Origin of the sequence: Pseudomonas sp. TWR2-1-1 (assembly GCF_049897045.1) — a bacterium.
Lineage (GTDB): Bacteria > Pseudomonadota > Gammaproteobacteria > Pseudomonadales > Pseudomonadaceae > Aquipseudomonas > Aquipseudomonas versuta.
The window spans coordinates 112,346-169,271 of record NZ_JAFCVM010000001.1 but is presented as its reverse complement, the minus strand read 5'-3'; the positions used below and the strand labels follow the sequence as shown (position 1 = coordinate 169,271).

The 56,926-nt window shown below is 57.2% G+C and carries 52 protein-coding genes and 3 pseudogenes (2 of these 55 cut by a window edge); 23 read left to right on the top strand and 32 right to left on the bottom strand.

The genetic code is table 11. The features are described from left to right. The 3 genes in view from ACP7BO_RS00850 to ACP7BO_RS00840 are tightly spaced (at most 7 nt apart) and all read right to left on the bottom strand, a layout consistent with a single transcriptional unit that may run on beyond the window. Positions 1-223, bottom strand: the start of a protein-coding gene (locus ACP7BO_RS00850; RefSeq protein ID WP_426208126.1) for a DUF421 domain-containing protein. Its footprint begins 224 nt before the window's first position; the window shows 223 of its 447 coding nt (coding positions 1-223); the start codon lies at positions 221-223; the stop codon falls past the left edge of the window. Positions 224-230: 7 nt separating this feature from the next. Beyond that, on the bottom strand, positions 231-749 hold the full coding sequence (locus ACP7BO_RS00845; RefSeq protein ID WP_426208124.1) for a hypothetical protein: 519 nt from the start codon (positions 747-749) through the stop codon (positions 231-233). Continuing rightward, positions 746-1,255, bottom strand: coding sequence for a CinA family protein (locus ACP7BO_RS00840; RefSeq protein ID WP_426208893.1), 510 nt, complete (start codon positions 1,253-1,255; stop codon positions 746-748). Before ACP7BO_RS00840 ends, ACP7BO_RS00845 begins: the two co-directional genes overlap by 4 nt. Before the next feature lie 645 nt (positions 1,256-1,900). Here ACP7BO_RS00840 and ACP7BO_RS00835 point away from each other — a divergent pair. Then, positions 1,901-2,350 (top strand): low affinity iron permease family protein, encoded by a 450-nt coding sequence (locus ACP7BO_RS00835; protein ID WP_426208122.1) that lies wholly within the window; start codon positions 1,901-1,903, stop codon positions 2,348-2,350. Between the two features lie 243 nt (positions 2,351-2,593). On the opposite strand, the gene ACP7BO_RS00830 is transcribed toward ACP7BO_RS00835, so the two are convergent. Continuing rightward, on the bottom strand, positions 2,594-2,815 hold the full coding sequence (locus tag ACP7BO_RS00830; RefSeq protein WP_426208120.1) for a hypothetical protein: 222 nt from the start codon (positions 2,813-2,815) through the stop codon (positions 2,594-2,596). A gap of 405 nt (positions 2,816-3,220) precedes the next feature. Here ACP7BO_RS00830 and ACP7BO_RS00825 point away from each other — a divergent pair, with 405 nt between their 5' ends. From ACP7BO_RS00825 to ACP7BO_RS00815, 3 genes and pseudogenes are all read left to right on the top strand, one after another. Then, entirely contained in the window at positions 3,221-7,360 is a 4,140-nt protein-coding gene (locus tag ACP7BO_RS00825) for a CheR family methyltransferase (RefSeq protein WP_426208119.1), read from the top strand. A 375-nt stretch (positions 7,361-7,735) separates the two neighbouring features. Next, positions 7,736-7,972 (top strand): annotated as a pseudogene (locus ACP7BO_RS00820) (IS21 family transposase); the annotation flags it as partial. 150 nt (positions 7,973-8,122) lie between these two features. After that, a pseudogene (locus ACP7BO_RS00815) lies at positions 8,123-8,212 on the top strand (AAA family ATPase); the annotation flags it as partial. A 192-nt stretch (positions 8,213-8,404) separates the two neighbouring features. Here the strand turns inward: ACP7BO_RS00815 and ACP7BO_RS00810 are convergent. The 3 genes from ACP7BO_RS00810 to ACP7BO_RS00800 form a co-directional block, all read right to left on the bottom strand. Continuing rightward, entirely contained in the window at positions 8,405-8,809 is a 405-nt protein-coding gene (locus tag ACP7BO_RS00810) for a DUF6957 family protein (protein WP_426208117.1), read from the bottom strand. Positions 8,810-8,922: 113 nt separating this feature from the next. Then, positions 8,923-9,651, bottom strand: coding sequence for a metallophosphoesterase (locus ACP7BO_RS00805; RefSeq protein WP_426208115.1), 729 nt, complete (start codon positions 9,649-9,651; stop codon positions 8,923-8,925). A 144-nt stretch (positions 9,652-9,795) separates the two neighbouring features. Next, on the bottom strand, positions 9,796-10,185 hold the full coding sequence (locus ACP7BO_RS00800) for a hypothetical protein (RefSeq protein ID WP_426208113.1): 390 nt from the start codon (positions 10,183-10,185) through the stop codon (positions 9,796-9,798). Positions 10,186-10,420: 235 nt separating this feature from the next. On the opposite strand from ACP7BO_RS00800, the gene ACP7BO_RS00795 reads away from it, so the two are divergent. Continuing rightward, positions 10,421-10,885 carry a helix-turn-helix domain-containing protein gene (locus tag ACP7BO_RS00795; protein ID WP_228795880.1) on the top strand — a complete coding sequence of 155 codons (465 nt, stop codon included), beginning with the start codon at positions 10,421-10,423 and terminating at the stop codon, positions 10,883-10,885. A gap of 112 nt (positions 10,886-10,997) precedes the next feature. Here the strand turns inward: ACP7BO_RS00795 and hrpB are convergent, their stop codons facing one another. The 6 genes and pseudogenes from hrpB to ACP7BO_RS00765 form a co-directional block, all read right to left on the bottom strand. Further along, on the bottom strand, positions 10,998-13,532 hold the full coding sequence (gene hrpB / locus ACP7BO_RS00790) for an ATP-dependent helicase HrpB (RefSeq protein WP_426208111.1): 2,535 nt from the start codon (positions 13,530-13,532) through the stop codon (positions 10,998-11,000). Positions 13,533-13,631: 99 nt separating this feature from the next. Continuing rightward, complete coding sequence (locus tag ACP7BO_RS00785) at positions 13,632-14,054, bottom strand: hypothetical protein (protein ID WP_426208109.1); 423 nt, start codon at positions 14,052-14,054, stop codon at positions 13,632-13,634. A 177-nt stretch (positions 14,055-14,231) separates the two neighbouring features. Continuing rightward, positions 14,232-15,500, bottom strand: a complete 1,269-nt coding sequence (qatC, locus tag ACP7BO_RS00780; protein WP_016779301.1) for a Qat anti-phage system QueC-like protein QatC — start codon at positions 15,498-15,500, stop codon at positions 14,232-14,234. Next, positions 15,497-16,390 carry a Qat anti-phage system associated protein QatB gene (qatB, locus tag ACP7BO_RS00775; RefSeq protein ID WP_029611211.1) on the bottom strand — a complete coding sequence of 298 codons (894 nt, stop codon included), beginning with the start codon at positions 16,388-16,390 and terminating at the stop codon, positions 15,497-15,499. The genes qatC and qatB overlap by 4 nt, the downstream gene beginning before the upstream one ends. Further along, positions 16,371-18,242 (bottom strand): KAP family P-loop NTPase fold protein, encoded by a 1,872-nt coding sequence (locus tag ACP7BO_RS00770; protein WP_016779298.1) that lies wholly within the window; start codon positions 18,240-18,242, stop codon positions 16,371-16,373. Before ACP7BO_RS00770 ends, qatB begins: the two co-directional genes overlap by 20 nt. 628 nt (positions 18,243-18,870) lie before the next feature. Then, positions 18,871-19,254 (bottom strand): annotated as a pseudogene (locus ACP7BO_RS00765) (DEAD/DEAH box helicase); the annotation flags it as partial. A 103-nt stretch (positions 19,255-19,357) separates the two neighbouring features. On the opposite strand from ACP7BO_RS00765, the gene ACP7BO_RS00760 reads away from it, so the two are divergent. After that, the gene (locus tag ACP7BO_RS00760) at positions 19,358-19,777 is read left to right on the top strand and encodes a hypothetical protein (RefSeq protein WP_060696825.1); all 420 of its coding nucleotides are present in this window, start codon (positions 19,358-19,360) and stop codon (positions 19,775-19,777) included. A 28-nt stretch (positions 19,778-19,805) separates the two neighbouring features. Further along, positions 19,806-20,705, top strand: a complete 900-nt coding sequence (locus ACP7BO_RS00755) for a cation diffusion facilitator family transporter (RefSeq protein WP_397455693.1) — start codon at positions 19,806-19,808, stop codon at positions 20,703-20,705. Here ACP7BO_RS00755 and ACP7BO_RS00750 read toward each other — a convergent pair. Continuing rightward, complete coding sequence (locus ACP7BO_RS00750; RefSeq protein WP_426208105.1) at positions 20,699-21,826, bottom strand: DUF6515 family protein; 1,128 nt, start codon at positions 21,824-21,826, stop codon at positions 20,699-20,701. The two genes, ACP7BO_RS00755 and ACP7BO_RS00750, sit on opposite strands and share 7 nt — an antisense overlap. A gap of 397 nt (positions 21,827-22,223) precedes the next feature. On the opposite strand from ACP7BO_RS00750, the gene ACP7BO_RS00745 reads away from it, so the two are divergent. Both ACP7BO_RS00745 and ACP7BO_RS00740 read left to right on the top strand, forming a co-directional pair. Continuing rightward, entirely contained in the window at positions 22,224-22,721 is a 498-nt protein-coding gene (locus ACP7BO_RS00745; RefSeq protein WP_171970557.1) for an Lrp/AsnC family transcriptional regulator, read from the top strand. 130 nt (positions 22,722-22,851) lie between these two features. Continuing rightward, positions 22,852-23,061, top strand: a complete 210-nt coding sequence (locus ACP7BO_RS00740) for a DUF2788 domain-containing protein (RefSeq protein WP_314489581.1) — start codon at positions 22,852-22,854, stop codon at positions 23,059-23,061. Here the strand turns inward: ACP7BO_RS00740 and ACP7BO_RS00735 are convergent. The 4 genes from ACP7BO_RS00735 to ACP7BO_RS00720 form a co-directional block, all read right to left on the bottom strand. After that, positions 23,056-23,622 carry a pseudouridine synthase gene (locus tag ACP7BO_RS00735; RefSeq protein ID WP_426208891.1) on the bottom strand — a complete coding sequence of 189 codons (567 nt, stop codon included), beginning with the start codon at positions 23,620-23,622 and terminating at the stop codon, positions 23,056-23,058. The two genes, ACP7BO_RS00740 and ACP7BO_RS00735, sit on opposite strands and share 6 nt — an antisense overlap. Before the next feature lie 175 nt (positions 23,623-23,797). Beyond that, positions 23,798-25,270 carry an AMP nucleosidase gene (gene amn, locus ACP7BO_RS00730; protein WP_162232790.1) on the bottom strand — a complete coding sequence of 491 codons (1,473 nt, stop codon included), beginning with the start codon at positions 25,268-25,270 and terminating at the stop codon, positions 23,798-23,800. A gap of 210 nt (positions 25,271-25,480) precedes the next feature. Next, positions 25,481-27,130, bottom strand: a complete 1,650-nt coding sequence (locus ACP7BO_RS00725) for an acyl-CoA dehydrogenase family protein (protein ID WP_426208102.1) — start codon at positions 27,128-27,130, stop codon at positions 25,481-25,483. 74 nt (positions 27,131-27,204) lie between these two features. Then, positions 27,205-29,577, bottom strand: a complete 2,373-nt coding sequence (locus ACP7BO_RS00720) for a hybrid sensor histidine kinase/response regulator (RefSeq protein ID WP_426208100.1) — start codon at positions 29,575-29,577, stop codon at positions 27,205-27,207. 286 nt (positions 29,578-29,863) lie between these two features. Between ACP7BO_RS00720 and ACP7BO_RS00715 the strand changes: the two genes are divergently transcribed. From ACP7BO_RS00715 to ACP7BO_RS00700, 4 genes are all read left to right on the top strand, one after another. After that, positions 29,864-30,658, top strand: a complete 795-nt coding sequence (locus ACP7BO_RS00715) for a hydroxymethylpyrimidine/phosphomethylpyrimidine kinase (protein ID WP_397455689.1) — start codon at positions 29,864-29,866, stop codon at positions 30,656-30,658. Between the two features lie 19 nt (positions 30,659-30,677). Next, the gene (gene thiE, locus ACP7BO_RS00710) at positions 30,678-31,301 is read left to right on the top strand and encodes a thiamine phosphate synthase (protein ID WP_397455688.1); all 624 of its coding nucleotides are present in this window, start codon (positions 30,678-30,680) and stop codon (positions 31,299-31,301) included. A 31-nt stretch (positions 31,302-31,332) separates the two neighbouring features. Then, positions 31,333-32,616 carry a glutamate-1-semialdehyde 2,1-aminomutase gene (hemL, locus tag ACP7BO_RS00705; protein ID WP_397455687.1) on the top strand — a complete coding sequence of 428 codons (1,284 nt, stop codon included), beginning with the start codon at positions 31,333-31,335 and terminating at the stop codon, positions 32,614-32,616. A gap of 223 nt (positions 32,617-32,839) precedes the next feature. Beyond that, positions 32,840-33,388, top strand: coding sequence for a tetratricopeptide repeat protein (locus ACP7BO_RS00700; protein ID WP_060690605.1), 549 nt, complete (start codon positions 32,840-32,842; stop codon positions 33,386-33,388). Positions 33,389-33,419: 31 nt separating this feature from the next. Here the strand turns inward: ACP7BO_RS00700 and ACP7BO_RS00695 are convergent, their stop codons facing one another. Beyond that, complete coding sequence (locus ACP7BO_RS00695) at positions 33,420-33,746, bottom strand: DUF1820 family protein (RefSeq protein ID WP_003444141.1); 327 nt, start codon at positions 33,744-33,746, stop codon at positions 33,420-33,422. 132 nt (positions 33,747-33,878) lie between these two features. Here ACP7BO_RS00695 and miaB point away from each other — a divergent pair, with 132 nt between their 5' ends. The 5 genes from miaB (at position 33,879) to lnt (ending at position 39,267) form a co-directional block, all read left to right on the top strand. Beyond that, a complete protein-coding gene (miaB, locus tag ACP7BO_RS00690; RefSeq protein WP_397455686.1) occupies positions 33,879-35,207 on the top strand; it encodes a tRNA (N6-isopentenyl adenosine(37)-C2)-methylthiotransferase MiaB in 1,329 nt (442 codons plus the stop codon). Positions 35,208-35,370: 163 nt separating this feature from the next. After that, positions 35,371-36,390: a PhoH family protein gene (locus ACP7BO_RS00685; RefSeq protein ID WP_003444145.1), complete on the top strand. Its 1,020-nt coding sequence runs from the start codon at positions 35,371-35,373 to the stop codon at positions 36,388-36,390. Continuing rightward, positions 36,383-36,844 (top strand): rRNA maturation RNase YbeY, encoded by a 462-nt coding sequence (gene ybeY / locus ACP7BO_RS00680; protein ID WP_060690603.1) that lies wholly within the window; start codon positions 36,383-36,385, stop codon positions 36,842-36,844. The genes ACP7BO_RS00685 and ybeY overlap by 8 nt, the downstream gene beginning before the upstream one ends. A gap of 38 nt (positions 36,845-36,882) precedes the next feature. Next, complete coding sequence (locus ACP7BO_RS00675; RefSeq protein ID WP_003444149.1) at positions 36,883-37,722, top strand: HlyC/CorC family transporter; 840 nt, start codon at positions 36,883-36,885, stop codon at positions 37,720-37,722. Between the two features lie 21 nt (positions 37,723-37,743). Further along, positions 37,744-39,267: an apolipoprotein N-acyltransferase gene (gene lnt / locus ACP7BO_RS00670; RefSeq protein WP_426208095.1), complete on the top strand. Its 1,524-nt coding sequence runs from the start codon at positions 37,744-37,746 to the stop codon at positions 39,265-39,267. A gap of 110 nt (positions 39,268-39,377) precedes the next feature. Here lnt and ACP7BO_RS00665 read toward each other — a convergent pair whose 3' ends face one another. Beyond that, the gene (locus ACP7BO_RS00665) at positions 39,378-40,139 is read right to left on the bottom strand and encodes a YdcF family protein (protein WP_060690601.1); all 762 of its coding nucleotides are present in this window, start codon (positions 40,137-40,139) and stop codon (positions 39,378-39,380) included. A gap of 151 nt (positions 40,140-40,290) precedes the next feature. Continuing rightward, positions 40,291-40,578, bottom strand: coding sequence for a hypothetical protein (locus ACP7BO_RS00660; RefSeq protein ID WP_397455683.1), 288 nt, complete (start codon positions 40,576-40,578; stop codon positions 40,291-40,293). A 233-nt stretch (positions 40,579-40,811) separates the two neighbouring features. Here ACP7BO_RS00660 and leuS point away from each other — a divergent pair, with 233 nt between their 5' ends. From leuS to ACP7BO_RS00635, 5 genes are all read left to right on the top strand, one after another. After that, entirely contained in the window at positions 40,812-43,418 is a 2,607-nt protein-coding gene (leuS, locus tag ACP7BO_RS00655; RefSeq protein WP_426208093.1) for a leucine--tRNA ligase, read from the top strand. 90 nt (positions 43,419-43,508) lie between these two features. Then, entirely contained in the window at positions 43,509-44,114 is a 606-nt protein-coding gene (gene lptE, locus ACP7BO_RS00650; RefSeq protein WP_060696822.1) for an LPS assembly lipoprotein LptE, read from the top strand. A 43-nt stretch (positions 44,115-44,157) separates the two neighbouring features. Beyond that, positions 44,158-45,195, top strand: a complete 1,038-nt coding sequence (gene holA, locus ACP7BO_RS00645; RefSeq protein ID WP_397455679.1) for a DNA polymerase III subunit delta — start codon at positions 44,158-44,160, stop codon at positions 45,193-45,195. A gap of 102 nt (positions 45,196-45,297) precedes the next feature. After that, positions 45,298-45,447, top strand: a complete 150-nt coding sequence (gene arfA, locus ACP7BO_RS00640) for an alternative ribosome rescue factor ArfA (RefSeq protein WP_003444166.1) — start codon at positions 45,298-45,300, stop codon at positions 45,445-45,447. 50 nt (positions 45,448-45,497) lie between these two features. Beyond that, complete coding sequence (locus ACP7BO_RS00635) at positions 45,498-46,811, top strand: lytic murein transglycosylase (protein WP_426208090.1); 1,314 nt, start codon at positions 45,498-45,500, stop codon at positions 46,809-46,811. 78 nt (positions 46,812-46,889) lie between these two features. Here ACP7BO_RS00635 and ACP7BO_RS00630 read toward each other — a convergent pair whose 3' ends face one another. From ACP7BO_RS00630 to rsfS, 11 genes are all read right to left on the bottom strand, one after another. Beyond that, entirely contained in the window at positions 46,890-47,834 is a 945-nt protein-coding gene (locus ACP7BO_RS00630; protein ID WP_426208088.1) for a S66 peptidase family protein, read from the bottom strand. Between the two features lie 4 nt (positions 47,835-47,838). Then, positions 47,839-48,879, bottom strand: a complete 1,041-nt coding sequence (lipA, locus tag ACP7BO_RS00625) for a lipoyl synthase (protein ID WP_060696818.1) — start codon at positions 48,877-48,879, stop codon at positions 47,839-47,841. Between the two features lies 1 nt (position 48,880). Continuing rightward, positions 48,881-49,528 (bottom strand): lipoyl(octanoyl) transferase LipB, encoded by a 648-nt coding sequence (gene lipB, locus ACP7BO_RS00620; protein ID WP_060696817.1) that lies wholly within the window; start codon positions 49,526-49,528, stop codon positions 48,881-48,883. After that, entirely contained in the window at positions 49,528-49,803 is a 276-nt protein-coding gene (locus ACP7BO_RS00615; RefSeq protein WP_003444178.1) for a DUF493 domain-containing protein, read from the bottom strand. The genes lipB and ACP7BO_RS00615 overlap by 1 nt, the downstream gene beginning before the upstream one ends. A gap of 78 nt (positions 49,804-49,881) precedes the next feature. Continuing rightward, on the bottom strand, positions 49,882-51,039 hold the full coding sequence (locus ACP7BO_RS00610; RefSeq protein WP_060696816.1) for a D-alanyl-D-alanine carboxypeptidase family protein: 1,158 nt from the start codon (positions 51,037-51,039) through the stop codon (positions 49,882-49,884). A gap of 175 nt (positions 51,040-51,214) precedes the next feature. After that, positions 51,215-52,204, bottom strand: coding sequence for a septal ring lytic transglycosylase RlpA family protein (locus tag ACP7BO_RS00605; protein ID WP_060696815.1), 990 nt, complete (start codon positions 52,202-52,204; stop codon positions 51,215-51,217). Next, entirely contained in the window at positions 52,204-53,214 is a 1,011-nt protein-coding gene (gene mltB, locus ACP7BO_RS00600) for a lytic murein transglycosylase B (RefSeq protein ID WP_397455674.1), read from the bottom strand. Before mltB ends, ACP7BO_RS00605 begins: the two co-directional genes overlap by 1 nt. Before the next feature lie 17 nt (positions 53,215-53,231). Then, the gene (gene rodA, locus ACP7BO_RS00595) at positions 53,232-54,335 is read right to left on the bottom strand and encodes a rod shape-determining protein RodA (protein WP_162232806.1); all 1,104 of its coding nucleotides are present in this window, start codon (positions 54,333-54,335) and stop codon (positions 53,232-53,234) included. 34 nt (positions 54,336-54,369) lie between these two features. Continuing rightward, the gene (gene mrdA, locus ACP7BO_RS00590; RefSeq protein WP_060696812.1) at positions 54,370-56,262 is read right to left on the bottom strand and encodes a penicillin-binding protein 2; all 1,893 of its coding nucleotides are present in this window, start codon (positions 56,260-56,262) and stop codon (positions 54,370-54,372) included. 12 nt (positions 56,263-56,274) lie between these two features. Further along, entirely contained in the window at positions 56,275-56,742 is a 468-nt protein-coding gene (gene rlmH / locus ACP7BO_RS00585) for a 23S rRNA (pseudouridine(1915)-N(3))-methyltransferase RlmH (RefSeq protein ID WP_003444191.1), read from the bottom strand. 9 nt (positions 56,743-56,751) lie between these two features. Beyond that, positions 56,752-56,926, bottom strand: partial view of a ribosome silencing factor gene (gene rsfS, locus ACP7BO_RS00580; protein ID WP_060697013.1) — the end only. The gene runs 320 nt beyond the window's last position; 175 of the gene's 495 nt are visible here — the last part of the coding sequence; the start codon falls outside the window, past its right edge; it ends in the stop codon at positions 56,752-56,754.

Genomic DNA, 56,926 nt, shown 5'->3' with positions numbered 1-56,926 from the left:
GCAAGGACAATCCGACATCGATAGAGATCAACGTAACAATGACGATCATCGAATTGGTCAGCGAGAAATCATCACCTAGCAGCGCTTGCTGCGTAGCCTCGCCAATCATCATCAATAGAACGAAATCGAAGGTAGTCAGCTCCGCCAGTGAGCGTCGCCCAGCAATCTTGAAGAGCACCATGAGCGCTAAATACATGGCACCTGCACGCAAGACCGAATCCATAAATCACCTAAGGGAAAATGAACTGCACAAGCTTTATACCGTTGGTGCCCGGTGAAGAGATCTGACTTCGATGGAAGCCAAGGCCGTCCCCTCGCAAGGTAATGTACAGCGTCGCTTGACCATCAAGATCAGTCTGTAGCCAGAGCCTGATGCCCTTTGAAGAACTTCTTGAGCGCAGAGGTATCGGTTGTAGAGTTTCGATACTAAAGCCTTCCATTAGCTGACCTGCGAGCTCCAGCTCTACCTGAGTATCTGGCGTTGAGCTCAAAGTGATTTTCATCGAATTAGTCGAGCCATTGCGATGGAACATTTCATATTCCACCCTGACCTTTCCGTCATTGCTACGGACATCTCTTGAGCTGAGCAAGCCTCTGGAAAAGACGCCCATCAATCCCATCAAAACTACTAAAACCAATACGTACCAGCCTAGGCGCTCAAAACGCCAGACCTTCTGTTGATAGGCCATGTCCTCGCGAATCGGATGTTCGCGGCTTCTCAGATCTGCATTATCGGAGTCTTCGCTCATGAAGCTTTAACCTTCTTGCAAGCTCGCGCTCGACAATGAAAATGCGGTAGCCATTGCAACGCATATTCCGTCGCCTCTGCTTGAACATGACAACGTCCTCCGAAGAATCTGTGTTCGCGACTGAACACATGGCAGTCATCATCCGACTGAAACGCCCAGGCAAAACAAATTGTGCCTGCAGGGATTCCATCGACATCGTCCGGCCCCAGTATTCCGGTAGTCGCCACTGCGGCATTAGCGGTGCTATCTCGCAAGGCGCCAGTAGCCATTTCTCTCGCCACTTCAACGCTAGTCAGGTTGAAGGTTTTGATAGTTTGCGGGCTGACATGGAGTAGTCGCTCCTTCGCTTGGGGCGAGTAAACGACGTAGCCACATTCAATTAATTCGCCGCTGCCCTCAACCTCTGATAACAGCGTGACAATTTTGCCCGCCGTACACGACTCCGCTGTGGTAATCACCAATGCGTTATCACGCAGGTATTGGACAGTGTCGCTAGCAATGGACATGGCCAGAATAACCTCGGTGGTAATTGTCTCCAGCGAGCGCACGCATGTACGCCTCGTCTGCTTCCCTTCGCAGGTCGCGCCATTTGTACCAGCTGAGAACTCCCATGCAATCCAATTTATCCGCCTGGCGCAGCAGCTCGTCGTGATAGGCGTCTGAGCAATCCGTCCTCAATTCAAGATTTCCCAAGCCACTGTGCCAAGCATCCAAAGCGAGTAATTTGGTTTCTCGTGGAAATGTCAGTTGGTTCTTTAAAGCGTTCATTTCGCTCACCTCGAACATTTTCCAGTTGAGCTACCGATTCCGAGTTAGGTTCAAAATGTCTGACGAAATGCAAATATCTGAACAAAAGTAGGCGGAGGCGCCTTACCCAGCGAGAAAGACCTGAGCACGTAGACGTAGGGGTGGGTGACCTGTCAGATCCTCGTCAAGGATTCGCGTACAAAGAATTGTATGGTTTTTCACCTTGTCGACCCTTTGAGCTAAAAAGGGGTTATGTGGGTTGAAGAAATCCCAGCAAACTTCTCATGGTGTCAGGGAAGAAATTGATTCCCGTGACAGGAGAATCCGACGAAAGGGAAAAATGTAATAAAATGTTTCAAGTGGTAGGGTTGTCTGTATCATAAATACTACGAGAGTTCGCAATCATGAAATTCGCAAGTTTCTGCCAAGCGCTTTCCAACTGGGCAGGCAGTTCAAAAACCTTCTTACTGGCCATCGTTTTAATCGGAGTTTGGGCGCTCACAGGGCCATACTTTCATTACAACGATACATGGCAGCTGATCATCAATACCTCGACTACCATCATCACCTTCCTGATGGTTTTTCTGATCCAGAACACGCAAAACCGTGACAATGACATTTTGCATCTCAAAATCGACGAGTTGATTCGAGCCACTAAAGACGCACAAAACGCGACGTTGTCCTTGGACAACATGGGGTCAAAAGACCTTCGAAAGCTCCGGGAACAGTACAGCTCTCTCGGTGAAAACGATCAACTCAATCTCGACACAGCCTGCACGAACGAGGTGCTTTCCGTTCAACCATCTCGTCAAGCCAAAACGTCTGAATCCGATCCAGAAGGCCTCCAAAGGTGAAAGCCTCCTCTTTCAATGCTGAGGTCATTGAGGTCTTCTGCCTGTGAAAGTCGTCGTGAGGCCGACCCTGTAATAGAGCATCTGAGCTGGTGTCTTTTGTGTCTACCTTGTTGGAGGCCCAGTTAGTTCACCTCTGAGTGACTGGCGCGATAAATAATTCACCACGCAAGGCATAAGTCAAAAATTCGACCGTCTTATAATCCTAGGAGAGGTGGCGCTGTGCGATTTGCGCCCGCCATGACCTTAAGTGCCTTGGCCGAGACCTTCCACTGCACGGCTATAGTTTGCGGTGGCCTTCTCAATCATCCGTCGACGGTCTTCCCGGGTGACAAATCCTTCCTCGCAATACTCCTCAGCAAGGCGAAGTAGTTCGTCGTACTGTTCCGGAGCGCTCATTCGAATCTCAGGGTGTTCTAGGAGCTGATGCCATGTCGCCAACGCGTGCTCTTTTCTGTCTTCATTCATGATGAAACTCTCCATGGTGTCATGTCATCAGTAGAGACAAAGTATTTCGCGCAGTTCAGCCCTGTCGATGAATGGCGGTTCGCCTGTGCTTTCTCCGCTATGCACGTCCCAACTGATCTAGTATCGCCGCTCAAGGGTCGTCGTATGAAATGGCTTTGGATTGGATTCTTCGGTGGTGCAATCTATCTCAATGAATACTCGTCTGTTTAGTCTTCTGCTTCGACACATTCGCGCCAGCCAGCATATTTAAAAAGGTCTCTCTCACTTTCCCTATGGGCTATTATTTAATGTCTCCTTTCGAGGTGTTCGCTCGCCGCAGATTGTGGTTCGCCATGGACAGCCGTAGCTAACAAGCTAGCTCTAGAGGTGATCCCCACAATCTGTGACCACGATAGGACTTACGTGATGAACACCAAAAATGATGCGGACGCAGATCGCCCGCAGCGACAGGATATTCAACCTAGCCATCTAGGCTTTCCGGTGGTAGGTATTGGAGCTTCCGCAGGAGGTTTGCAGGCTGTTCAGCATTTTTTCGAGCATATGCCAGCTGACAGCGGGCTGGCGTTTGTGGTGGTTATGCATTTGTCACCCGATCACCAAAGCAGTGCAGGAAAACTGATCGCTTCCCGAACTAAGATGCCCGTCACCCCATTGGTTTCTGCTACGCCCATCGAACGCAACCATGTGTATGTAATATCTCCTGCGCAGCGCCTGTCGATGAACGATGGCTACCTACGTGGTTTGCCCCCGGAGCCAAGAAATGGTCGACACGTAACCATCGACCTTTTCTTCCGTGATCTCGCGGACGCTCATAAGGAACTAGCTTTCTGCGTGGTCTTATCAGGTACTGGATCTGATGGAGCCGTTGGGCTGTCGCGTATCAAGGAGCAAGGTGGTGTCACCCTAGCCCAGCATCCAGAGGATGCCGAGTTTGACGGGATGCCGCAGGCGGCGATCAATACTCACAAAGTCGATTTCGTACTACCGGTTGTCGAAATGCCGCAGAAAATTCTGGATGTATGGCACAACGCCCAGCGCATTCAACTTCCAAATGCTGTGGATATCCAACCAGGTTCTCCGCCTAAGCTAGATGAACGGGCTGTCGAACAAGCAGAGCAAGCGTTGCTTGATATTCTTATCAAGCTGCGCTCGACTACCGGTCATGACTTCAAGCACTACAAGCGTGCCACAGTTTTGCGTCGTATCGAACGCCGTATGCAGGTGACCACACAGCCTAATTTGCCCGCCTATTATCGCTACATCTGTGACCATGCTGATGAGACCAAGGCTCTGCTCGATGACATGCTCATCGGCGTAACCAATTTCTTTCGCGACCGTGAATCATTTGAATCATTGGAGCGCGAAGTGATCCCCCAGTTGTTCGCCCGTCAAAACAGCACCGATAGTACCCACGAGATACGAGTCTGGTCAGCGGGTGCATCCACAGGGGAAGAAGCATATTCACTCGCTATCCTGCTTAATGAGTACAAAGCTGAAACGTCATCTGATTTCACAATTCAAGTTTTCGCCAGCGACATTGACGACCGCGCGATAAGTACCGGGCGCAAAGGGCTGTATTCTGAGGCAATCATCACGGATGTCTCACCCGTCCGTCTGCGGCAGTATTTCGTCAAAGAAGATGCCGATTATCGCGTTCGAAAGGATATCCGAGAGCGAGTGTTGTTCGCCAAACACAGCCTGTTAGTAGATCCGCCTTTCTCTCAAATAGACCTGATTGTCTGCCGCAATCTACTTATTTACCTCGACCGTGATATTCAGCGCGAAATTCTACAGATGTTTCATTTTGCGTTGCGAGCCGGTGGATATCTCTTTCTCGGTACCTCTGAATCAGCGGATGCTTGCCCTGAGCTTTTTACCACCGTCGACAAAAAGAATCGTATTTTTCGTGCTCGCGGCGGCCCCAATACGCACAGACTACCTGCCATGCCCCGTGGTGGTTACGCACGTACCATTTCATCGTCTCTGCCTAGTGATACGCGACCGGTGAAAAAGCCATCCACGGTCGAACTCTATCAACGGGCTGCAGAGCGTTTTTCTCCACCAAGCATCATCGTTAATAGCGAAGCCGATATTCTCTATATCAGTCAGGGCGCTGGTCGATATCTTCAGCATATGACCGGAGAGGTCAGCAATAATCTTTTATCGCTAGTGGGCGGAGATCTGCGCCTGGAACTGCACACTACCATCTTCCAAGCTCAACAATCTGGGCAGTCCGCTCGGGCACGTCCGATCAACCACAACCGTGATGGACAGCATTATCACGTGCAGATCGAAGTGCATCCGTTCACGGACTCTGAAACAGAGCTGAACTGCCTTTACATCTTGTTCATCGAGCAAGAAATAGACGCACAGAACGTTAGTTCCAACGCTTCCGTGCAGCCTGAGAATCAGATGCTTTCTAATCTGGATCGGGAGTTGCAACGTACCAAAATGCAACTTCAGGAAATTATAGAGCAATCGGAAGTCTCGAGCGAAGAACTAAAGGCCTCCAACGAGGAAATGCAGGCGATCAATGAAGAGCTACGTTCTGCGTCCGAAGAGCTGGAAACCAGCAAGGAAGAGTTGCAGTCAATAAACGAAGAACTCCTCACTGTAAACCACGAGCTGAAGATCAAGGTTGAGGAAACAGACCAGGTCAACGACTACCTAAGCAATCTGATCAGCTCTACCGATATTGCCACTGTTTTTGTTGATCGAGAGCTGCGCATCAAATGGTTTACGCCCCGAGCTACGGACATCTTTAGCATGCTGGCGGTAGATACAGGTCGCCCCTTAATGGATATCACTCATCGCCTCAAATACGACGGAATTGCCGAAGATGCCATTTTAGTATTCGAGACCCTCAAGGGCATCGAACGTGAAATCGCGAGTTCCGAGGGCCGTTGGTACATCGTGCGGATCTTGCCATATCGATCCAATGTGGATCAGATAGGCGGTATCGTTCTGACCTTTATTGACATCACCTCACGCCGCGAGGCTGAGCAAGAGCTTCGGTTGAGCGAAGAACGAATGCGTCTGGTCACAGAAAGCACCCATGACTACGCGATTATCGTGCTTAACGAGGAAGGCTTTATCACTGATTGGAACGACGGGGCGAGGAACACCTTTGGCTTCAGTCGGGTCGAGGCGGAAGGTCAGCATTTTCGCTTCATCTTTTCCGCCGAGGATCAGCGCGCAGGTGTGCCAGAAATGGAGCTGGAAACGGCACGCACCGAAGGTCGCAGTGACGATGAGCGCTGGCACGCACGCAAGGATGGCAGCAAGTTTTATTGCAGCGGCGAGGTCACAGCATTGGCGAGCAAAGGCTTTCAAGGCTTCGTCAAAATCGCACGCGATCTGACTGACCATATCAATTTGCACGAAAAGCAACAGCAAAGCCTTAATGCATCGCTGAGTTCCAGCCAGCAAAAAGATCAGTTCTTTGCGGTGATGTCGCATGAGCTCAAACACCCGCTAAACCTTATTCAGCTAAACGCCCAGGTGGCGCGTCGGCTTCCAGTTGCGAAGAAGGATCCGACTCTGCAAAAGGCAATCACCACCATCACTGACGCGGTAGCCAGCCAAGCGCGCATCATCGATGACCTCATGGACGTCGCGCGGGTACGCAATGGCAAGCTGCAGTTGCAATGCAAGCCGCTGGATCTCGTGGTGGTACTCAATGAAATTCAACAAGTCGTGCTGAAAGCAGAACCCGGATGCAAGATTCACTTCACGACACCTGAACAAAGTCTATTCATCGATGCAGATCAAACCCGGATAGAGCAGATCATTTGGAACCTGATCAGTAACGCCATCAAGTTCACCCCTGCTGAAGGTACGGTGCAAGTTGTCACGACGAAACTGGAGCAGGCTGTACGTATCGAAGTGATCGACACTGGGCCGGGTATCGAGAATGACCAATTGGAATATATCTTCGAGATGTTCGGACAGGCCGACCATCGCCCTTTAGGCCAGCACCGAGGTGGCTTGGGGATTGGCTTGGCGTTGGTCGAACAACTGGTTAAAAGCCACCATGGCGTGATACAGGCGTATTCTGAGGGCGCGGGTAAGGGGTCACGCTTCACCGTAGAACTTCCACTAACCGAAGCATGTGAACAGCATGCCTTTAATGACCCCGATAACGAGCAAGGTCAGTTGGCTGGCATTCGTATACTCCTCATCGACGACTCACAGGAAGTCTTAGAAGCGTTACAGCTACTGCTTGAATTAGAAGACGCCCACGTCCTGGCGTTCGATCACCCATCTAAAGCTCTGTCAGTGGCTCACACGCAACGCTTCGATGTAATTATCTCGGATATTGGACTGCCGCACATGGATGGTCATGAGCTACTTGCTGCGTTACGTAAGTTACCGGAGTACGCAGCCGTGCCGGCAATTGCTCTCACAGGTTACGGTGCTGCCGGAGGTGCGCAGTACCAAGGGGAAGGCCGATTTGATGCATCTCTCGGAAAACCGGTAGCCCTGGAGGATTTGACAAGCTTGATTTGCGGGTTGGTTACTACGCACGGTGAAAAACGATCCTAGAAAATGTGAACAAATCGGCGTCCTCGAAAAATTTATCGACTCTGTATGGGCAGATAATCGATCTGGTTGTTGACAGCGACTGAGGCTAATTCGGTTTTTAGGTTTTTGTGGACAAGTGCGCTCTGCGCTTCCGATGCTGGATTGTCCCGCGCCGAACGAGCATAAACCTTTAAAGAAAACCACTATTTGCTTCCTGCAGGATCTCGGAAGTAACCGACATAAAAATCGGCGATGTAAGTCTCTCGAATGCCGGGCTTGCCAGTATCTGTTCGGCCTAAGCCAAACCTGCAGCGTGAATCAAATCTACTTGGGTTCTTGACTCGGCTCTCAGGGCCACCATCATCCCGTTACCCACTGAAGCGGGTTCGCCATTGAAGGGCTGAGGGTTACGACGGCGGTTACAACCAGCTCACGGCGTTTGTCCGCTTTTGCCGGTGCGAGCAAGGCAAGTCAGTACGCGCTTTTGTACCACTGACCTTTGCCCTCGGTGAGGCCTTTCAGTTTGACTGGAGCGAAGAAGGCCTGCTGATCGGTGGCCTGTTATAACGTATCCAGGACTCCCACATGAAGCTGTGCACCTGTCGCGCATTCTGGTTGGTTGCGTACCCCAGCTAAGGCCACGAGTTGGTCAGTGGGCCAGCAGCCGTTTGTACCCTTTGCGGATTGTGGTCATTGCGGACGAAACAGTGATTGCCAGTCACGAGCGCCTCTTTGATCGAGATCAGGTCTGTTTTGACCGGCAGCACTACATCCCGCTTATCGAGCGCAAGCCTAGCCGCCCAGACAAAGATCAAGTCACGAGAACGAAAGCGCAAGGACGGAGATTATATCGAGGAGGATGAGCCATTTTGATCCGCACCATAAATGCCCTGCTGCATGCATAAAAGCAGTGGGGCTTGATGCGTCTTGAATCGGAACACTGCTGCTAAGCTTATCCACAATTACTGGGACAGAAATCAGTAATCCTTCTTGGGTCAGTTTTCAATCAGCGCCAATAGGCCAAAGCTCCAAAATTAAAAATTATGTGTATGTGCTGACCGTCGATTACCCGGTTTTCATGGAAAAAGCAGCGCCAATGCTTGCCTCTTTTCTCAGACCAGAACCTAAAAGGAGGTAGGCGGTACTCTTGGTTTCAAACATGCAGCCTTCAGTGAAGGATTTGCCGAAGTTACTGCGTACCCACATGCCAGATTGAAAGCGACCTTTACTGTCCAGCACGACTTCGTGAGCGAAAAGCGTCGCGGGAAGTAGACCGAGGCTCGTAAGCTTTTCCCTTTCAACCGGCGTCACGGTGAGGTCGATCAAGATCCACTGTTTCACCACACAGAATGCTTTGCCTGGAAATGTCTTTGCAGCCAAAGAGATCAGTTCTTCTTCAGAGTCCTGCCAGCCAGGCGATTCATCTCCAGCTCCGTATAATAACTGCGAGATTTCATTCAAAGTGACCATTCAAAAACCTTAGATTTGCACTAAATACCAACCGTTCGAGCATGCTCACACCCGCTAGTTATGATCTATCAACTCCTAGCTCAATGGAGGACACTGACGAGATCCATTCACCCTCAAACCACCACCAAGCACTCAGGATCGAAGCCTGTGCTTTGACCCGGATAACCGCGTGGATTGGACACCACTCGACACCCTTCCTTTGAGAAATCCGCCGCAACGTGGGTATGCCCATAAACCCAAAGATCAGCCTTACTAAGTAACTCTGACCAATCGTTTGCATAGGCTGCAGCCAGATGTCCGGGATGATCGCCACTCAGATGATCCAACACAGGTGCATGATGTGTGACAACCACTGTTTTGCCGTCGAAAGGTCTATTAAGCTCCTGGGTTAACCAGCGGTGAGCTCTCATGGATTTCGCGACTAGGTCATCTGGACGCAAGCGCCTGTAATCCAAGTCGGCTCGAATAGCCAAGAAATCGTTCATCGAATCCCATGCAACCCGCTTTGCCGCAAACACATCACCGGTAGCCGAATAATCCGTCCAGGCAGTTGTGACCAAAAAGCGTGTGCCATCGAGAATGAGCATCTCGTTTTCGAGCACATGCACATGGGGCAATGCCGCATCTTTCATTTTTCGCAGTGTGTGACCTATGTGCCCACTGTAGTACTCATGATTGCCACAAACATAGATAACATGGCACTGGAATGTGTCGTTCGCCCATGAGACTCCACGCGATTTGATATCAATATCGCCGGCGAGAATCACTACGTCCGCGTTGCTGGTAGGAGGTTCGAATCGCGAGAATTCGTTATGCAAATCTGAATAAATTTGCAGCTTCATAGCATTTTTCTCTTTATGTAGCGGCAGTAGCTAACGAGCCCGCTCGCAGTTCCATGCCAGCCTAGTGCGACCGCTGATGCGCCGTAAAAAGATTAAGTGACATCATCCAGAGTCACAGCCATGTGTCCTCCTGATCATGGAACTTCATTGCCTTGCGCTCGTGTAGATCCGGCCTACATCCGTTACGAACTCGTAGACCGGATTCCTTTCGGTACCGGCCTGAATCCGAATATCGGATAGGGGCTCCATGGTGTATGAGCCCTGATTATTCTTTGCAGGCGGCTGGATAAGATGGATTTTGCTCACGCTCAGGAAATTACCAACCTCTGCTGCGCGCATCATTTGGATGGTGCTCACATCCGTGACGAGATGCGCAACCGGGCCTATGCATCCATCCTCCCATCCCATGCCTTCGATCAGAAATGTGTATTCACAACGACTGATGTCCACTGATCTCCAGAGCATCCGAACACTCTCCGGCACTTTAAATTGCCCCTGCAGCTCACTGTTATAAGTTACAAACACGGCAAACAACCCAGTCCTTGCCCTGCCAAACCTTTGATCGGTTTAGCTCAAGGCGATCCTCTAGATAAACGCTGCTAATACATTTGGCAGCCCGATAGGGAAGCTGCTGAAGCATCCCCAATTTGCGGGTCAGCGCGCCGCCCATTGAATGGACATGATAAGGAAGCTGCCCACCAATAACAACATATGATATTTGGTGGGCCTACACGACTGTGGCTCTATTCTTCCTTTTGAGATACTGAACGTGAAGGAAGAGCTAGCCATCACCCTACGCACCATCCGGAAACTGAAAGGATTAGGTTATGAAGCCCTAGCAGGGACTATCAGCCAGAGCAACCTAAGCTTGCTGGAACAAGGGAAAATCCAGGCTACGCTACCGACCCTTGTAAAAGTGGCCGAGACGCTCGGTATCAACCTTCTTACGCTCATGGCGTTATGCTTGGCGATCCGTGACAAAGAATCTCCCGAGTCCGAGTTGAAAAAGGCGCAAAAGGAACTCCTTTGCTTCATAGAGTCGGGGGGGCTCAATATCATGGAGGATCAAATGCAGGATGGCGCGTTGAAAAAGCGCGGTCGTGGCACTCGAGCGAACGCCCAGAGCGTCAGTGCTGTGATTAGCTTGAGAAAGCAGGGCAAGACCCAAGCGGAAGCTGCCCGTGAACTAGGCCTGCCCACATCGACGGTTCAGCGGTATTGGCAGAAGGACTGATTCTTCGGGGGATGACCTTTGACTGCGCCACGCTCCATCAACTGCCAACCGGTAAACAAGCTCTCATTTCGCAGAGTTAAAATACGATACCTATAAATTGCCTGAAGCCTAGCTATGTTCCTCTCGGTTTAGCTCGTGCGGTAGCTTCCGCGATCAAAGGGTCATCAGGCCAAAAATGCTTTGGGTACCTACCCTTTAAATCCTTCTTCACCTCGGTGTAGGTCGACGCCCAGAAGTTCGCCAAGTCCTGAGTAACCTGTACCGGACGGCGTGCCGGTGACAGAAGATGCAGCTTGAGCACCTGTCGTCCATTCGCAATGCGTGGCGTATCCAATTGCCCGAACAGCTCCTGGAGTCGCACTGCAAGAACCGGAGGTCGCTCACTGTAGTCGATTCGAATATTCGATCCAGACGGTACCGAAACCGTCTGGGGCGCCTGGGAATCAAGCTGCTGCGGAAGAGGCCAGAGCAGAAGGTTGCGCAGGACGGACGATAAGTCGAGCTGGCCAAAATGACTGAGGCGAGTGACTTTACCGACATATGGCCCCAACCACTCTTCCAGGGACTGCAGCAATGCCTCATCACGTAGGTCAGGCCACTCACTTCGGTTACCCGACTCTTCATCCAATATGCGCAGCAACTCCACCCTCGCCTGCCACTGGCGAAGCTCGGGCGTCCAGGGCAAAAGCTCCAAACCCTTACGACGAACAAAGTTAAGCAACGCCTGTACACGAGCCTCATCGCCCAGGTTGGCCAGTTGTGAGCGGGACAAAATCAACTCCCCTACTTTCACTTGTCGCTCAGCGCGCAAAGCACCTTCCCGCTCATCCCAGTAGAGCTCGTCCACCTGGGTAACCTGTTCTTTCAGCACAGTCTCGAACAATGCTTCGTCCAAGTCGGCTGCGAGGTAGATTCGCTCTTCCCGCTGCCCCTGTCGGCTACCCAAGTCAGCGATCACCAGCCACGAATGCTTCATCAGCACGTCGATCTCGGTGAACATCGCCGCACGACCATTCGCCAAACGATACTCAGCCCCGCCAGCGCGGCGCTGTTGCGCTACCCGACCGGGATAGGCCAAGGCCAGCAGGCAGCCCACCCATTGAGGGTGGTTTGAATCAGCGACTGGCTGCGATGCTTGGCCGCGCAAGAATGACCGATATTGCCTAGCGAGTTGCTTCGCGCGTTGGCCCCCCCCTTGCTCCCCGCGCTGTGCTCTCTGCTCACCGGACATGATGGCCAAACGGCTGTGAAGGTCTGCACCACCACCACGCTGAATATCGCGCTCGCCGAGCAACGCTGCAATATTACACGCCGTCTCAGTCAGACCCAGCTCGTGACCTCGCAATAGGAGATGAGCAATCCGTGGATGACTCGGCAGCTCTGCCATAGCTTGCCCGTGCTTTGTCAGTTGCCCATCTGGTTGCAACGCGCCAAGGCGCCGAAGCAAATCGCTCGCTTGGGAGTAAGCAGCTGCGGGCGGAGCATCAAGCCACTTCAGGTCACCCGGCTGCACGCCCCACTTCGTCAATTGGAGAGCTAAGCCTGTGAGATCTGCCTGCTGAATTTCAGGTGAACTGAAAGCAGGAATCTGATCATGCTGGGCTTCAGACCAGAGTCGATAGCACACACCTGGCTCGATTCGGCCTGCTCGACCAGCGCGCTGAGTTGCACTTGCTTTGGATATGCGTTGAGTGTCCAAGCGGGTCATACTGCTGCGAGGGTCGAAGCGAGGAACCCGCTCAAGTCCTGCATCGATAACGACACGCACACCGTCGATCGTAATACTCGTCTCAGCGATGTTCGTTGCCAGTACTACCTTCCGCTTACCTGATGGGGCAGGATCAATCGCAGCCCGCTGCTGATTCAGGTCGAGCTCGCCGTGAAGAGGGCAAAGAAGTACGTCAGGCTGAAGGGATGGAGAGTTGCTCAGAGCCTCTTCCAAGCCCGTCACGACTCGACGAATCTCCGCTTGGCCTGGAAGGAAGACCAGCACGCTGCCGGTCTGTTCAGCGAGCGCATCCAAGCACGCACTGATGACTCGCGGCTCGATGTACTCACCCGGCTGTTGGGGCTTGCTCCAGATTGTCTTAACCGGAAACATCCGGCCCTCGCTGGTCACGATTGGAGCATCATCAAGCAAGCGCGATAGCCTCTCCCCTTCAAGTGTTGCCGACATCAGCAGCACCTTCAGTGGTGCGTCATCGCGGAAGAGTTCGCGGCCATTGAGAGTCAGAGCTAGGGCTAGATCCGCATCCAAATTTCGGAGGTGGAATTCATCGAAGATCACCAAGCCGACACCGTCGAGAGAAGGATCGCTCTGCAGACGGCGCGCCAGGATCCCCTCTGTCACCACCTCAATTCGCGTCTTCGGCCCGACCTTACTATCCAGGCGAATGCGATACCCAACGGTCTCACCGACCTTCTCACCAAGCTCACTGGCCATTCGCTCCGCAGCTGCGCGCGCTGCAAGCCGTCGTGGCTCGAGCATGATAATCGTCTGCCCTCGCAGCCAAGGCTCGTTGAGCAAAGCGAGCGGGACGAGCGTCGTCTTACCGGCACCTGGCGGTGCTTGGAGCACCACTTCATCTCGTTTGTGGAGGGCTTCAAGAAGAGCCGGCAACGCGGCATTGATCGGCAATGAACTCATGTGTACTCCTGCGACATGCGGGGCAGTATACAAAGGTTCGTCTGGTAGCGGCTCTGCGTGGCAGATTACTGGCTAAACCGGCCCGCTACCCGCCATTCTTCAGTTGCTGAAGAAGCCTTTTGCCACATCCAGAATCCCGCCCGAAACAAACAAACCAATAATGTTTTGCTTATGCTCGGCGAAGAAACTCCACTCATTCAGTCCTAAGCCAACCCCGAGAAGAAGGCTCGTAATGAGCATGTATCGCCACGTTGGAGCGAAGATCTTGACGAGATTTGCAACCGAAGTGTGCTTGATGAATTCATCGACATGCTCATTGTAAGCACGCCCCAGGATGACAGCAGTCACAAGCAGAGCACCGGCCAATCCAAGTGCCATCCACTGGGTTAGCGGAACAAAAAACAACGCGCCACTCCCCACAAAAAGCCATTTACCAAGCGCGGCGAGCTTCTGGCTGTAATCCTGCGCGACCTGCTCAAAGCACCACGGCATACGCGGATCGAAAAACCCAGCATCCAACATGCACTTCTCCACAGCTCTCATTAATGTCGTAAAAAGCTACTCCCTAGCTGACTTACCAGCGCACATCAGCCTTCACGGCCTTGTAAAGGTCAACCCGTGAGGTTACCTATGTCGATGCCGCACTTGAAGCACAGCATCGACTCGCACTGAGCTTTACGAGGCGTTGCGATGAATCAGCTAGGTGATTTGGTATGCCCGGTGCAGGTGGCCAAGCTCGTTCAATCCTCTAGCAAGCATCGCATTGTAGCCAGCTCGATCCTGGATAAAGGGCGAAAAGAGACAATGTCCCAGCCAGTGCTCAAATCCCTCTTGGGCAACATTGGCTAACGCCATGCCAACAGATCGCACGTCCTCAAACTTCCCGTGCTGCAGATCATCCTGACTTAGGTTGTCGTAAACATACCGGGTGTCGTCGCCTATCGCAGCCCAGCGTTTGAAGGAAGCACGACGCACCTGGCAAGGCACACACCGCCCACAGTGCTTGTAGCCGAAACGTTGGAAGCGCCCGCAACTGGTTGAGGCCACAGCATGCTCTTTGAGCAGCTCTTGGTTTCGGCATGCGGCGAGCATTTCACCCTTGGTCATTAGGGCATAAGGGTTTCGGATTTGCACATTGATGCTGGCAGCATCAAAGATCTGTTGGAGCCGTCCAAGGTACTCAGGATGTGCTGTTCTTGTGCTCAGGCTCCCCAACCTCGACATCGTTAAGGGAGGGTTAATGGCAATGAAGCCGTTCTCACAGATGTAGAGTGGGACTGTCTCACCCCGATGGTAACGATCAAGCGAGGTCGCCACCGCTAGTCCAAATGCCAAGAAAATGATTGAGCGCGCACGCTGCGAAGGCTCTTGTTGGCCAGGGGACTTGGTAACGTGATTGAGGCCAATCCGGTTCAAACCCAGGCTCTTCGCGAAGGTGGCCTGCTTCTCTCCATCGCCTCTCACAATCTGGCTAACCGCGTAAGGCTTCACGCCCTGCTCCACCAAGTCGATGGCACCAATCAAGCTGTCTAGCCCGCCCGACAGCAGCACCACTGAATCTTCGCTTGGGTGCAAGGCCTGCAGCTGAGCAGGAGGGCCAAAACCGCCCGCATGGAAAGAAAGCGTCCAACGATCCGTGGTGAGGAAACGCAAAGCCCCTTCAAGTGCTCGCGCCTGGCTATTCCAGAAAACCGTATCCTGAACGGCGATCTCGAGATTGATCACGCGCGTCCAAGCATCAGCGCTCTTTGCCCGAATAGCAGTGAAGTCTGCCGCCACTACCGCAAGCGCAATGCTTAGGAAATCCCAAGCTTGGGGATTGATCTCCAGGTGGGCTTTCTCCAGAAGCTCTCGAGCATAACCACCTACGCTTACCTGCCCTTTCTCTGCCTTGCCGTAGATCACCACCTGAATGGCATCTTCGGCGCCCGGCACACTGAAGCCAACTGGGCCGCACACGAATTTCATTCTACGTACCCCTCAAACACTTCAAAGGTGTCTTGCAACGCTTGCGTGACCATCTGGGATATTCGACCCGTGGTCAAACGTGCACTCGATGCAGCGATCTTGCGGAACGATGCGGAGACGCACTCTCTGATGTAATCCTTGATCTCCTTCAAGCGACGCACTGCAATGGACGCCGACTTGGCCTTTTCCTGGATAGTTTTGCCTAGGTCGAGCTCAAACCGATGGAACACGTCCATCGCAGTAAAACGCTCGATGGCAAACTCCCGCTGCTCAACCGACAGATTGAGTAGATCGGCATCTGGATAACGCACTAGAACATCAGAAAGCGAGCCTCGAATGGAAGCACGCTCGGCCTCTGCATCTTGGGTACCGTCCACTGGTCGCACCGCTTCAACCAGCGCATCCATGACCTCAGAAGCAGATTTGCCCTGCCACAGGGCAGGATCAAGCACGGCTGGGCCGGTTTGATTATTACTACCAGCGACAGCTTCCAGCGTGTTGCCAAACACACCCGCGATCGACGCAGTGCCGCCAAAGCGAGCAGTGGTGGTTTTGGCGCCGCCGTACCCATGACGCACATACTCCCGAAGGCTCTTGCGCAAGCTACCGCGATCACCATTGCTCGCGTAGTCGCCAAGGCCACGTCGGGCACCACCGAATCGCCCTGGCGGCGCTAGGGGTGGAGGTGCCTGCGGCATTGGTCTGGGATCATCGACAACGTCATCGCCGTCTTTAGGCTCGTCCTTATCCGGTTCAGGTGGCCCATCGTCATGAGGGTCATCCTCCGGAGGCTCTGGCGGCTTAGAAGGTAACGGCGGCAGCGGAGGTGTCCACGGCGGTACAAACGGCAGGCCTTTTCCAGGCCCATCGTTATTTTGTGAGGTTCCCATCGAATTTCCTTATTGCAGCCTTCACCGGCCCGCTGACGTCAGCCGTCAGCCAGAATTCGTACACCGACTTTGCCCATGTTTCATCGGTTAGCTTCGGCACAATACCCGCTTGGATTTGGGCAGGCGGACGCTCCTTCAGAAATGCAGCCAGTCGATGCCCCTGCTGGGCATCAAGCCGTCCAACAACCAGCAAAGCTTCAAGAATGTCTGGGACGCCCCACTCTTGTTCACCGCCCGCCTTATCCAGGAGGCGATCCATCAGCACGTTGATCTCGACCGGTGCGATGAGCGCCAACCGGCTTTTGAGATGCATGGCCATTCCCGGCGTTTCGAGTAGCGCGGTCAGCAACTCCGCTGCTTCCGACGAAAGCCGATCTTCGTCCGTAATGATCGGCGCATGCTCACGACTGACGTAAATCGCTCCACGCAGGTCTTTGTCCGCCAATGCAGGAGGCAGAGCTAGCCACTCTTTCACGAAAAGCTGATCCCAGGGCTGCAGCAGTGACAGATTCTTGCCTTTTTTGATATCCGCTTCCCACTCGCCGAGCATGGCTGGCTTGCCATTTTTATCGGTAGCCACGGCTTTCATCAGTTCCTCGTAAGCCTTGGGATTGCCGCTTCGCTCGAACAGCATCAGCTTAACCAGCACAGCCTCGTCGACACCGACACCTTGGGCGCGAGAGATGCTCATCCGGATAGCTAGGGCGTTCAGGAAACGCTTGATGAGTCGGGGGTTACCCTGGATACCAGAAGCCGACGTCATGACAGCGGCCAGGCGCTCAGCAGTGTCAAACTTGCCGATCAGCTCTGTTGGGTAGTCGTTGTACAAGCCTTGCATAAAGGCGCGATCTACCCGACTACCCTGCCAAGTTGTCCGAAGCTGCCCGCGTACTTTGATACGGATTTCTTCGAGCACGTCCTTGGGGAGCGTGCTGTTCTCCAAGAACAGCATCATCATGTAGGCCCTGACTTCCTGGGTGCCCAGAGGAGGAACCCTAATCGGCACCTGAATCAGCTTGTCGAAGTAGCTGGTGACGAGGACATCATCAGGCACACCGCTGAAGTGCTTGCGAACAGCGTGCTTGATCATCTCGTTGTCAGCGGCAATCACGAATGCCGTGTTGCGCAGGAACAGGAAGAGTCGGATGGCTTCCAGTGTAGAAATCGTCGTTTCGGGTAGACAGCGATCCAAGTCGTCGATCAGCACGACCAGCGTAACACCCAGATCATCCAAGATAGCCTCAAAATTATCCCTGAGCGCTTGAATCTCTTTCGGTGGAGACTTCTTGGGAGGCGCGCTATGAAAGAGTTTCTCAGCCTCCTGCTTGGCCTGCTCAGCAGTGTCGTGCAGTGTTTCAATCGTGTCCTGATCAACCGTTCCGGATCGAAGTCGATCAACCAGCCCGATGATCTCGCCCAGCAGCCCAGGTGTCGGTGCACCAGTCGCAAACGAAATGGCCGTGCTGCTGGCGAGCTTCGCAGCACGCAACCAATCGACACGTGATACCAACTCAGCTGCTTTTTGCAGCCCCTTTGCTCGCTTCTGGGCCTCAGCCTCTAGGCGTGATGCGATCACATCCATTAGGGCGGCTCGGGCGTCGTCGTAGCCCTGGTATAGCCACGCATTGAACTCGACGAACACGAAGTCCTTAGCCTGCTTCTCATTGCGCTCGGGCGGGTCTTTAAGGGACGCCTGGATCAGCTTGATCATCGACGACTTGCCCGCTCCCCAAGCACCGGACACGCCGATGGAAATTGGACGGCCGTTCGCCTGATAGACGATCTCGGCAACTGTGTCAGCAACCCCAGAGAAATTAAGGAAGTCTACTTCCGTCTCGTTATCAACCCACATAGCGACCCTCCCTGGAAGTCTTTGACGTGAAGCGATGGCAACAACGCGCCATAGTAGCCCTCGCGCTGAGCAATTGGCCACTACCACAGCGTTTCGGGTTGTGAGTTCTCAGCAAGGTTGTTCAGGGTGAGGTAACAACCCACTTTCAGCGTTCGTTCAGCCTGAAGATGGCGAGAGTAGTATCGCTTGAGATTACTCAAATGAGGGTGGGGGTGGGGGTGGGGTGGGATGGGATGGGATGGGATGGGATGGGATGATGACAGGGTGTGACTGCGGAATTTGGAAGGGAAGGTGAATTATAGGTGCGTCAGGACGGGATTAGGACGTCGTCACTCTATGGAGTCACCGTGCTGAACCCGCATCCGCCTTCTTACCTCCAGATCTTGCCTTTGTCATCCACTTGTCATCCACTCTCCCGTTCATGAATTTCAATCTGCTGCTGATCCAAGGAAATCACTCGGATTGCGACGACATAGCTCACCCTACTTCATCTAGCATATCGGGGAGGTGGGTAAAGAAATCGCAGGATGATGGAGCTAAAGGGGAAGAAGGAGCAGGAGCATCAATGCCTTGTGGGCAGTGATTGATTCTCCTGATAAGCAAAAGCAGAAACAGAACAAATCAGCAAATCATGGAATTCGTCAAAGATCAGCAACCCCACGCCTTCGAGCGCCGGGTCGTGCTGCAAGCGCCGGGTGAGGATGCCTTCAGTGACCACTTCGATGCGGGTGTCCGGCCCCACCTTGCTGTCTAACCTGATCCGGTATCCGACGGTTTCGCCGACCTTTTCCCCCAGTTCACTGGCCAGACGCTCTGCCGCCGCACGGGCCGCGAGGCGCCGGGGTTCGAGCATCAGAATCTTCTGCCCGGCGAGCCAGGGCTCGTTTAACAGGGCCAGCGGGACCCGGGTGGTTTTACCGGCGCCGGGGGGTGCTTCGAGCACCGCCTCGTGGCGTTCACGCAAGGCCTGGCGCAGCGCGGGTAAAACTTCATCAATCGGCAAAGAAATCATGGTGGCTCCAGAACAGAGCGGCGAGTATAACGGCGAACCGTTCGGCATTAAGCACGGTCTTAATCCCGGGTTCGACTCTTCAAGCTTCTTCGAGGTTTTTTGTATGCGTATCTCTTCTCGCGTGATTGGCGGCGTCGTGGTTGCGGCCCTGCTCACCCAATTGACTGCTTGCGGCAGTATTTTCTTCCCTGACAGACGCGGCCAGATCGACGGCAAGATCGACCCCATGATCGCCGTGCTCGATGCCGTGGGCCTGCTGTTTTATGTGATTCCGGGCTTGATCGCCTTCGGCGTCGACTTCGCCACCGGGGCCATTTATTTCCCGCCGGGCAAAACTGCACAGATAGCCCCGGAAAAACTGCGCGAAGCCATTGGTGCTGACGGCAAAGTGGATAACAGCAAACTCCAGGCCATTCTCGAAAGTGAACTGGGCCGCAGCTTCCCGCTGAATGACCCGCGCCTGATCCAGCACAAAGGCAGCGTGCAGCAACTGGCCATGTACGGTTTGATACCTGCCGCCTGATGCCCCTCGCCACAGTTAAGGATCGCCTATGACCAGCAGCCCGGAACACGCCCGTCTGTTACGCCTGGCCACCCGCGCTTCAGTGGCGGTGGCCAGTCTTTTGATTGTGACCAAGGCCGTCGCCTGGTGGCTCAGTGGCTCGATCAGCATGCTCGCCGGGTTGACCGACTCACTCCTCGACGGCGTGACCTCGTTTCTCAACCTGCTGGCGGTGCATTACGCATTGCGACCGGCTGATGACGATCACCGCTATGGCCACGGTAAAGCCGAGTCGCTGGCGGGCATGGCACAAGCATTGTTTATTGGCGTAAGTGCCGTGCTGATTGCCTTTCAGGCCTTCGAACGGCTGAAAAACCCGGAGCCTGTGGGCGCACCGTGGATCGGGATCGGGGTGATTATATTTTCCCTGGTGATGACCGTGGCCCTGCTGATCCTGCAACACCGCGTGATCAAGGCCACGGGGTCCAACGCGGTGCGGGCCGACTCACTGCATTACCGCTCCGACCTGATGCTCAACGGCAGTATTTTAGTGGCACTGGTGCTGGCCAGCGTCGGCTTCCCTCAGCTCGATGCATGGTTTGGTCTGGGAATCGCGGTGTACATCCTGTGGAGTGCTATCCAGATCGCCCGTGAGAGTTTTTCGGTGCTGATGGACGAAGAGCTGCCAACCGAGGTCAGCGATAACATGGTGAAGCTGGCCTGCAGCGTACCCGGGGTGCTGGGTGCACACGATTTGCGCACGCGAATTTCCGGCAATGTGTGGTTTGTGCAGCTGCACCTGGAACTGCCGGGGGAGCTGAGCCTGTCAGAGGCTCACACCATCAGTGACAGAGCGGCAGCAGAAATTGAGAAAGCCTATCCGCGGGCCGAAGTGCTGGTGCACGCCGACCCGCAGGAAGTGGTCAAACCCCGGGCTACCCCTCAATAGTTGACCTGATAGCCGCGACTGCTCAGACAGTTGCCTTGCGCCTGCCGGTAGGTTTGCACCACTGCCGGTGAAGGTGCATAGGTGACTTTGGCCGGGTCAAAGCCGCTTTGATCTACAGCCCAGCGGTAACAGTCGTAGCGATCCTGATCGATTTGCGCAGGGCTTTGGCCGTTCGCCGGGTAGGCCACCACGTCATAACCGTTACTTACCGGCTGCTGCTGCGCCACTGGCGGCTGAACCACAATGTAGTCCTGGGTTGCGGGCTGATACTGGTAATACGCCCCCGCCGCGAGGAACATCAAGGTGCTGCCGACCCACAGTTCCTGCGCATAGTCAGGCAAGTACCCTACGCGTATCCCGTACGGCGGCTGCACCACGATGTAACGTGGACCCTGCGGGCGATACCAGTAGCCCCCTGAAAAGAAGTAGTTCTGCCCGCGATAAGGCACTTGCCAGTGCTGGCCCGGGAATCGGTCGACAATATAGCCCGGCCGGTATTGCGGCCCGGGGCCCCAGCCATTGCCGTGCCCGCTGGGGCGACCCGCCCAGCGATGATCGTTGGGATGACTGTTGCCGGGGCCAAAATTATTGCCCGGCCGGGAATCATGTCCGCCGCCTTGCCAGTTCTGATTGCCACCATGGTTCGGCCCCTGGTTCTGGTGTACGGCATCGGGCCGGGGCTGGATCGGCAGGTTATTGCCGGGCTGGGCCGGACGTCCAGGACCATTGGGTTCTTGGTGCGGACGGCTTTGCCACTGCCCGCCCTGAGGCTGGTTGTGCTCAGGGCGAGGCTGATTGCCGGGGTTGGGCTGGTTATGTTCCGGGCGTGGCTGATTGCCGGAGTTGGGCTGGTTATGTTCCGGGCGTGGCTGATTGCCGGAGTTGGGCTGGTTATGTTCCGGGCGTGGCTGATTGCCCGGATTACCTTGTGGCCTGCCCTGGTTGTGTTCCTGGCGCGGTTGGTTATTGCCGCCCTGTCCCTGTTGCCCGTGCGGCTGCCCGTTACCGGGGCGGGCGTGCTGAGGATTTTCCTCGCCTCGCTGTTCTTCGGCCAACACCTGCCCACTGATACTCACGCAAAGCAAGCCAACTGTAGCCAAACGCCAGATGTGCGGTTTCATGCTGTTTCTCACGGAAGGATAGGGCGTAAACATAAGACTGGAAAACCGGGTACCGGTTCTGCGGGAGACTATCAGTTGCCCAACTTATTTTCGGACAATAAAAAAGGGCGACCCGTCGGTCGCCCTTTGAATTTTTCTGTCCTGGCTCAACACTCGTGATGTTGGCTCACCTCGCTCCGTCTTCTGGACAGTGCGTAGCCCGGGGGGCCGGGGCAACCCTGTGGGGTTGGCGGCCGCAGCCGGCCTGATTCGGCGGGCTGCAGTGGACTGTATGTCCGGGCAGTGATTCTGGTATTAAGAATAGGCCCGCGGCCGCAGCAAAGGATTGCGAAGATTGCTCAATAAAACATGACTTGCGCAATTTTTAACTTACAGCGGATACTTTCACGCAATAGTTATGACAAAGGGTGTCTTCGTGAGCAAACTCGACCGGTACGATCTGAGTATTTTGGCGGAATTACAGCGCGATGCGCGCATCTCGAATCAGGAGTTGGCCGAGCGAATCGGCCTGTCACCTTCACCCTGCTCACGGCGGGTCAAACAACTAGAGGATGACGGCTACATCTCGCGCCAGGTCGCCTTGCTGGACCGCAAAATGCTGGGTTTAAGCCTGACCGCCTACGTGCTGATCGGCATGGACCGGCACACGCCAGAGCGTTTCGAGAATTTTGAAGCGGCGATCCGCAGCCTGCCGCAAGTGCTGGAATGCAGCCTGGTTACCGGAATGGACGCCGACTATCAGTTGAAAGTGGTGGTGCCCGATATGGACCATTATCAAAAACTGTTGCTGGGCCACCTGACCCGCATTGACGGCGTGACCAGCGTGCGCTCGAGCTTTGTGCTCAATCAGGTACTCAACAGCACTGAACTGCCGCTGACCCACCTTCGCACCTGAAAGCCTGCGGGAGCTGGCAAGCCGGCTCCCGCAAAGGGTCAAGTGTCTGAACCTGGATCAATGTTCGCTGCTGCACCTTGGCCTATACTGCCCCCCGGCTTTTACCCCCCGATAATGCTGGAGAACACTGATGGATCCTGCCCTGCTTGAAGAATGGATGATGACGATTCTGGTCAGCGTCCTGATCATTTTCATGGCCTTTATCGTCTGGGATCTGGCGAAGAAGTCCAAAGCCGGGCGCTTCGGCTCATTTATTCTGTTTTTCGTGCTGGGCCTGGGCGTTGTCGCGTTCATCATCAAGAGCGTGGTCATCGGTCTGATCGAATCGGGCGCGCTATAGCCGCGCCGGTACTTCCTTGTATTGCCCCTGATCCAGCCCTTCGATTGTCCAGTCACCAATGCGTACGCGCACCAGACGCAGGGTCGGCAAACCGACCGCCGCCGTCATGCGCCGCACTTGCCGGTTACGCCCCTCGCGAATCACCAGCTCCAGCCAAGAGGTCGGTACGCTTTTGCGAAACCGCACCGGCGGGTTGCGCGGCCATAGCTGCGGTTCCTCAAGCGCCCGCGCTTCGGCTGGCAGGCTCTTGCCGTCATTGAGTTGCACGCCGTCACGCAACTGCTGCAACTGCTCGGGCGTCGGCTCGCCTTCCACCTGTACCCAATAGGTTTTGGGCAGCTTGTGTTTGGGGTCGGCAATACGCGCCTGTAACTGACCGTCGTTGGTCAGCAGCAGCAAGCCTTCGCTGTCCCGGTCCAGGCGCCCTGCCGGGTAAATGCCGGGAATGGGGATAAAATCCTTGAGCGTCGCCCGCCCGCCTTCATCGCTGAACTGGGTCAGTACGTCGAACGGTTTATTGAACAGGAACAGCTTGGGGTCGGACGGCGGGGCTTTGGCCACGCGACGACCGGCAGCCTGCGGGCTGGAGGTTTTTGGCGTTGGATGGCGCGGGGCGGGGCGAACAGGACGGGACATGGAAAAGGGACATCTAGCGATCAGGGCTGACAATGCTAGGGGCTGTTGCTGCTTCAGTGCAACAGACCCTGTACCCGGATCGCTAAATGGCCCGTCGTTACTAGCGGAACGGCGGCTCGTCGAAGCTGCGCAGTTTGCGTGAGTGCAGTGAATTGAGCTGGCTGCGCATCAAGTCGACGGCAGCGATACCGATTTTCAAATGCTGGCTCACAGCACGCTCATAGAACGCATTGGCCGAACCCGGCAGCTTGATTTCGCTGTGCAGCGGTTTATCCGACACACACAGCAAGGTGCCATAAGGCACCCGCAAGCGATAACCCTGGGCGGCAATGGTGCCGCTTTCCATGTCCACCGCCACGGCGCGGGACAGGTTGATCAGCGGGCGTTCCTGGGCCCAGCGCAGCTCCCAGTTACGGTCGTCGTAGGTCAGGACAGTGCCGGTACGCAGGCGTTTTTTCAGTTCATCACCCCGCTCGCCCGTCACCTGGGCCGCAGCTTCCTGCAGCGCCAGCTGCACTTCCGCCAGGGCCGGGATCGGGATATTTGGCGGAACCACCCGGTCAAGAATCCCGTCGCGGCGCATGTAGGCGTGGGCCAGCACGTAGTCGCCAATGGTTTGCGACTGACGCAGGCCACCACAGTGACCAATCATCAGCCAGCAATGCGGGCGCAGTACCGCAAGGTGGTCGGTGATGTTTTTCGCGTTGGACGGGCCCACGCCGATATTGACCAGCGTCACGCCATGCCCGTCGCTGGCCTGCAGGTGGTACGCCGGCATCTGATAGCGATGCCATACCACACCCGCCGCAATGGCCTGGGCTTCGCCATAGTCCATGGATTTTTCGATGATCACGTTGCCGGGCATCACCATGCGCACAAAACGCGGGTCGTCGCGCAGTTGCTCAAGGCCATGCAGGATGAACTGGTCAACGTAACGATGGTAGTTGGTCAGCAGGATCCACGGCTGGACATGGCGCCAGTCACTGCCGGTGTAGTGCACCAGACGGCGCAGCGAAAAGTCGACGCGGGCTGCGTCAAACAGTGCAAGCGGCAGCGGATCGGTGCTTTCCCAGTCGTACAGGCCGTCAGCAATCGCATCGGTTGCCGCCGACAGGTCGGTGCTTGGAAATACCCGCGCCAGTGCAGCAGCAGTAACGCCGGAGCCGGCGAGCTCATCGCCCTGTTCGACGACGTACGGGTAAGGAATATTTTGCTGGCTGACACCGACTTCGACTTCGACCGTGAAGTCGCGCATCAAGGGCACCAGCTGTTCCAGCAAGTAGTTACGGAACGCACCGGGATGGGTCACGGTGATGCTGTAAGTGCCAGGTAACTGAACCTTGGCGTATGCCCGGGTGATGGTCGGGATTTCACCGTGAATGGTGTTGGTCAGGCGCAGTTCCGGGTAACGGAACAGGGCGCGCTCTTCGGCGCTGGGTTCGACTCGGTCCTTGAGGTAACGCTTGAGTGCCTGGCTCAACGCTGCGGTTGCGCGTTCGTGCAGGGCGGCAAGCCGGTCTACGGCCTCTTCAGCGGTTGAAACGACAATAAAAGCTTCGGTCACAATAAGCATCCTGTCTTCTGAACTGGCAGGCCTTTATCTTGCCTGCATCAATGGGTAAAGGCACGACCCATTCGCGTAGCAGTTGCCGAAGGCTACGTCCGATTACGCAGCGATCGTATGCCCGGCAGTCTCGGTCAAACTGAACCACCGCAGTTTGTGGTTTTGCGACGGCTATGCCGCCGGACGCAGCCTTCGGCAGCTGCTACGTGTTCCCCCTGCTCAATACACCTGCGGGGTTGAGCGGGCGACAATGGCGGCGATGTTCAGGCCGCGGGGCAAGGTTCCGTAGACCCGGCCCCGGCCTTGCAGGCGACTGGCGATAAATGCGTCGCTGACGTCACTGTCGCCCGCCTCCAGCAGCAGCCTGGCCTGTAGGCCCAAGGCAATATCTTCTGTCAGTTGCCGAGCCCGGTATTGAATGTCATCGGTGTCCTGGAAGGCTTTTTTCAACTGCTCAATGTGCTGCGCCAGGTGCACGCTGCCATGCCCGTCGCCCAGCTCTGCAAACAATGCATCGAGCACCCCCGGCTCTTTGGACAGGGCACGCAACACGTCCAGACACTGCACGTTGCCTGAACCCTCCCAGGTTGAGTTGACCGGCGCCTCGCGATACAGACGCGGCAGGATACTGTCTTCGACATACCCCGCACCGCCCATGCATTCAGCGGCCTCGTTGATCATGGCCGGCGCCCGCTTGCAGACCCAGTATTTGCCCACTGCCGTCACCAAGCGTGAGAATTTGGCTTCTTGCGCGTCATCCAGATGATCCAGTGCCCGCCCCATGCGCAGGCTCAAGGCCAGAGCGGCTTCGCTTTCCAGGGCCAGGTCCGCCAGTACGTTTTGCATCAGGGGTTGCTCGGCCAGCACCCTGCCTCCCACCAGACGGTGCGCGCAATGATGGCTGGCCTGGGTCAGCGCCTGGCGCATCAAGGCACTGGAGCCGACCATGCAGTCGAAGCGCGTCATGGCGACCATTTCAATAATCGTCGGTACACCGCGCCCTTCTTCGCCAACCATCCACGCCAGCGCTCCGCGAAATTCAACTTCGCTGGAGGCATTCGAGCTGTTGCCCAGTTTGTTTTTCAGACGCTGGATATAGAACTCGTTGCGGCTCCCGTCAGGGCGATGGCGCGGCAGCAGGAAACAGCTCAACCCCTTGTCGGTTTGCGCCAGGGTCAAGAAGCCATCGCACATCGGTGCCGAGCAAAACCACTTGTGCCCCAGCAGTTCATAAGCCTCGCCCGGGCCCCCGGCGCCTACAGGATAGGCGCGGGTGGTGTTGGCACGAACATCGGTACCGCCCTGCTTTTCGGTCATGGCCATGCCGATAGTCACCCCGGCCTTTTGGCTGATGTCGACGTTGCGCGGGTCGTACCGGGTCGCGAGAATTTTGGGCAGCCAGGTTTGTGCAATCTCCGGTTGCAGGCGCAAGGCAGGCACGCTGGCGAAGGTCATGGTCAGCGGGCAGCCGCTGCCGGCCTCGGCCTGCGTGTGTAGATAGGTCATGCAGGCACGGGCGACATGGGCGCCGGGCTGCGGATCGGTCCAGGGCAACGACGGCAAGCCGTGCTCAATCGCGGTTCGCATCAGTTCGTGATAAGCCGGGTGAAACTCCACCAGATCGATCCGATGGCCAAAACGGTCATGACTGACAAATACCGGTTTGTTTTCATTGGCCAGAAAGCCTGCAGCCATCAATGGGCCACCTGCCAGTGCACCGTAGTTATCGATCCGCGACTGTGCCCAGCCAGCGCCAAAGTGCTGGCCCCAGTGCTGCAGAGGCAGGTCGATACGGTACAGGTTGATACCGTCCAGGGACGGCGGCTGATTGGTGACCTGGTGGGTTTCGGCGTACTGATGCAGGTTCATGGCGCGGGCTCCAAGGATCAATCCGATGGACCCAGTGAAGCACGCATGACCATCATCACAAGCGGCATAAGCGTCTAAAGCCCGGCGCTTTTGCCACCTTCCCCTGTCAGCAACCGCCGTGCCAGCGCCTGCTGCACGGCCTCATAGCGTACCGGCTTGAGCAAATAATCGGTGATCCCATCAACCTGCTGCCGCGCTTGCCGGGCCTCGGTTTCGGAGTCAAACAGCGCCAGCACCGGCAGCTTCGCGCAGGCCGCCAACGTCAGTAGCTGGCTGCCCATCGAGGCCCCGGACACCTGGCTGAATGGACACCCCAACACCACTGCATCCACCCGCTGACGATGCAGTATTTCTATTGCATCCACACCATTGTCGACACTGAGCACTCGATACCCCAGCTTGAGCAACATGCCGCGCAACACCACCTGGCCTGGGCTGCTGTCCTCTACCAGCAAGATCACACATTCATCCGGTGTACGGCTGCGCCCCTCACTCGGCTGCGAGCTCTCAAGCGGCGATTCAAGCTCCAGCAACAGTTGAAACTGCGAGCCCTGCCCCGGCTGCGAGTGATGGGTCAAGCGCCCGCCCAGCAGTTCCACCAGACGCCGGCAAATGGCCAGGCCAATACCCAGCCCGCCGTAACTGCGGGTCATGGAGCCATCAACCTGGAAGAAATTCTGATACAGCTCGGCTTCTTCGATGTGGACAAAGCCGATTCCGCTGTCGATCACATTGAAAGCCAAGGCCCAGCGTCCCGGCCCTGCGGTTTTGCCGGTGACACGTAAAATGACCCCACCTACGCGAGTGAACTTGATGGCGTTGTCCAGCAAGCACTCCAGGCACTGGCGAATTTTATCGGCATCACCGACCCATTGATCAGGCAGGTTGCGCGCTATTTCATACGAGAATTGCAGGCCCTTGCTGCGAGCACTCGGCCCGTACTGGTCACTCAGGCTCTGGATCAGCTCATTCAAACCAAAGGTGCGAGGCCGCACGCCGAGACGGCCGGCCTGCAGCTCGGTCAGAGCCAGAATGCCATTGACCATGTGCATCATTTCTCGCGCAGAACCCTCGGCAGTCTGGGTGTACAACTCCAGTTCGGGGCTCATATCCAGGGTTTTGATCAGCTCCAGAGAGCCGATCACGCCGTTCATCGGCGTACGCAATTCATGGGTGACGGTCGCCAGAAACTCATCTTTAAGCTGGTTGGTATGGGCCAGTTGCTGGTTCATTGCGGCCAGTTTCTGCCCGGACTCTTGCAACGTACGCGCCTGCAAGTCACGCATCGCATTGATGCGGTCAGCGAGCGCCAGCGACAGCAGGCCGACTTCGATGGCCGAACCGATCTGGCTGGCGTACATGGTCAGGAACACATTGGGCAGGTAGCCCAGCACCATCAGGGTATTGACCAGCCCCCCCAGCAAAAAGGCCGACCAGGCGATCACAAAGTAGCGCGCCACCCGCAGGCCACGCGCCCAGGCCACGACGCCGGCGGTAAAAATCGTGACGATAAACGCCAGGGCCAGGCCTGTTGCCAGGCGCAACGACACGGCATAGCTGGTGGTCAGGGCCAGCACCATGACCAGTACGCCCACGGCCATCAGCAACATCAAGGCCCGGTCCAGCCAGCGGCTGTGGGTGGCGGTGTGTAAAAAGGTGCGGGCGAACTGGCAGCCGAAAAATGCGGCCGAGCCAATCAGAAACGGGGTGGATGCGTTGGCCCACCACGGATTGTTCGGCCAGAAATACTGCACCGCCGCGCCGTTGACGGACAGCTGGTACAGACCGAAGGAGGCGATATAGAAGATGTAATAGAGGTAGCTGGTGTCCCGCACACTGAGATAGATAAACAGGTTGTAGACCAGCATCCCCAGCAAAACGCCATAAATCAGACCCAGGATATAAATCCGTACGGGCTGTTCTTCGAGGTATGCCTGCGCCGACCAGAGCGTTAACGGGGCCTGGACCGAACCCTGGCTGGCCACACGCAGATATACGGTCTGGCTTTGACCGGGGCTGAAGTTGAGTTCAAACAGGTAGTTGTTTTCTTTTATCTGGCGACTGTCGAAAGGCAGCGCATCTCCCGTTCGTTCAGCCAGGCGGTAATTGCCCGAGGCATCGGCCAGATACAGATCGATGTTGTCCATTGGCGGGTACGCCAATTCCAGCAGCCAGGTGCGATGGATCTGGGGGTTGAGTGGCTGGTAGCTCAAGTCCACCTTGAGCCAGAAAGCCGAGTGCGAATAGCCGGCATTCAATGTGTCTTTATTGTGGGGTTTGAACAGATCATCGCGGGCGCGAATATCTGCCAGTGTCGCCTGGCCGCCAATGTCTTCGAAAACTTGCATTACCCGGCCCAGGGGCAGGCTCTGGGTAGCTTCATCGAACTCTACTGCGCTGGCCAGCATCGGTAGCCAGCCCAATAACATCACGAACAAATAGCGCATACAGCCCCAACTGTGGCCCCACCGGTGACATGCGCAAGCCCCTGTTCCCTTGGAGACCACGTCGACCGGACGACCTGTTATTAATTTGGCGTCACTCTAGCATAGCCATTAGTGGCAGATACGCATCACTCAAATATTCTGCGCAAAGGCTCTAGAACGGGCATTACAGAGGCTATTAGCGTTGTCACCCGGCTGTTTATGCCAACCACTGAAGTCTTATGAGTCTTAGAGAGCCAACGCGGAGCAAGGCGCCCCAAAAAACCGTTTGGTGGTAAGCTCGCGCACCATGAATATCTACAGTTCCCGCCCCGTTGTCCTCTGTCTCTCCGGCCATGACCCCAGTGGGGGTGCCGGCTTGCAGGCAGATATCGAAGCCCTGCTGGTTCAAGGTTGTCACGCCGCTCCGGTGGTTACCGCCCTGACTGTGCAGAATACCGTCAATGTCAGCGATTTCCGTGTGCTGGATCGTGAGTGGGTACTGGCCCAGGCCAATGCCGTACTCAGCGACTCCACGGTTGCGGCCGTCAAGCTGGGCATGCTCGGCTCACTGGAAATGGTCGACACCGTGGTCGAACTGCTTCAAGCCCACCCGCACCTGCCGATGGTCTGCGACCCGGTACTGCGCGCCGGCGGTGGCGGACGACTGGGCAAGGATGAAGTGGGCTATGCCATGCGCGAGCGCCTTCTGCCTCTGGCCACTATCGCCACTCCAAACCTTCCCGAAGCCCGCATCCTCGCCGAACTGCCCGACGGCAGCGCCGATGAGTGCGCCGAAAAGCTCCTGCCCTTTTGCCGGCACCTGCTGATCACCGGCGGACACGGCGATGAACACGAAGTCCATAATCGCCTCTACAGTCGCGATGGTGGCCGCCACACCTTTACCTGCCATCGCTTGCCGGGCAGCTATCACGGCTCGGGCTGCACCCTGGCCAGTACCCTGGCCGGGCGTCTGGCCATCGGCGAAAACCTGGTCAGCGCAGTACAAACCGCGCTCAATTACACGTGGCGCACGCTGCGTGATGCCGAGCAGCTGGGGCAGGGACAATTTGTTCCGCGCCGTTTGCCGCTGGACTTCTGTTAGTAACCCTGAGGCTCGACCTATGACCCTGCGTGGCCTGTACGCGATCACTGACAGCCAACTGCTGACAGGCAAACTGCTGCCTTTCGTCGAGGCGGCGCTCGATGGCGGCCTGACGCTGTTGCAATATCGCGACAAAAGCAGCGACGACGCCAGACGCCTGCGCGAAGCCGAGGCGTTGCGCAATTTGTGTGAACGCTACAAGGCGCACTTGATCATCAATGATGATGCCGAGCTGGCGGCGCGGCTTGAGGTCGGCGTGCACCTTGGGCAAACCGATGGTCCCTTGACGCCCGCCCGCGCCCTGCTGGGTCGCAAGGCGATCATTGGCTCCACTTGCCACAGCCAGATTGAGCTGGCCGAACAGGCCGCCAAAGAAGGCGCGAGCTATGTCGCTTTTGGCCGTTTCTTCAACTCCAGCACCAAACCCGGCGCACCTACCGCGACCCTGGACGTACTCGATCAGGCACGCTCGCGCCTAGACCTGCCGATTTGTGTGATTGGCGGTATTACGCTGGATAACGCCGGGCCACTGGTCGAACACGGCGCCGATTTGCTGGCAGTGGTACATGGCCTGTTTGGTGCTGACAGCACTCGGGAAGTCACCCGCCGCGCTCAAGCCTTCAACGCTTTGCTACGTCTTTAAATACCGAATCCTGATTCAGAGAGAGCCCATCATGTCTCGTTCCGAAACCCTGTTTGCCAACGCGCAGAAACACATCCCCGGCGGCGTTAACTCGCCTGTCCGGGCATTCAAAAGCGTGGGCGGCACCCCGCTGTTCTTCAAGCACGCCGAAGGCGCCTACGTCACCGACGAAGACAACAAGCGCTATGTGGATTACGTCGGCTCGTGGGGCCCGATGATTCTGGGCCACAGCCACCCGGACGTGCTGGATGCAGTACGCGCGCAGCTTGAGCACGGTTTGTCGTACGGGGCTCCGACGGCCATGGAAACCGAGATGGCCGATCTGGTGTGTTCGATTGTGCCGTCGATGGAAATGGTGCGCATGGTCAGCTCCGGCACCGAAGCCACCATGAGCGCCATTCGTCTGGCCCGCGGCTTTACCGGTCGCGACAACATTCTCAAATTCGAGGGTTGCTACCACGGTCACTCCGACAGCTTGCTGGTCAAGGCCGGCTCCGGCGCATTGACTCAAGGCGTGCCTAGCTCGGCCGGGGTTCCTGCCGACTTCGCCAAACACACCCTGACCACGGCCTTCAACGATATAGAGGCGGTTGAGAAGCTGCTGAACGAAGTCGGCGACACCGTGGCCTGCATTATCGTCGAACCCGTGGCCGGCAACATGAACTGCGTGCCCCCTGCTCCGGGCTTCCTGGAAGGCTTGCGCAGCCTGTGTGACAAACACGGCGCGGTACTAATTTTTGACGAAGTGATGACCGGCTTCCGCGTCGCGCTGGGTGGTGCCCAGGCCCACTACGGCGTGACCCCGGACCTGAGCACCTTCGGCAAAATCATTGGTGGCGGCATGCCAGTAGGCTGCTTCGGCGGCAAGCGCGAAATCATGCAGCACATTGCCCCGCTGGGCCCGGTTTACCAGGCAGGCACCCTGTCCGGAAACCCGCTGGCCATGGCTGCAGGCCTGACTACATTGCGCCTGATCAGCCGTCCGGGCTTCCACGCCGAGTTGAGCGACTACACCACGCGCTTGCTCGACGGCTTGCAGCAACGTGCCGATGCCGCAGGCATCCCATTCGTGACGACCCAGGCCGGAGGCATGTTTGGCCTGTACTTCAGCGGCGCCGATGACATCGTCACCTTCGACGACGTCATGGCCAGCGACGCCGACCTGTTCAAGCGCTTCTTCCACCTGATGCTCGAAGGCGGTGTTTACCTGGCGCCAAGTGCCTTTGAAGCCGGGTTCACCTCGATCGCCCATGGTGATGCCGAGTTGCAACTGACACTGGATGCTGCAGAGCGCGCATTTGCTGCACTGAAGTAACCCTGAAAACCGGCAGGGTTTACCCCCTCGCCGGTTTTTTATGCCCGTAATGACTCATTCGTTTATGCCGCCTGTCCAAAATCGTCTTAAATCAATGGATATCGCGCTCAGTCAGCAGAAAAACGAGTAAAGACTTTGTAAGGTTGCCTCCGCTTATTTCATAATGCGCGCCTACACATCCCATGGTCGGGCTTGCCCGCCTTTCAGAGGTACGTCGATTCCCATGAACCGCACCGGCCGCGCCCTTGCTCTGGGCTGCCTGTTGCTCCTACAACCGCTGCTTGTCCAGGCAGGCGGTAACTCGTTGTTGATCCCAGCGATGGGTCGCTGCACCCTGAATACTCAACCAGAAGACCTGGCTGAGGCACTGGCTGCATGCGAAGCCGCTGCAAAAAACGGTGATGCAGAAGCCGAATACGAGTTAGGCGAGTTCTATTACGACGGCAAAAACACCCCGCGCGACCTCGACAAGGCCCTCAGTTATTTTGAGCAAGCCTCGCTGCAAGGCCACGCCATGGCCCAGTTCCAGCTCGGAACCATGTTTTTCAAGGGCGAAGGCGTACCGGCCAATAACATTCAGGCGTATATCGTTCTGAAAATGGCGGCCGTCAATGGCGCCGAAGATGCACTGGACACCGCAGACCTGGTAGCCGAGCAAATGCCCCGCGACCAACTCGAAACTGCGACCCAGGTGCTGGGGCAGATCTTCCGCAAGTACCTGCTGGAACTGCAATCAGCGGACGGACGTTCGCCGTTCTCACCGCTGCCCTGAAAATCCCGGAGCCAGCCCGCGCTCCTGAGCCCTACTTCTCCGGCATCGGAAACGGAAATGGCATCACGTTGCTCATGCCCCGTGCTTCGCTGATTTTCGGAGTGCCCAGACGCTCAACCTCGTCGATACGCACAATCGAGTGCATCGGTACAAAACTGCGTACCACGCCTTCAAATTGAGCTTTGAGCTTTTCTTCGCTCGGGTCGACGACCATTTGCGTACGCTCACCGAAGACGAATTCCTCTACTTCCAGGAAACCCCACAGATCACTTTGATAGATCTGCTTGGCGTACATTTCGAACACCTGGCCCTGATTGAGGAAAATCACCTTGTAGATTGGAGCTTCACGTTTGGTCATGGTGGGCGGGTAAACATCTGAGGATAAAAAAGAGGGGGCAAACTATAGCATAGCCGCCGGACGCACAACGCTAGGAAGCAGCGGCCATGCCCCCTATAATGCGCGGTTCTTTGAATCACTTGATGAACACCCATGGCCAAGAAGCTTTACATCGAAACCCACGGTTGCCAGATGAATGAGTACGACAGCTCGCGCATGGTCGACCTGCTGGGTGAACATCAGGCCCTGGAAGTCACAGCGCGCGCCGAAGACGCTGATGTCATCCTGCTTAATACTTGCTCGATCCGCGAACGGGCCCAGGACCGCGTGTACTCGCAACTGGGGCGCTGGCGCGAACTGAAACTGGCCAATCCCGACATGGTGATTGCCGTGGGCGGCTGTGTCGCCAGCCAGGAAGGCGCAGCGATCCGTGATCGCGCGCCCTACGTCGATGTGGTTTTCGGCCCGCAAACGTTGCACCGCTTGCCAGAAATGATCGACGCCGCGCGCCTCACCAAGCTGCCGCAAGTCGATGTTTCGTTCCCGGAAATCGAAAAGTTCGACCACCTGCCGGAGCCTCGCATCGACGGCCCGAGCGCCTACGTCTCGGTGATGGAAGGCTGCAGCAAGTACTGCACGTTCTGCGTGGTGCCTTATACCCGTGGCGAAGAAGTCAGCCGCCCGTTCGACGACGTGCTGGCAGAGGTCCTTCACCTGGCCGAAAATGGCGTGCGCGAAGTGACCCTGCTGGGCCAGAACGTTAACGGCTATCGCGGCCTGACCGAAGACGGTCGTTTAGCCGACCTCGCAGAATTGATTCGGGTAGTGGCGGCGATCGACGGTATCGAACGGATTCGTTACACCACTTCGCACCCACTGGAATTCTCCGACAGCCTGATTCAGGCTCACGCCGAAGTTCCGGAACTGGTCAAGCATCTGCACTTGCCGGTGCAGTCGGGATCGGACCGCATTCTCTCTGCAATGAAGCGCAACCATACGGCGCTGGAGTACAAGTCCAAGCTGCGCAAATTGCGCGCGGCGGTGCCGGGCATCTGTATCAGCTCGGACTTCATTGTCGGTTTCCCAGGCGAAACCGAAAAAGACTTCGAGCAGACCATGAAGCTGATCGAAGACGTCGGCTTCGACTTCTCTTACTCCTTTGTTTACAGCCAGCGCCCGGGCACCCCGGCGGCTGACCTGGCTGACGACACACCAGAGGAGCGTAAAAAAGAGCGTCTAAACGCGCTGCAACATCGCCTGAATCAACAGGGCTTCGAAATCAGCCGGCAAATGGTGGGTTCGACCCAGCGGATTCTGGTCACCGACTACTCGAAAAAAGATCCTGGCGAACTGCAGGGCCGAACCGAGAACAATCGTATCGTCAACTTCCGCTGCGATAACCCGCAGTTGATCGGGCAATTTGCCGACGTACACATCGACGCCGCCCAGCCGCACTCGCTTCGGGGCTCGCTGCTCAATTAAGTAACCCCTCCATTTTGTAGGAGCGAGCTGTTGGCTTTCAAAAGCTCGCTCCTACAGAAGGACAGGCAACGGGGTCAAACATTTAGCGAAGTCCTTTCGTACGAGGTCTGCTAGCGTTATCCTTCAATTCATCTCAATTGCCTAAGGGCGGCTAAATACGACCTTGAACGCACCCATCGAACCACATCGTTTTCTCCTTGAGCCTTTTGAGGCTCGCCGCTTCGCCAATCTGTGCGGACAATTCGACGAGCATTTGCGCTTGATCGAACAACGTCTCACGATCGAAATCCGCAATCGCGGCAATCAGTTCGAATTGATCGGCGACCCCAAACTGACCTCCTCCGCAGAAAACCTGCTGCGCCGCCTGTACCGCGAAACCAAAGCCTCTGAGCTTTCGCCGGACATGGTGCATCTGTTCCTGCAGGAATCTGCAGTAGAAGACCTGGATAGCAATCCGGTGGCCGAAGCCAGCATCGCTCTGCGCACCAAAAAGGGCATGATTCGCCCTCGCGGTATCAACCAGCAGCGTTACGTCAAAGAGATCCTGGGCAACGACATCAACTTCGGTATTGGCCCGGCCGGTACAGGCAAGACCTACCTGGCCGTAGCCTGCGCAGTGGATGCCCTGGAGCGCGAGCAAATACGCCGCATCCTGCTGGTACGTCCGGCGGTCGAGGCGGGCGAAAAACTCGGTTTCCTGCCCGGCGACCTGTCGCAAAAGATCGACCCGTACCTGCGCCCGCTGTATGACGCGCTGTACGAGATGCTGGGCTTTGAATATGTGGCCAAGCTGATCGAGCGGCAAGTCATTGAAGTGGCGCCCCTGGCCTATATGCGCGGTCGCACGCTGAACAACAGCTTCATCATCCTCGACGAAAGCCAGAACACCACCGTCGAGCAAATGAAGATGTTCCTGACCCGTATCGGCTTCGGCTCTACCGCCGTGATCACCGGTGACATTACCCAGATTGACCTGCCAAAAGGCACGAAGTCCGGTCTCAACCATGTCATCGAAGTGCTCAAGGATGTACCGGGTATCAGTTTCACCCACTTCCAGTCCAAAGATGTCGTGCGCCATCCGCTGGTGCAGCGCATCGTAGAAGCCTACGGGCGCTATGAACAGGAAGCTGCAGACAAACTGGCCGCACTGCCCGCTGCAAAGGATTACCGCCGCGATGCTTGAGCTTGACCTGCAACTGGCCACCGAGGCCCCTGCCCCCGACGAAGCCCGGTTCCGCCAATGGTGCGAACTGGCTTTGCGCCAGCGCACTGCCGACTCGGAAATGACCATTCGCCTGGTAGACGAGGCCGAAGGGCGTGAGCTCAATCACACCTGGCGCCAGAAAGACTACGCAACCAACGTTCTGTCCTTCCCGGCCGATGTACCGGACGAGTTTCTGGATATCCCGTTACTGGGCGACCTGGTGATTTGTGTGGCCGTGGTTGAGCGTGAAGCGGCAGAGCAAGGCAAGTCACTTGAAGCCCACTGGGCTCATCTGGTGATTCACGGCTGCTTGCATCTTCTGGGTTACGACCATATAGAAGATGAAGAAGCTGAAGAGATGGAAGCGCTGGAACGAACGTTGCTTGCAGAACTGGGTCATCCTGATCCGTATGCAGACGACGAAACTGATTAACCTCCACAGAAACTACCAAGGGATACGAGTAAATCGCTATGAGCGAAGACCGATCGAGCAACGGGCAAAAGTCATGGTTGGGTAAGCTGACCCAGGCCTTTGCCCATGAGCCGAAAAACCGCCAGGAGCTGCTTGAGCTGCTGCGCGAAGCACACCAGAACAAACTATTGGACAGTGAAGCGCTGGCCATCGTTGAAGGCGCCATTCAGGTGGCTGACCTGCAGGTACGGGACATCATGGTTCCGCGCTCGCAGATGATCAGCATCAAGGCGACCCAGACACCCCGCGAATTTCTCCCGGCGATCATCGATGCGGCGCACTCGCGCTATCCGGTGATCGGCGAAAGTCACGACGACGTCCTGGGCGTCCTCCTGGCCAAAGACCTGCTGCCGCTGATCCTTCAAGAAAACGGCGACAAGTACAACATCAAGGATTTGCTGCGTCCGGCGACCTTTGTCCCCGAGTCCAAGCGCCTTAACGTGCTATTGCGCGAGTTCCGCGCCAACCATAACCACATGGCCATCGTCATCGACGAATACGGCGGCGTGGCGGGCCTGGTGACGATTGAAGACGTTCTGGAGCAGATCGTCGGCGATATCGAAGACGAGCATGACGTGGAAGAGGACAGCTACATCAAGCCGCTGCCCAGCGGTGACTTCCTCATCAAGGCCCTGACCCCGATCGAGAACTTCAACGAGTTCTTTGACAGCGAATTCTCCGACGACGAATTCGACACTGTGGGCGGGTTGGTCATGAGTGCGTTCGGGCACTTGCCAAAACGCAACGAAATCACTGAAATAGGCCCTTACCGCTTCCGCATCCTGAATGCTGACAGCCGCCGGATTCATTTGATTCGTCTGACACCTATCGCCCGCTAAACCCAAACGCTAAGGATTGAAATGCGCTGGATAACACCCCCCGGCTGGCCCGGTAACTTGCTGGCCGTGGTGGCCGGCGCACTGACAACCCTGGCGTTGGCACCCTTCGATATCTGGCCACTGGCACTGGTGGCCCTGGCCATTTTCTACCTCGGTCTGCGCGACCTGTCTCCAAAACAGGCGCTTGGCCGTGGCTGGTGTTACGGCTTTGGCCTGTTCGGTGCGGGCACCAGCTGGATCTACTACAGCATTCACCACTTTGGCGGCGCATCCGTAATGCTGGCCGGGCTGTTGATGCTGGCTTTCACGGCAGCCATTGCCTGGTTCTTCGCCCTGCCCGCCTGGCTCTGGGCACGCTGGATCCGACGTAACGAAGCGCCACTGGCGGACACGCTGGCGTTTGCTGCGCTATGGGTGGTCCAGGAAGCCTTTCGCGGCTGGTTCCTCACCGGCTTCCCATGGCTCTATTCGGGTTACAGCCAGCTTGATGGCCCTCTGGCCGGGCTCGCACCGCTGGGAGGCATGTGGCTGATTTCATTCACCCTGGCACTGACCGCGGCCCTGCTGTGCAACCTGCCACGCCTGATCAAGGCCAAAAATAAAGCCTTTGTGTTTACCGGTGCCGTGCTGCTGATCGGCCCCTGGTGTATCGGCATGGCGCTCAAGCATCATGCCTGGACCAGCCCATCGGGTGACCCGCTGAGCGTTGCGGCGATTCAGGGCAACATCGAACAAAGCATGAAGTGGGACCCGGCACAGCTCAACGCGCAACTGGCGCTGTACCGCGACATGACATTCAGCTCCAAGCGCGCAGACCTGATTATCTGGCCAGAAACAGCGATCCCGGTACTCAAGGAGAATGCCGAAGGGTTTCTGAGTATGATGAGCCGTTTCGCCGCCGATCGAAATTCTGCATTGATTACCGGAGTGCCGATCCGCCAGGAAGTGCGCCATGAACCGCGCTACTTCAATGGCATCACCGCCGTCGGTGAAGGGGATGGCATCTATCTGAAGCAGAAGCTGGTGCCGTTTGGCGAATATGTTCCACTTCAGGACATGCTGCGCGGCGTTATTGCGTTCTTCGATCTGCCGATGTCGGACTTTGCCCGTGGCCCGGCCGATCAACCCATGCTGCAAGCCAAGGGCTATCAGATTGCCCCGCTCATTTGTTATGAGGTGGTGTATCCGGATTTTGTGGCCAGCCTTGCTGCCCAGAGCGATATTTTGCTGACTATCAGCAACGACACCTGGTTCGGGACTTCCATTGGTCCGCTGCAACACTTGCAGATGGCCCAGATGCGCGCGCTTGAAGCGGGGCGCTGGATGATTCGCGCAACCAACAACGGCGTCACCGCCCTGATTGATCCGCACGGGCAAATCACCACCCAGATTCCGCAGTTCGAGCGCGGCATCATGTACGGCGAAGTGGTGCCCATGCACAACCTCACGCCTTATCTGCAATGGCGCTCATGGCCTCTGGCTATTTTGTGCGTCTTGCTGATTGGCTGGGCGCTGATCACCAGCCGGATTGCCAAGACGGTGTAGAACAATTGTGAGAGCTGGCTTGCCAGCGATGGCATTACCCCCGGCAAGCAGGATGAGTCGAGGGGCCTGTATCGCTGGCAAGCCAGCCCCCACAAAAAGGCACTATCCACTCAGCGATAAAACAAGGGGTAGGCAATCTGCCCCACCGCTTCATTGAGTAACAGCCCGGACTGCCAGAACGATTTGTACTCCGGCATCCAGCCGCCCAACGGCCTCTCGCTATCAGCGCTGAAGAAACCTACCGGTGCAGGCACCACCTCAAACCCGGCCCGTTCAAAACTCCACACTGATCGCGGCATATGCCAGGCCTGAGTCACCACCACGACCCGCTTGATCCCTTGCGCCAACAAGATGTCCGCGGTCATTTGCGCGTTTTCCCACGTTGTACGGCTTTGCTCTTCCTTCCAGCGCACATCTACCCCGAAGTCATCGCGCAATGAGTCGGCCATTAACTGCGCCTCACTGGGCGGCGTACCGAAGTGCAGACCACCCGTGGTCAATACCGGCAAACCCGAAGCCTTGGCCAGTCGGGCCGCATAACGCTGACGCTCAAGACCGATCCCCGTCGGCTGATCGCTGCCCCATGCCGGATCACCCCGTTCGCGCCCGGAGCCGAGCACCACGATGGCATCCGCTCGCTCGGCCAGAGTTGACCACTGGCTGCGAGCCAATGCCGGCTCTCGCTCGATCGCATGGGCGCCCCATTGCACCATCACCGGCAAGCTCATTAACCAGAAGCCCCCCAGGCCCAGCGCAAAAAACGCTCCGGCCAGGCGCGGGCGTGTACGACGCAGCCACCAGGCGAGCACCAGAAACAGCAGGAGAATCCCGGGGGGTAACAGAAGTTGTTTAACGAAATATCGAATAGGCATCGGGCATCTCCAAAGATGCCCGAAGCCTAAGGGGGTTGAAGCGGCGCATCAACAGGGCAGGTCAAAAACTCAAACACCTGTTGCGTCAACCCGGGAGGGTTACATCGTAAAACGGTTTTCATGATGGGCCCGACTTGAATCGCCGGTAACCCTAAACGCCCCGCACCCTGTCCTTCAGCCAGATGACCTTGGCCCCGGGGTGGGTATCTTGTTGGTTCATGCTGCCTGGCGAGCGTATTTCAGCCTCACGCCCGGTCCGGTTCAAATACATATTGATCAAATCTAACTCAGCACGACTCAAACCACGCAGTTCCAACTCGACAGGTCGCTCGTTACGTAATCGAACTGCCGTGTTTGCTGAATCGAGAGCCACACTCAAACGATCAATCAGCCGCTCATACACCTCCGTTTTTGTAGCTTTTAGTTGCGTCTCTGCCATCCGTTCACCTCATTAAGGAAATATCTCTTCCCCTCACAGAGCTTAGACGTGCTTCTAAAACCGGTGCGCTGCCGCGACCAACGGAGTGATGAGGCAATCAGGGTTTCCCTCGATAGAGTGGGGTCATGTATGCTACGGGACTTCCTGTAACCCCTGCTCCAACCTGACCGGGCAACACAATAGCCGGTGTATGTTGAAGAGGATTAGGCCACCCTTTATCAGTACAAGTAGCCATGCACGAACAATATCAGCCCCGTGAAATAGAAGCCGCCGCCCAATCATTCTGGGACAACCAAAAGTCCTTCGAAGTCAGCGAAGATCTAGGCAAGGAAACCTACTACTGCCTATCGATGTTCCCGTACCCAAGCGGCAAGCTACACATGGGGCATGTGCGTAACTACACCATCGGCGACGTAATCTCCCGTTACCAGCGCATGCTTGGCAAAAACGTCCTGCAACCCATGGGTTGGGACGCCTTCGGCATGCCTGCCGAAAACGCCGCGATGAAAAACAATGTCGCGCCGGCCAAGTGGACGTACGAAAACATCGCCTACATGAAAACCCAGCTGCGCAGCCTCGGCCTGGCTGTGGACTGGTCCCGCGAAATCACTACCTGCAAGCCCGATTACTACCGCTGGGAACAATGGCTGTTCACTCGCCTGTTCGAAAAAGGCGTGATCTATCGTAAAAACGGCACCGTGAACTGGGACCCGGTTGACCAGACCGTTCTGGCCAACGAGCAAGTGATCGACGGCCGCGGCTGGCGCTCCGGCGCAGTGATCGAGAAGCGCGAAATCCCGATGTACTACTTCAAGATCACTGCCTACGCAGATGAACTGCTTGAAGGCCTCGACGATATGCCCGGCTGGCCGGAGCAGGTCAAAACCATGCAGCGCAACTGGATTGGCAAATCCCGCGGCATGGAAGTGCAGTTCCCCTACGACGTCGACTCCATCGGCGAAGCGGGTACGCTCAAAGTTTTCACCACCCGTCCAGATACCCTGATGGGCGCGACTTACGTGGCCGTGGCTGCCGAGCACCCGCTGGCGACCCAGGCTGCACAAGGCAATCCCGAGCTGCAAGCGTTCATCGCTGAATGCAAGGGCGGCAGTGTTGCCGAAGCCGACATGGCGACCCAGGAGAAAAAGGGCCTGCCAACTCCCCTGTTCGTCAAGCACCCACTGACCGGTGAAAAGCTCCCGGTATGGGTCGCCAACTATGTATTGATGCATTACGGCGATGGCGCAGTCATGGCTGTTCCGGCACATGACGAGCGCGATTTCGAATTCGCCACCAAGTACGACTTGCCGATCAAACCGGTTGTTCGCACCAGCGCAGGCGACGAGACACCGGCTCCGTGGCAAGCCGCTTATAACGAACACGGCACCCTGATCAACTCCGGCGAATTCGACGGTCTGGACTTCCAGGCTGCGTTCGACGCCATGGAAGCGGCCCTGACCGCCAAAGGCCTGGGTCAATCGCGCACCCAGTTCCGCCTGCGCGACTGGGGCATCAGCCGTCAACGCTACTGGGGCTGCCCGATCCCGATCGTGCACTGCGACACCTGCGGTGACGTTCCGGTACCGCAAGACCAGTTGCCTGTAGTGCTGCCGGAAGACGTCGTGCCCGATGGCGCCGGCTCGCCATTGGCGCGCATGCCTGAGTTCTACGAGTGCAGCTGCCCTAAATGCGGCGCACCGGCCAAACGCGAAACAGACACGATGGACACCTTCGTCGAGTCGTCGTGGTATTACGCCCGCTACGCCTCGCCACACTATGAAGGCGGCCTGGTTGAGAAGTCGGCGGCTGACCACTGGCTACCGGTTGACCAGTACATTGGCGGTATCGAACACGCCATCTTGCACCTCCTCTACGCACGCTTCTTCCACAAGCTGATGCGCGACGAAGGCCTGGTGAGCTCCAACGAGCCATTCAAGAACCTGCTGACCCAGGGCATGGTGGTCGCCGACACTTACTTCCGTAAGCTGGACAACGGCGGCAAGGACTTCTTCAACCCGGACGACGTTGTCATCGAACGTGACGCCAAGGCCAAAATCATCGGCGCCACGCTGAAGAGCGACGGCCTGCCGGTGGAAATCGGCGGCACGCAGAAGATGTCCAAGTCGCTGAACAACGGCGTTGACCCGCAATCCATGATCGAACAATACGGCGCCGATACCTGCCGCCTGTTCATGATGTTTGCATCGCCGCCTGACGCCAGCCTGGAGTGGTCGGATTCGGGTGTGGAAGGTTCACACCGTTTCCTCAAGCGCGTATGGCGCCTGGCTCACACCCACGTTGACCTGGGCCTGCCCGGCGCACTGGACATCGGCACCCTGAACGACGGGCAAAAAGTCATCCGTCGCGCTATCCACCAGGCCATCAAGCAAGCCAGCCTGGATGTCGGCCAGCATCATAAATTCAACACCGCCGTCGCCCAGGTGATGACCGTGATGAACGTGCTCGAAAAAGCACCGCACGCTACCGAACAGGATCGCGCCTTGCTTCAGGAAGGCCTTGAAACAGTTGCACTGCTGCTGGCACCCATCACCCCGCACATCAGCCATGAGCTGTGGAACCAGTTGGGCCACACCGGCGCCGTCATCGACGCGCCATGGCCGGTGCTGGACGAAAGCGCACTGGTTCAAGACACCCTGCAGCTGGTTATCCAGGTCAATGGCAAATTGCGCGGTCATATCGAAATGCCAGCCGGCGCCAGCCGTGAAGAGGTTGAGGCGGCTGCCCGCATCAACGAAAACGTGCTGCGCTTTACCGATGGCCTGACGATTCGCAAAGTGATCGTCGTGCCAGGCAAACTGGTCAACATCGTCGCCAGCTAAATTGGAACAGGCGCTCGCCCCGGGGGCGGGCGCCCAATAAAACCTTCAGGGCCGCTCAGTCGGCCTATCTGGTTTCAAGGGGAGCTACACATGATCAAACGCAATTTGCTGGTGATGGGTCTCGCTGTTCTGTTGAGTGCCTGCGGCTTCCAGCTGCGCGGTACTGGCACCAACCAGCTGACAATCACCGAGCTTGATCTCAGCGCGCGTAACGCCTACGGCGATACTGTTCGCGAGCTGCGTCAGACGCTGGAAAACAGCGGGGTTAAAATCTCCACCAGCGCACCGCTCAAACTGATTCTGACCAGCGAGGAAGAATCCCAGCGGGCCGCCAGTTACACCGGCACCAGCTATTCGGCTGAATATGAGCTGACCAACGTACTCAAATACGAGATCAAAGGTCAGAACAACCTGCCATTGCTCAACAACAAAATTGAAGTGCACAAGATTTACCTGCAAGACAGCAGCAACCTCACCGGCTCCGGTCAGGAAGCGGCAGTCATTCGCAAGGAAATGCGTCGCGACCTCGTACAGCAAATGGTGCTGCGTCTGGAGCAGCTGACGCCGGAACGCCTGGCCGAACTGCAAAAGTTAGCTGACGAGAAGGCACAGGCCGAAGCAGCCGCCATCGAAGCCGCACGCAAGGCTCAAGAGGAAACCCCTCAACAGTCGCCACTCGAACTGCAAAACCAGTAAGGCATACGGGGCGCTCAGGCGCCCCGTTATCTATCAAGCCCCTATGAAACTCGCCCCCGCCCAACTCGCCAAACACCTGCAAGGCAGCCTTGCCCCTGTCTACATCGTCAGTGGCGATGACCCGCTGCTGTGCCAGGAAGCGGCCGACGCCATTCGCACTGCCGCACGCCAGCAAGGTTTCGATGAACGCCAGGTGTTCAGCGCCGACGCCAGTTTCGACTGGGGCTCGTTGCTGCAGGCCGGCGCCAGCATGTCGCTGTTTTGCGAAAAGCGTCTGCTGGAACTGCGCCTGCCTTCAGGCAAGCCTGGAGACAAAGGCGCAGCGGCCCTGATCGAATACTGCTCGCGACCGGCCGAAGACACCTTGTTACTGGTCAGCCTGCCCAAGCTCGATGGCAGCGCACAGAAGACCAAATGGGGCAAAGCGCTGGTCGAAGGCCCACAAACCCAGTTCGTACAAATCTGGCCGGTGGACGCCAACCAGTTGCCGCAATGGATTCGCCAGCGCTTGTCACAGGCAGGCTTGTCAGCCAGCCAGGACGCAGTCGAGCTGATTGCTGCACGGGTCGAAGGCAACCTGCTGGCAGCAGCGCAAGAGGTTGAAAAACTCAAGCTGATGGCTGAAGAAGGCCAGATCACCGTCGAAACTGTGCAGGCTGCGGTGGCTGACAGTGCGCGTTTTGATGTATTTGGCCTGGTCGATGCCGTACTCAATGGCGATGCAGCCCACGCTTTGCGCATGCTCGAAGGCCTGCGCGGCGAGGGCGTTGAGCCGCCGGTCATACTGTGGGCTCTGGCACGCGAACTCCGGGTGCTGGCCAACATTGCGTTGCAATACAGCCAGGGCATACCGCTGGACAAAGCCTTCAGCCAGGCCAGGCCGCCAGTCTGGGACAAACGCAAACCGCTGATGAGCAAGGCCCTGCAGCGCTATTCAGCGCAACGCTGGGCACAACTGCTAATGGATGCACAGCGTATCGACGCGCAAATCAAGGGCCAGGCCGCCGGGTCCGCCTGGAGCAGCTTGAGTCGACTGACACTGTTGATGTGTGGGCAACGTCTGAATCTGCCAGCAGAGTAATCCGCCAGGAGCTGGCTTTGTGTGGTGCCGGTCAGGTACTGGACAACCCGCAACATCTGGCCGATGATTTGCGCCTGTTCAAACCAAGCGAGAGCACATGCCATGAGCAAGCGCCCCAACAAGGCCAAATCCATCGTCGCCCAACCCTTGTTCCGCAGCCGCCAGGAACGCCCCGCCAAAGGCAAAGGCAGCTACCGCCGCGAAGCCTTCCAGTCGAGAGACCGGGAGGCTTTTTACTTTCTGGCTGCCTGAGAGCGAGGATGATAAGGTCTACATCTGATTTGCATTACCTGGACCTGCGCATGCCCTTAAGTCATAAACGTGGTTGGCCGATGCGCCAACTGATCGCTGCTTCCAGCGTCATTCTTCTAGTCGCCTGCGCAGAAAAACCGACCGCAGCCGATGCCCAGCCCCTGCCTGAAACGCCCGCTGCTCCAGTGGCCACCACCAGCGCGCCAATTGCTGATATGCCCGTCATTGCGCCCGCTCAGAGTTTCAGCGAGTGGCAAGCCAACTTCCGCACGCAGGCGCTCAAGGCCGGGATCCGCCCCGAGGTGTTCGATAACGCCTTCAGCGGTATCACCCCCGATATGAGCGTGATCAAGGCCGATCGCAGCCAGCCCGAATTCAGCCGCCCGGTGTGGGAATACCTCGACGGGGCGCTATCACCATTGCGCGTACGTAATGGCCAGCGTCTGCTGCAGCAAAACGCCGAACTGCTAAGCCAGATCGAGCAACGTTATGGTGTCGATCGCCAGGCCCTGGTTTCGGTATGGGGCATGGAAAGCAACTTCGGCACGTTCCAGGGCAACAAGTCCGTGATTCGCTCGCTGGCCACCCTGGCCTACGAAGGACGCCGCCCGGAATTTGCGCAAAGCCAGTTGATTGCCGCGCTGAAAATCATTCAGGAAGGCGATATATCCCCCGAAAAAATGCTCGGTTCCTGGGCCGGCGCAATGGGCCAGACCCAATTCATCCCCACCACCTACGAAACCCACGCCGTCGACTTTGATGGCGATGGCCGCCGGGATATCTGGAACAGTTCGGCTGATGCCCTGGCATCGACTGCGCACTACCTGCAGAGCTCCGGCTGGAAGCAAGGCCAGCCATGGGGCTTTGAGGTCCGACTGCCCGCCGGCTTTGACTACGCACTGGCTGATGGCGCTGTAAGAAAAAGCGTCAGCGAATGGCAGAAGCTAGGAGTTTCACTGCCCGGCAGCGCCAGCTTGCCTGCAGGCTCTGAAGAGTTGAGCGCTACCCTGTTGGTGCCCGCCGGCTACCGTGGCCCGGCCTTCTTGGTGCTGGATAACTTCCGCGCCATTCTGCGCTACAACAACTCATCGTCCTATGCACTGGCCGTGGGCCTGCTGTCCGAGCGTTTCAACGGTGGCGGGGTTATTTTGGGCGAGTGGCCAAAAGATGACCGACCGTTGAGCCGTTCCGAGCGTATCGAACTGCAAACCCTGCTCAGCCAACGCAACTACGATGCCGGCAATGCCGATGGCATCATTGGCGCCAACACCCGCAAAGCTATCCGCAGCGCGCAGCAAGCCCTGGGCTGGCCGGCAGATGGCTACCCGTCGCACAAATTGCTTGAGAGTTTGCGTAACCAGTAACCCCGCAATCTGTAGGAGCGAGCTTGCTCGCGAGCCTTTGAACAGCTCGCGAGCAAGCTCGTTCCTACAGGGTGAGGGTTAAATTACGACGTGCTGTTCCAGCACCAACTGCTGTTTATCCGCATCCAGCCTGACCACAGCCCCCAACGGCAACGTCAGGTTCGGATCGCAATGCCCGCTACGCCAGCCAGCCAGTACCGGTATGCCCAGAGGCCCCAGTTCCTGCTTGAGCAGCCGCTGCAGGCCCACCGTTTCAACCCCGGCAAAATCCCCCACCAGAACACCCCGCAGCCGATTCAATTTACCCGCCAGACGCAAGTGCGTGAGCAGGCGATCGACCCGGTATAGCGGCTCATTGACGTCTTCGATAAACAGGATGATGTCTTCGTCATCCAGTTCAAACGCAGTGCCGATGGTGGCGCAGATCATCGACAGGTTACCGCCCAGCAGACGGCCACTGGCGCAGCCAGGAGCCAGGGTGGTCAGAGGAAATGCTGCCGGATGCTCAAGTACAGAGAGTTGTTGCCCGCTAAGCATGCGCAACAGGGAGGATTCGGTTGGTTGCTGTTTGTTACCCAGCAAGTCCGCGTTAAGCATTGCCCCGTGAAAGGTCAAAAAGCCTGCGTAACGGGTGATCGCCAGATGCAGCGCCGTGATGTCGCTGTACCCTGCAAAAGGCTTGGGATGGCGGCGCAGGAGCTCAAAATCGATGCCGTCAAGCAAGCGCGGGCTACCATAGCCACCGCGCAAGCAGAAAATCGCATCAATGCTGTCGTCCGCAAATGCGTCATGCAAATCACGCAAGCGAACTGCGTCTGAACCTGCAAGATAGCCGTCCTTTTCCCACACGCCCGGAAACACGCGCAGCTCATAGCCGCGGGTAGCCATCCATTCGCTGGCGCGTTTGAGATCCAGTTCAGCGGGACCAGCCGGGGCGATCAGGGCGATCACCCCGCCAGCACGGAGCGCGGGTACCGCGCTGTGGGCCTTGTAAGACACCTGCGCGGCGAGCCGGCTGCTCATGCTATCAAGCACCTACCAGCATGGTCTTGACCAGCTTGGCTTGCTCGTCGGCATGGTATGAAGAACGCACCAGTGGGCCCGACGCTACGTTTTTGAAGCCCATTTTGTAGCCTTCTTCGGCAAACCAGGCGAAAACGTCCGGGTGCACGAAACGCTGCACCGGCAAGTGGCTGCGCGACGGTTGCAGGTACTGGCCCAGGGTCAGCATGTCGATGTCGTGTTCGCGCATGCGCTTCATCACTTCAATGACTTCTTCGTCCGTCTCGCCCAGACCCAGCATCAGGCCGGACTTGGTCGGGATGTGCGGCATCATTTGCTTGAAGCGTTGCAGCAACGTCAGCGACCACTGATAGTCGGAACCCGGACGCGCAGCCTTGTACAGGCGCGGAACGGTTTCGAGGTTGTGGTTGAACACGTCAGGCGGCTCGGCGGCGGTGATTTCCAGTGCCACATCCATACGGCCACGGTAATCGGGCACCAACGTTTCGAGCAGTACGTTAGGCGACAGCTTGCGGATTTCACGGATGCAATCGGCAAAGTGCTGGGCACCGCCATCACGCAGGTCATCACGGTCTACCGAGGTGATGACCACGTACTTCAAGCCCAGGTCAGCGATGGCAATTGCCAGGCTTTGCGGCTCATTGACGTCCAGTGGCTTGGGCCGGCCATGACCGACGTCGCAGAACGGGCAGCGACGGGTGCAGATGTCACCCATGATCATGAAGGTCGCAGTACCACCCGAGAAGCACTCGCCCAGGTTCGGGCAGGACGCCTCTTCGCACACGCTGTGCAGCTTGTGCTTGCGCAGCAGCGCCTTGATGCGGTCCACCTCGGGCGAGACCGGAATACGCACGCGAATCCAGTCCGGCTTCTTCGGCAGTTCGGTGGTCGGAATGATTTTTACCGGGATACGCGCAACCTTCTCGGCACCGCGCAATTTAACGCCGGTCTCGACCTTGGAACGGGCCTCGTTCGCACGGGCCACACGTTCTGAGATATCCAGCGTAGGGATCAGGGTTTGAACAGCGTCTTGCGCAGTAGTCATATCAATCGATTCCGCCCGTTAGGGTCGTCTGCTCAGCATAGTCGAGGTGTTTGACGAGCTGCGAACGCAGCCGGGCGCCTACCTCGGCAAATTCAATCGGCCCTGCATGGTCACGCAACTGGGTCATCGCCAGCCCCGCGTAGCCACAGGGGTTAATCCGTCGAAACGGTTCCAGGTCCATGTCCACATTTAGTGCCAGACCGTGGAAAGAGCAGCCATTGCGAATCCGCAGGCCCAGAGAGGCGATTTTTGCCCCCTCAACATATACCCCGGGTGCGTCAGGCCGGGCGACGGCGGTTACGCCGTAGCTGGCGAGCAGGTCGATCAGACACTGCTCCATCCGGGTAACCAACTCACGCACACCAAAACCAAGGCGACGCACGTCGAGCATCAGGTAAGCAACCAGCTGGCCGGGACCGTGGTAGGTGACCTGGCCGCCGCGATCCGACTTGACCACCGGGATATCACCCGGCAACAGCAAATGTTCGGCCTTGCCTGCCTGCCCCTGGGTAAATACCGGCGGATGCTGCACCAGCCAGACTTCGTCTTGCGTGTGCTTGTCGCGACCGTCGGTAAAGTGCTTCATCGCCAGCCAGGTGGACTCATAGTCGGCCTCACCCAGCTCGCGAATACCCAGCACCTGAGACATCAAAGCACCATGTGCACGAAGCCGGTGGCTCGCAGTTCGCTGTTGATGTTGTACAGCTGGTCCTGGTCAGTGGCAACGATGTGCAACTGGATCGTGGTGTACTTGCCATTGGTGCTCTGGCGCTCGTCAACACGATCATCGTTTACCGTCGCGTGCTTTTTCACGATGTCGATGATCTTGTCTTTATTGCCCACACCCGTGTCGCTGATCACCTTAACCGGATAATCAACGTTCGGAAATTCGATCTTTGGCGCCTTTACTTCGGTATCGGTCATGGCGTATTGGCCTCGTAAGCCCAGAACTACATACGTGCCCCGCGCAGGGTGAGCGCGGGGTCACACAGGTGAGTGCAATCAGTTGAACAAGCCGTAGAAGAATAGACGGATGCTGTCCCAAACGCGTCGGAAAATACCACCTTCCTCGACAGGCTCAAGTGCAATCAGGTCAGCGCTGTGCACAACCTTGTCGTCCAGTTTGACTTCAACCTTGCCGATCACGTCGCCTTTGGCGATAGGCGCCATCAGCTGAGGATTCATGGTCATGCTTGCAGCCAGCTTTTTCAATTGGCCTTTAGGCAGGGTCAGGGTCAAATCTTCAGCCAGACCGGCTTTTACCTGGTTGGTGGTGCCTTTCCAGACAGGAGCCTGGGCCAGTTCAACACCCTTCTGGTAGAAGGTCTGGGTTTCGAAGAAACGGAAACCGTAGGTCAGCAGCTTCTGAGTCTCGGCAGCACGTGCCGCTTCACTGTTGGTGCCGAACACCACAGCAATCAGGCGCATGCCATCACGCACGGCCGAAGACACCATGCAGTAGCCCGCTTCGTCGGTGTGACCGGTTTTCAGACCGTCAACGGTCTTGTCACGCCACAGCAGCAAGTTGCGGTTCGGCTGTTTGATGCCGTTCCAGAAGAACTCTTTCTGCGAGTAGATCGCGTAGTGAGTCGGGTCTTCATGGATGATCGCGCGCGCCAGCAACGACATGTCGTGAGCAGACGAGTAGTGATCCGGGTTCGGCAGGCCGGTCGGGTTCATGAAGTGGCTGTTGGACATGCCCAACTCGCCAGCGGTCTTGTTCATCATGTCGGCGAACGCATCTTCGCTGCCGGCGATGTGCTCGGACAGAGCTACGCTGGCATCGTTACCCGACTGGATGATGATCCCGTGCAGCAGGTCGCTGACCGAGACCTGGGTACCTACCTTGATGAACATCCGCGAACCGCCGGTGCGCCAGGCGTTCTCGCTGACCGTCACCGGGTCGTTCTCGCCGATCTGACCACGACGGATTTCCAGGGTCGCGATGTAAGCGGTCATCAGCTTGGTCAGGCTGGCCGGTGGCAGACGCTGGTCGCCGTTGTTCTCAACCAGCACGTTACCGCTGCTGGCATCCATCAGGACATAAGACTTGGCAGCCAGTTGCGGTGGCGACGGCATCATCTCGACTGCCCAGGCAGCCGGGGTGATGATCAGCGGAACTAGCAGGCACAGGCGTTTGGCAAAGGTGGTGATGTTCATCCGTCTCTCGAAATTGTTAATGAAAACTTACCCTCGCGGGCAAAACTGTTGTGACAGCCGTTTGACTGGCTGTCGCGTATTCAGTTGCAAGCCTGCCCCTCGAAGGGCTTTTATTCTTGGACCCTGCAACTGCGTTTGCGCCCCCAGGCCTGGAGGCGCAACGCTTTGATCGGTGTTACTGATCGGTCACAACGCTCGGCTGACCCAGATTGGCCAGACGCACACTGTTTTGTGTCTGCTGCACTTCATTTACCGAGGCGATCGGCCCCATGCGCACGCGGTGCAAGGTTTGCTGATTGCGCACAACCGAGCTGATAAACACGGGAGCGCTGACCATGCCACTGAGTTTGGAGCGAAGCAACTCGGCGGCATCCGGATTGGCAAAAGCACCAACCTGCAAATACGTGCCCTGCCCCTTCGCCATGGTCGGCACCGGCACCACATCCGAAGCGTGCTGCTGGGCAGGCGGCGTCCATTGTTCAACCTTGCCGGTCGAAACAGTCGGGCCGGGCGCATTCTGCGCCATTTTTGGCTCGTTGAGCATCAGGGGCGCTGGACGCCCGCGTTGAGCCCACCAGGCCTGCGGGTCAATACCTTCAACCTTGACCCGGGCGGTACCGGTCTCGGCGTAGCCCAGCTTCTTGGCCGCAGCGTAAGACAGGTCGATGATGCGGTCCGAATAGAACGGGCCACGGTCGTTAACCCGCAAAACCACTGCCTTACCGTTATCCAGATTGGTTACCTTGACGTAGCTGGGCAACGGCAGGGTCTTGTGCGCGGCACTCATGCCGTACAGGTCATATACCTCGCCATTGGCGGTGTTCTGACCATGAAATTTGGTGCCATACCAGGACGCAGTGCCCGAAGCCACGTAGGTTTTGGACTCTTGCATCGGGAAGTAGGTCTTGCCCAGCACCGTGTAAGGGTTGGCCTTGTAAGGGCCGGAGTGCAGGGTCGGCGTCGCGTCGGGGATGCGCGAGACATCGACATCCCACCACGGCGCACCGTCCTTGTGGGCACGGTTGATGTCCAGCCCCGGCTTGGAGGCAATGGCCGCCGACTTTTGCGGGCTGCTCGGGCGACTGCTGGTGCAGCTCACCACCAGCAGCGCGATAGCGGCGCAGGCTGCAAGTTTCAGAGGTGTGCGGATTGCTAGAAACGGCATTACTTGTTGCCCCGTGCTTGAACCAGCAAGTCGGACAGTTGGTGCACTGCCATGGCGTACATCACGCTGCGGTTATAACGCGTGATCGCATAAAAATTCTTCAGGCCCATCCAGTATTCAGGGCCGTTGGCGCCGTCAAGACGGAACGCCGTGACCGGCATGTCGTCCGGCAGCGCATCATGACTCGACCAGCCCAGCGCTCGCAACTCCCCGACCGTTTTGACCGGTTCGATGCCCTGGGTCAAGCCTTCATCCGCCCGGTCGCCCTGTACGTCGGCACGCACCACGACCGGCTCACCGGCCACCCAGCCGTGACGTTTGAAGTAACTGGCAACACTGCCGATGGCATCGTCCGGGTTGCTCCAGATATTTATGTGGCCATCACCGTCGAAGTCCACCGCATAGGCGCGAAAGCTGCTCGGCATGAACTGCGGCAACCCCATCGCCCCGGCATAAGAGCCTTTAAGCGTCAGCGGGTCGACTTGCTCTTCACGGGTCAGCAGCAGGAACTCTCGCAGCTCCTTACGGAAAAACTCGGCGCGCGGCGGATAGTCAAAGCCCAGGGTCGACAGCGCATCAATCACCCGGTAGTTACCGGTATTGCGGCCATAGAAGGTTTCGACACCGATAATCGACACTATCACCTGGGCCGGAACCCCATATTCCTGCTCGGCACGGGCCAGTACGGCTTCGTGTTCGCGCCAGAAATCCACACCGCGGGCCACGCGGGCATCGGAGATAAAGATCGGACGGTATTCCTTCCACTGTTTGACCCGCTCGGCCGGACGCGAGATGGCGTCGAGGATGCTTTGCTTGCGCTCGGCATCACGGAACACTGCCATCAGCTGTTCGCCGGCAAACCCGTAGTCACGGGTCATTTCACCGACAAACTCAGCTACCTGGGGCGAGCCTTCATAGTCGCCGGCCACCGCGCCCTGCGCTGCCCCGAACAGACCCAGCAGGCCCATCCACGACGCGTATCGAGCGGCCCGGCCACGCATTACTTGCATTAAATTCTTCACCTTAATCAAACTTGTGCGATCCATTTGCGATGCGTGTGGATCGACATCAAAACCCCAAACGCTGAAAGCAGCGTCACGAGCGAAGTTCCGCCGTAACTAATGAACGGCAATGGCACGCCCACGACCGGCAACAGGCCACTGACCATACCGATGTTGACGAAAACATAAACAAAAAACGTCATGGTGAGGCTGCCGGCCAGCAATTTTCCGAACAGCGTCTGCGCCTGGGCGGTAATCACCAGGCCGCGACCGATCAACAGCAGGTAAATCAGCAACAGCGCACAGATGCCCACCAGACCGAACTCCTCACCCATGACCGCGATGATGAAGTCGGTGTGGCTCTCGGGCAGAAAGTCCAGATGCGATTGCGTACCCAGCAGCCAGCCCTTGCCAAATACTCCGCCCGAACCGATGGCAGCCTTGGACTGAATAATGTTCCAGCCGGTGCCCAGAGGATCGCTTTCGGGGTCGAGGAAGGTCAGGATCCGCTGCTTCTGGTAGTCGTGCATGATGAAGAACCACATGGCAATTGCCACCGGCACTGCCGCCGCCAACACGCTGATAATCCAGCGCCAGCGCAACCCCCCCATAAACAGTACGAACGCACCGCCAGCCAGGACCAGTAGCGCAGTGCCGAGGTCGGGCTGACGCACGATCAAACCAAAGGGAATCCCGATCAGCAGCAAACTGACCGCCACGTGTTTGAGTTGTGGCGGCAACGTGCGTTTGGACAGATACCAGGCGATGGTCGCCGGCATCAGGATCTTCATGAATTCCGAGGGCTGGAAACGAATGACCCCGGGGATGTTGATCCAGCGCGTTGCGCCCATGGCGTTGTGCCCCATGACATCCACCACCACCAGCAGCATCACTCCGATCAGGTAGCCGACTGGCACCCAGCGCGCCATAAAGCGCGGCTCCAGCTGGGCGATGATAAACATCGATACCAGGCCGATGCCGAAAGATGTGGCCTGCTTGCTCAGCAGGTCCCAGCTCTTGCCGCTGGCCGAATACAGTACGAACAAGCTGCCCGCAGCCAGGGTCAGGAGCAAAATCAGCAGCGGACCGTCGAGGTGCAAACGCTGAAGCAGCGTGGCACGTCGACGCATCACGTCCTCACTGGAGAGGATGCGGTCAAAATTACTAATCATTGGCCGTAACCTCTGCCTTTATAGGGCTGGCGTATTCGGGTTTGAGCTTGCCGTCAGCATCCAGCAGCCAGGCATCCATCACCTTGCGCACCACCGGGGACGCGACCCGACTGCCTGCCTCGCCGTTTTCAATCATGACCGAGACGGTAATTTGCGGGTTGTTGGCCGGGGCAAAACCGACGAACAAGGCGTGGTCACGGTGGCGCTCCTGAACCTTGGAGCGGTCGTATTTCTCGCCCTGCTTGATTGCCACGACCTGCGCCGTACCACTCTTGCCGGCAATCAGGTATTGCGCGCCAACGCCTGCCACTCTGGCCGTGCCGCGGGCACCATGCACCACTTGTTGCATGCCGTGGTTGACCTTGGCCCAGCTGGACGGGTCGCGAAGAACGATATCGGGCATCGGGTTGGGGTCGACCGGCGCCACGCCTTCAATGGTTTTGGCCAGGTGCGGGCGAATCCACTTGCCCTTGCTGGCAATCAGCGCAGTCGCCTGCGCCAGTTGCAGCGGCGTGGACTGCATATAGCCCTGACCAATCCCCAGAATCAGCGTCTCGCCCGGGAACCAGGCCTGACGCCGGGTAGCGCGCTTCCACTCGCGGGACGGCATCAGCCCGGCCGACTCTTCGAACATGTCGAGGGAGACTTTCTGGCCGATACCGAACTGGTTCATGTAGGAAGACAAACGATCGATACCCAGCTTGTGGGCCAGATCGTAGAAATAGGTGTCGTTGGAACGCATGATCGCGGTGTCCAGGTCGACATAGCCATCACCGGTACGGTTCCAGTTACGGTACTTGTGATCGTAATTGGGCAACTGGTAATAGCCGGGATCATAGACCCGCGTCGACGCACTGATCACGCCACTGTCCAGACCGGCAATCGCCACAGCAGGCTTGATGGTCGAACCCGGGGGATACAGGCCGCGCAAAATGCGGTTGAACAAAGGACGGTCAATCGAATCGCGCAACTCGGCATACGCCTTGAAGCTGATGCCGGTGACAAACAGGTTGGGGTCGAAGCTTGGCTGACTGACCATGGCCAGTACTTCACCGGTCATCGGGTTAAGTGCAACTACAGCCCCGCGCCGGCCGGCCAGGGCTTCTTCGGCCGCCTCTTGCAGCTTGATATCGAGGCTGAGCACGATGTCTTTGCCCGGAATCGGATCGGTGCGTTTCAACACCCGCAACACCCGGCCCCTGGCGTTGGTTTCAACTTCTTCGTAACCCACCTGACCGTGCAACTCGGCTTCGTAGAAGCGTTCGATGCCCGTTTTACCAATGTGATGGGTGCCGCTGTAATTGACCGGATCGAGGCTTTTAAGCTCTTTCTCGTTGATCCGCCCCATATACCCCACCGAGTGCGCAAAGTGCGCGCCCTGCGGGTAATGACGCACCAGCTGGGCAACCACCTCGACCCCGGGCAGACGGAACTGATTCACGGCAATCCGGGCGATCTGCTCTTCGTTCAGCTCAAACAGAATCGGCACCGGCTCAAACGGCCGGCGCCCCTGCTTCATGCGCTTTTCAAACAACGCGCGATCTTCAGGCGTGAGCTGCAGGACTTCGACGATAACGTCCAGGACCTGCTGCGAATCGCCCGAACGCTCTCGGGTCATGGTCAGGCTGAAGCTGGGGCGGTTGTCCGCGATTACCACACCATTGCGGTCAAAAATCAGGCCGCGGGTCGGTGGGATCGGCTGCACATGCACCCGATTGTTTTCCGACAGGGTCGAGTGGTACTCGTACTGCACCACCTGCAAAAAATACAGACGCGCGAGCAGGACACAGATCAGTACCACCACCACAATTGCGCCGACCACGACTCGTCCACGCACAAGGCGGGCGTCTTTCTCGTGATCTTTGAGGCGTATCGGCTGGGACATTCGGGACGCTGACTATTTGTGATAAGGGTGCCCGGACAACACAGTCCAGGCGCGATACAACTGCTCACCAATCAGAATGCGTACCAACGGGTGCGGCAACGTCAACGGCGACAACGACCAGCGCTGATCGGCGCGCGCGCAGACTTCCGGCGCCAGCCCCTCAGGGCCACCGACCATGAAGTTCACCGTGCGCGAGTCCAGGCGCCAGCGGTCGAGTTCAACCGCCAGCTGCTCGGTACTCCAGGGCTTGCCGTGGACCTCGAGAGTGACGATTCGCTCCCCCGGGCCGACTTTGGCCAGCATGGCCTCGCCCTCCTGACGGATGAAACGAGCCACGTCGGCATTCTTGCCACGGGTATTGAGCGGTATTTCTACCAGTTCAAGCGCCAGCTCGGATGGCAGACGCTTGGCATATTCATGCCAACCCTCTTCCACCCACTTGGGCATACGCGAACCGACAGCGATCAGACGCAAGCGCACAAAGAACCCTTATTCCTGGTCTTTGTTGAGCTTGATGAAGTGCTCGTGGGTGTTTTCCGGGCTGTGGTGAGCAGCGTTCAGGGCGCGGCTCTGTTCTGCGCCGGACCACAGGCGTTCCAGGTCATAGAACTGGCGTGCGCTGGCAGTCATCATGTGAACGATCACGTCGTCCATATCCAGCAGG

Bases quoted from the DNA above. Each gene is read 5' to 3' on its own strand.
- ACP7BO_RS00845 (WP_426208124.1), bottom strand. From the start codon at position 749: ATGAGCGAAGACTCCGATAATGCAGATCTGAGAAGCCGCGAACATCCG.
- ACP7BO_RS00840 (WP_426208893.1), bottom strand. From the start codon at position 1,255: ATGTCCATTGCTAGCGACACTGTCCAATACCTGCGTGATAACGCATTG.
- ACP7BO_RS00835 (WP_426208122.1), top strand. From the start codon at position 1,901: ATGAAATTCGCAAGTTTCTGCCAAGCGCTTTCCAACTGGGCAGGCAGT.
- ACP7BO_RS00830 (WP_426208120.1), bottom strand. From the start codon at position 2,815: ATGAATGAAGACAGAAAAGAGCACGCGTTGGCGACATGGCATCAGCTC.
- ACP7BO_RS00825 (WP_426208119.1), top strand. From the start codon at position 3,221: ATGAACACCAAAAATGATGCGGACGCAGATCGCCCGCAGCGACAGGAT.
- ACP7BO_RS00810 (WP_426208117.1), bottom strand. From the start codon at position 8,809: ATGGTCACTTTGAATGAAATCTCGCAGTTATTATACGGAGCTGGAGAT.
- ACP7BO_RS00805 (WP_426208115.1), bottom strand. From the start codon at position 9,651: ATGAAGCTGCAAATTTATTCAGATTTGCATAACGAATTCTCGCGATTC.
- hrpB (WP_426208111.1), bottom strand. From the start codon at position 13,532: ATGAGTTCATTGCCGATCAATGCCGCGTTGCCGGCTCTTCTTGAAGCC.
- ACP7BO_RS00785 (WP_426208109.1), bottom strand. From the start codon at position 14,054: ATGTTGGATGCTGGGTTTTTCGATCCGCGTATGCCGTGGTGCTTTGAG.
- qatC (WP_016779301.1), bottom strand. From the start codon at position 15,500: ATGAAATTCGTGTGCGGCCCAGTTGGCTTCAGTGTGCCGGGCGCCGAA.
- qatB (WP_029611211.1), bottom strand. From the start codon at position 16,390: ATGGGAACCTCACAAAATAACGATGGGCCTGGAAAAGGCCTGCCGTTT.
- ACP7BO_RS00770 (WP_016779298.1), bottom strand. From the start codon at position 18,242: ATGTGGGTTGATAACGAGACGGAAGTAGACTTCCTTAATTTCTCTGGG.
- ACP7BO_RS00760 (WP_060696825.1), top strand. From the start codon at position 19,358: ATGCGTATCTCTTCTCGCGTGATTGGCGGCGTCGTGGTTGCGGCCCTG.
- ACP7BO_RS00755 (WP_397455693.1), top strand. From the start codon at position 19,806: ATGACCAGCAGCCCGGAACACGCCCGTCTGTTACGCCTGGCCACCCGC.
- ACP7BO_RS00750 (WP_426208105.1), bottom strand. From the start codon at position 21,826: ATGAAACCGCACATCTGGCGTTTGGCTACAGTTGGCTTGCTTTGCGTG.
- ACP7BO_RS00745 (WP_171970557.1), top strand. From the start codon at position 22,224: ATGACAAAGGGTGTCTTCGTGAGCAAACTCGACCGGTACGATCTGAGT.
- ACP7BO_RS00740 (WP_314489581.1), top strand. From the start codon at position 22,852: ATGGATCCTGCCCTGCTTGAAGAATGGATGATGACGATTCTGGTCAGC.
- amn (WP_162232790.1), bottom strand. From the start codon at position 25,270: ATGCTTATTGTGACCGAAGCTTTTATTGTCGTTTCAACCGCTGAAGAG.
- ACP7BO_RS00725 (WP_426208102.1), bottom strand. From the start codon at position 27,130: ATGAACCTGCATCAGTACGCCGAAACCCACCAGGTCACCAATCAGCCG.
- ACP7BO_RS00720 (WP_426208100.1), bottom strand. From the start codon at position 29,577: ATGCGCTATTTGTTCGTGATGTTATTGGGCTGGCTACCGATGCTGGCC.
- ACP7BO_RS00715 (WP_397455689.1), top strand. From the start codon at position 29,864: ATGAATATCTACAGTTCCCGCCCCGTTGTCCTCTGTCTCTCCGGCCAT.
- thiE (WP_397455688.1), top strand. From the start codon at position 30,678: ATGACCCTGCGTGGCCTGTACGCGATCACTGACAGCCAACTGCTGACA.
- hemL (WP_397455687.1), top strand. From the start codon at position 31,333: ATGTCTCGTTCCGAAACCCTGTTTGCCAACGCGCAGAAACACATCCCC.
- ACP7BO_RS00700 (WP_060690605.1), top strand. From the start codon at position 32,840: ATGAACCGCACCGGCCGCGCCCTTGCTCTGGGCTGCCTGTTGCTCCTA.
- ACP7BO_RS00695 (WP_003444141.1), bottom strand. From the start codon at position 33,746: ATGACCAAACGTGAAGCTCCAATCTACAAGGTGATTTTCCTCAATCAG.
- miaB (WP_397455686.1), top strand. From the start codon at position 33,879: ATGGCCAAGAAGCTTTACATCGAAACCCACGGTTGCCAGATGAATGAG.
- ybeY (WP_060690603.1), top strand. From the start codon at position 36,383: ATGCTTGAGCTTGACCTGCAACTGGCCACCGAGGCCCCTGCCCCCGAC.
- ACP7BO_RS00675 (WP_003444149.1), top strand. From the start codon at position 36,883: ATGAGCGAAGACCGATCGAGCAACGGGCAAAAGTCATGGTTGGGTAAG.
- lnt (WP_426208095.1), top strand. From the start codon at position 37,744: ATGCGCTGGATAACACCCCCCGGCTGGCCCGGTAACTTGCTGGCCGTG.
- ACP7BO_RS00665 (WP_060690601.1), bottom strand. From the start codon at position 40,139: ATGCCTATTCGATATTTCGTTAAACAACTTCTGTTACCCCCCGGGATT.
- ACP7BO_RS00660 (WP_397455683.1), bottom strand. From the start codon at position 40,578: ATGGCAGAGACGCAACTAAAAGCTACAAAAACGGAGGTGTATGAGCGG.
- leuS (WP_426208093.1), top strand. From the start codon at position 40,812: ATGCACGAACAATATCAGCCCCGTGAAATAGAAGCCGCCGCCCAATCA.
- lptE (WP_060696822.1), top strand. From the start codon at position 43,509: ATGATCAAACGCAATTTGCTGGTGATGGGTCTCGCTGTTCTGTTGAGT.
- holA (WP_397455679.1), top strand. From the start codon at position 44,158: ATGAAACTCGCCCCCGCCCAACTCGCCAAACACCTGCAAGGCAGCCTT.
- arfA (WP_003444166.1), top strand. From the start codon at position 45,298: ATGAGCAAGCGCCCCAACAAGGCCAAATCCATCGTCGCCCAACCCTTG.
- ACP7BO_RS00635 (WP_426208090.1), top strand. From the start codon at position 45,498: ATGCCCTTAAGTCATAAACGTGGTTGGCCGATGCGCCAACTGATCGCT.
- ACP7BO_RS00630 (WP_426208088.1), bottom strand. From the start codon at position 47,834: ATGAGCAGCCGGCTCGCCGCGCAGGTGTCTTACAAGGCCCACAGCGCG.
- lipA (WP_060696818.1), bottom strand. From the start codon at position 48,879: ATGACTACTGCGCAAGACGCTGTTCAAACCCTGATCCCTACGCTGGAT.
- lipB (WP_060696817.1), bottom strand. From the start codon at position 49,528: ATGTCTCAGGTGCTGGGTATTCGCGAGCTGGGTGAGGCCGACTATGAG.
- ACP7BO_RS00615 (WP_003444178.1), bottom strand. From the start codon at position 49,803: ATGACCGATACCGAAGTAAAGGCGCCAAAGATCGAATTTCCGAACGTT.
- ACP7BO_RS00610 (WP_060696816.1), bottom strand. From the start codon at position 51,039: ATGAACATCACCACCTTTGCCAAACGCCTGTGCCTGCTAGTTCCGCTG.
- ACP7BO_RS00605 (WP_060696815.1), bottom strand. From the start codon at position 52,204: ATGCCGTTTCTAGCAATCCGCACACCTCTGAAACTTGCAGCCTGCGCC.
- mltB (WP_397455674.1), bottom strand. From the start codon at position 53,214: ATGCAAGTAATGCGTGGCCGGGCCGCTCGATACGCGTCGTGGATGGGC.
- rodA (WP_162232806.1), bottom strand. From the start codon at position 54,335: ATGCGTCGACGTGCCACGCTGCTTCAGCGTTTGCACCTCGACGGTCCG.
- mrdA (WP_060696812.1), bottom strand. From the start codon at position 56,262: ATGTCCCAGCCGATACGCCTCAAAGATCACGAGAAAGACGCCCGCCTT.